This window comes from Prevotella sp. oral taxon 317 str. F0108 (assembly GCF_000162415.1).
Taxonomy (GTDB): domain Bacteria; phylum Bacteroidota; class Bacteroidia; order Bacteroidales; family Bacteroidaceae; genus Prevotella; species Prevotella conceptionensis.
In genome coordinates this window covers 445105-502775 of record NZ_GG740072.1, presented here as the reverse complement: position 1 = coordinate 502775, position 57671 = coordinate 445105, and the positions used below count along the sequence as shown (strand labels likewise).

General features: G+C 46.4%; 46 protein-coding genes, 2 tRNA genes and 1 other RNA gene (1 of these 49 running past the window's edge). 25 read left to right on the top strand and 24 right to left on the bottom strand.

The genetic code is table 11. The annotated features are described in order from the left end of the window. Positions 1-560: the start of an RtcB family protein gene (locus HMPREF0670_RS01790; protein ID WP_009229450.1), read on the bottom strand. Its footprint begins 613 nt before the window's first position; only the first 560 of its 1173 coding nucleotides appear in the window; the start codon lies at positions 558-560; its stop codon lies off the left edge, out of view. A 351-nt stretch (positions 561-911) separates the two neighbouring features. Between HMPREF0670_RS01790 and HMPREF0670_RS01785 the strand changes: the two genes are divergently transcribed. Beyond that, positions 912-1943: a helix-turn-helix transcriptional regulator gene (locus HMPREF0670_RS01785; protein ID WP_009229448.1), complete on the top strand. Its 1032-nt coding sequence runs from the start codon at positions 912-914 to the stop codon at positions 1941-1943. A gap of 1256 nt (positions 1944-3199) precedes the next feature. On the opposite strand, the gene HMPREF0670_RS01780 is transcribed toward HMPREF0670_RS01785, so the two are convergent. Next, on the bottom strand, positions 3200-4003 hold the full coding sequence (locus tag HMPREF0670_RS01780) for an MBL fold metallo-hydrolase (RefSeq protein ID WP_009229447.1): 804 nt from the start codon (positions 4001-4003) through the stop codon (positions 3200-3202). 90 nt (positions 4004-4093) lie between these two features. Between HMPREF0670_RS01780 and HMPREF0670_RS01775 the strand changes: the two genes are divergently transcribed. From HMPREF0670_RS01775 to HMPREF0670_RS01750, 6 genes are all read left to right on the top strand, one after another. Then, a complete protein-coding gene (locus tag HMPREF0670_RS01775) occupies positions 4094-4579 on the top strand; it encodes a hypothetical protein (RefSeq protein ID WP_009229446.1) in 486 nt (161 codons plus the stop codon). Positions 4580-4802: 223 nt separating this feature from the next. Next, positions 4803-5666: a MotA/TolQ/ExbB proton channel family protein gene (locus tag HMPREF0670_RS01770; RefSeq protein ID WP_044077599.1), complete on the top strand. Its 864-nt coding sequence runs from the start codon at positions 4803-4805 to the stop codon at positions 5664-5666. Then, positions 5663-6166 carry a hypothetical protein gene (locus HMPREF0670_RS01765; protein ID WP_009229444.1) on the top strand — a complete coding sequence of 168 codons (504 nt, stop codon included), beginning with the start codon at positions 5663-5665 and terminating at the stop codon, positions 6164-6166. Before HMPREF0670_RS01770 ends, HMPREF0670_RS01765 begins: the two co-directional genes overlap by 4 nt. A 15-nt stretch (positions 6167-6181) precedes the next feature. Next, positions 6182-6703 carry an ExbD/TolR family protein gene (locus tag HMPREF0670_RS01760; protein ID WP_009229443.1) on the top strand — a complete coding sequence of 174 codons (522 nt, stop codon included), beginning with the start codon at positions 6182-6184 and terminating at the stop codon, positions 6701-6703. 2 nt (positions 6704-6705) lie between these two features. Continuing rightward, positions 6706-7176 carry an ExbD/TolR family protein gene (locus tag HMPREF0670_RS01755; protein ID WP_009229442.1) on the top strand — a complete coding sequence of 157 codons (471 nt, stop codon included), beginning with the start codon at positions 6706-6708 and terminating at the stop codon, positions 7174-7176. Positions 7177-7492: 316 nt separating this feature from the next. Continuing rightward, entirely contained in the window at positions 7493-7978 is a 486-nt protein-coding gene (locus HMPREF0670_RS01750; protein WP_009229441.1) for an Lrp/AsnC family transcriptional regulator, read from the top strand. Positions 7979-8134: 156 nt separating this feature from the next. On the opposite strand, the gene nspC is transcribed toward HMPREF0670_RS01750, so the two are convergent. Beyond that, on the bottom strand, positions 8135-9307 hold the full coding sequence (gene nspC / locus HMPREF0670_RS01745; protein WP_009229440.1) for a carboxynorspermidine decarboxylase: 1173 nt from the start codon (positions 9305-9307) through the stop codon (positions 8135-8137). A gap of 98 nt (positions 9308-9405) precedes the next feature. Here nspC and HMPREF0670_RS01740 point away from each other — a divergent pair, with 98 nt between their 5' ends. Both HMPREF0670_RS01740 and HMPREF0670_RS01735 read left to right on the top strand, forming a co-directional pair. Then, positions 9406-10014 carry a thiamine phosphate synthase gene (locus HMPREF0670_RS01740; protein WP_009229439.1) on the top strand — a complete coding sequence of 203 codons (609 nt, stop codon included), beginning with the start codon at positions 9406-9408 and terminating at the stop codon, positions 10012-10014. Positions 10015-10076: 62 nt separating this feature from the next. Continuing rightward, the gene (locus HMPREF0670_RS01735; protein ID WP_009229438.1) at positions 10077-11015 is read left to right on the top strand and encodes a ribose-phosphate pyrophosphokinase; all 939 of its coding nucleotides are present in this window, start codon (positions 10077-10079) and stop codon (positions 11013-11015) included. A gap of 216 nt (positions 11016-11231) precedes the next feature. Here the strand turns inward: HMPREF0670_RS01735 and HMPREF0670_RS01730 are convergent, their stop codons facing one another. The 3 genes from HMPREF0670_RS01730 to HMPREF0670_RS01720 are packed head-to-tail and all read right to left on the bottom strand — an operon-like array spanning position 11232 to position 13911. After that, positions 11232-11807: a lactate utilization protein C gene (locus tag HMPREF0670_RS01730; protein WP_009229437.1), complete on the bottom strand. Its 576-nt coding sequence runs from the start codon at positions 11805-11807 to the stop codon at positions 11232-11234. Then, on the bottom strand, positions 11804-13174 hold the full coding sequence (locus HMPREF0670_RS01725) for a lactate utilization protein B (protein ID WP_009229436.1): 1371 nt from the start codon (positions 13172-13174) through the stop codon (positions 11804-11806). The genes HMPREF0670_RS01730 and HMPREF0670_RS01725 overlap by 4 nt, the downstream gene beginning before the upstream one ends. Continuing rightward, on the bottom strand, positions 13171-13911 hold the full coding sequence (locus tag HMPREF0670_RS01720) for a (Fe-S)-binding protein (RefSeq protein ID WP_009229435.1): 741 nt from the start codon (positions 13909-13911) through the stop codon (positions 13171-13173). The genes HMPREF0670_RS01725 and HMPREF0670_RS01720 overlap by 4 nt, the downstream gene beginning before the upstream one ends. Positions 13912-14417: 506 nt before the next feature. On the opposite strand from HMPREF0670_RS01720, the gene HMPREF0670_RS01715 reads away from it, so the two are divergent. Beyond that, positions 14418-14491, top strand: a tRNA-Gln gene (locus HMPREF0670_RS01715). Between the two features lie 1414 nt (positions 14492-15905). Here HMPREF0670_RS01715 and HMPREF0670_RS01710 read toward each other — a convergent pair. The 5 genes from HMPREF0670_RS01710 to HMPREF0670_RS01690 all read right to left on the bottom strand — a co-directional run bounded on the left by HMPREF0670_RS01710 (position 15906) and on the right by HMPREF0670_RS01690 (position 21896). Further along, positions 15906-18512 (bottom strand): DUF5686 family protein, encoded by a 2607-nt coding sequence (locus HMPREF0670_RS01710; protein ID WP_009229434.1) that lies wholly within the window; start codon positions 18510-18512, stop codon positions 15906-15908. A 149-nt stretch (positions 18513-18661) separates the two neighbouring features. Beyond that, positions 18662-19405: an HAD family hydrolase gene (locus HMPREF0670_RS01705; RefSeq protein ID WP_009229433.1), complete on the bottom strand. Its 744-nt coding sequence runs from the start codon at positions 19403-19405 to the stop codon at positions 18662-18664. Between the two features lie 17 nt (positions 19406-19422). Continuing rightward, positions 19423-20364: a CDP-alcohol phosphatidyltransferase family protein gene (locus tag HMPREF0670_RS01700; RefSeq protein ID WP_009229432.1), complete on the bottom strand. Its 942-nt coding sequence runs from the start codon at positions 20362-20364 to the stop codon at positions 19423-19425. Continuing rightward, positions 20357-21181 (bottom strand): hypothetical protein, encoded by an 825-nt coding sequence (locus tag HMPREF0670_RS01695; protein WP_009229431.1) that lies wholly within the window; start codon positions 21179-21181, stop codon positions 20357-20359. The genes HMPREF0670_RS01700 and HMPREF0670_RS01695 overlap by 8 nt, the downstream gene beginning before the upstream one ends. Then, a complete protein-coding gene (locus tag HMPREF0670_RS01690) occupies positions 21156-21896 on the bottom strand; it encodes an NTP transferase domain-containing protein (protein WP_009229430.1) in 741 nt (246 codons plus the stop codon). Before HMPREF0670_RS01690 ends, HMPREF0670_RS01695 begins: the two co-directional genes overlap by 26 nt. A gap of 1148 nt (positions 21897-23044) precedes the next feature. Here HMPREF0670_RS01690 and HMPREF0670_RS01685 point away from each other — a divergent pair. The 4 genes from HMPREF0670_RS01685 (at position 23045) to HMPREF0670_RS01670 (ending at position 26113) form a co-directional block, all read left to right on the top strand. Continuing rightward, a complete protein-coding gene (locus HMPREF0670_RS01685; protein WP_009229429.1) occupies positions 23045-24001 on the top strand; it encodes a helix-turn-helix transcriptional regulator in 957 nt (318 codons plus the stop codon). Between the two features lie 11 nt (positions 24002-24012). Next, positions 24013-24633, top strand: coding sequence for a response regulator transcription factor (locus HMPREF0670_RS01680; RefSeq protein WP_044077596.1), 621 nt, complete (start codon positions 24013-24015; stop codon positions 24631-24633). Positions 24634-24698: 65 nt separating this feature from the next. Further along, positions 24699-25409, top strand: a complete 711-nt coding sequence (locus tag HMPREF0670_RS01675) for a tRNA1(Val) (adenine(37)-N6)-methyltransferase (protein WP_009229427.1) — start codon at positions 24699-24701, stop codon at positions 25407-25409. 17 nt (positions 25410-25426) lie between these two features. Then, positions 25427-26113, top strand: a complete 687-nt coding sequence (locus tag HMPREF0670_RS01670; protein ID WP_009229426.1) for an alpha/beta hydrolase-fold protein — start codon at positions 25427-25429, stop codon at positions 26111-26113. Positions 26114-27535: 1422 nt separating this feature from the next. Here the strand turns inward: HMPREF0670_RS01670 and uvrB are convergent. Further along, positions 27536-29569: an excinuclease ABC subunit UvrB gene (gene uvrB / locus HMPREF0670_RS01665; RefSeq protein ID WP_044077833.1), complete on the bottom strand. Its 2034-nt coding sequence runs from the start codon at positions 29567-29569 to the stop codon at positions 27536-27538. Between the two features lie 111 nt (positions 29570-29680). Here uvrB and HMPREF0670_RS01660 point away from each other — a divergent pair, with 111 nt between their 5' ends. Genes HMPREF0670_RS01660 through HMPREF0670_RS01650 form a run of 3 tightly spaced genes read left to right on the top strand, consistent with a single transcriptional unit; the run spans position 29681 to position 31330 of the window. Continuing rightward, complete coding sequence (locus tag HMPREF0670_RS01660) at positions 29681-30505, top strand: outer membrane protein assembly factor BamD (protein ID WP_044077595.1); 825 nt, start codon at positions 29681-29683, stop codon at positions 30503-30505. A 34-nt stretch (positions 30506-30539) separates the two neighbouring features. Beyond that, positions 30540-30875, top strand: coding sequence for a DNA-directed RNA polymerase subunit omega (locus HMPREF0670_RS01655; RefSeq protein ID WP_009229423.1), 336 nt, complete (start codon positions 30540-30542; stop codon positions 30873-30875). Beyond that, positions 30875-31330, top strand: a complete 456-nt coding sequence (locus HMPREF0670_RS01650; RefSeq protein ID WP_044077594.1) for a DUF4293 domain-containing protein — start codon at positions 30875-30877, stop codon at positions 31328-31330. The genes HMPREF0670_RS01655 and HMPREF0670_RS01650 overlap by 1 nt, the downstream gene beginning before the upstream one ends. A gap of 121 nt (positions 31331-31451) precedes the next feature. On the opposite strand, the gene HMPREF0670_RS01645 is transcribed toward HMPREF0670_RS01650, so the two are convergent. Then, complete coding sequence (locus HMPREF0670_RS01645) at positions 31452-32969, bottom strand: DUF4301 family protein (protein WP_009229421.1); 1518 nt, start codon at positions 32967-32969, stop codon at positions 31452-31454. Positions 32970-33274: 305 nt separating this feature from the next. On the opposite strand from HMPREF0670_RS01645, the gene HMPREF0670_RS01640 reads away from it, so the two are divergent. The 6 genes from HMPREF0670_RS01640 (at position 33275) to HMPREF0670_RS01615 (ending at position 42036) form a co-directional block, all read left to right on the top strand. Beyond that, positions 33275-35485 carry a RelA/SpoT family protein gene (locus HMPREF0670_RS01640; protein WP_009229420.1) on the top strand — a complete coding sequence of 737 codons (2211 nt, stop codon included), beginning with the start codon at positions 33275-33277 and terminating at the stop codon, positions 35483-35485. 133 nt (positions 35486-35618) lie between these two features. Then, positions 35619-36602 (top strand): methionyl-tRNA formyltransferase, encoded by a 984-nt coding sequence (fmt, locus tag HMPREF0670_RS01635; protein ID WP_009229419.1) that lies wholly within the window; start codon positions 35619-35621, stop codon positions 36600-36602. Positions 36603-36703: 101 nt separating this feature from the next. Further along, entirely contained in the window at positions 36704-37273 is a 570-nt protein-coding gene (locus tag HMPREF0670_RS01630) for an L-threonylcarbamoyladenylate synthase (RefSeq protein WP_009229418.1), read from the top strand. 38 nt (positions 37274-37311) lie between these two features. Then, on the top strand, positions 37312-39117 hold the full coding sequence (locus HMPREF0670_RS01625) for a chloride channel protein (protein WP_009229417.1): 1806 nt from the start codon (positions 37312-37314) through the stop codon (positions 39115-39117). Between the two features lie 222 nt (positions 39118-39339). Next, positions 39340-39600: a SemiSWEET family transporter gene (locus tag HMPREF0670_RS01620; RefSeq protein WP_009229416.1), complete on the top strand. Its 261-nt coding sequence runs from the start codon at positions 39340-39342 to the stop codon at positions 39598-39600. 1482 nt (positions 39601-41082) lie between these two features. After that, on the top strand, positions 41083-42036 hold the full coding sequence (locus HMPREF0670_RS01615) for a hypothetical protein (RefSeq protein ID WP_009229415.1): 954 nt from the start codon (positions 41083-41085) through the stop codon (positions 42034-42036). Positions 42037-42146: 110 nt separating this feature from the next. Here HMPREF0670_RS01615 and HMPREF0670_RS01610 read toward each other — a convergent pair whose 3' ends face one another. The 11 genes from HMPREF0670_RS01610 to kdsA form a co-directional block, all read right to left on the bottom strand. Beyond that, positions 42147-44147 (bottom strand): fructose-1,6-bisphosphatase, encoded by a 2001-nt coding sequence (locus tag HMPREF0670_RS01610; RefSeq protein ID WP_009229414.1) that lies wholly within the window; start codon positions 44145-44147, stop codon positions 42147-42149. Then, entirely contained in the window at positions 44148-45272 is a 1125-nt protein-coding gene (locus HMPREF0670_RS01605; protein ID WP_009229413.1) for a hypothetical protein, read from the bottom strand. A gap of 5 nt (positions 45273-45277) precedes the next feature. After that, positions 45278-46399: a glycosyltransferase gene (locus HMPREF0670_RS01600; protein WP_232213841.1), complete on the bottom strand. Its 1122-nt coding sequence runs from the start codon at positions 46397-46399 to the stop codon at positions 45278-45280. Between the two features lie 67 nt (positions 46400-46466). Beyond that, positions 46467-47630 (bottom strand): diaminopimelate decarboxylase, encoded by a 1164-nt coding sequence (gene lysA / locus HMPREF0670_RS01595; protein ID WP_009229411.1) that lies wholly within the window; start codon positions 47628-47630, stop codon positions 46467-46469. A gap of 131 nt (positions 47631-47761) precedes the next feature. Further along, entirely contained in the window at positions 47762-49081 is a 1320-nt protein-coding gene (locus HMPREF0670_RS01590) for an aspartate kinase (RefSeq protein ID WP_009229410.1), read from the bottom strand. A gap of 34 nt (positions 49082-49115) precedes the next feature. Continuing rightward, on the bottom strand, positions 49116-49829 hold the full coding sequence (locus HMPREF0670_RS01585; RefSeq protein ID WP_009229409.1) for a cell division ATP-binding protein FtsE: 714 nt from the start codon (positions 49827-49829) through the stop codon (positions 49116-49118). A gap of 249 nt (positions 49830-50078) precedes the next feature. Beyond that, entirely contained in the window at positions 50079-50609 is a 531-nt protein-coding gene (locus HMPREF0670_RS01580) for an FHA domain-containing protein (RefSeq protein ID WP_009229408.1), read from the bottom strand. Between the two features lie 42 nt (positions 50610-50651). Beyond that, positions 50652-51764, bottom strand: a complete 1113-nt coding sequence (locus tag HMPREF0670_RS01575; RefSeq protein ID WP_044077593.1) for an SPOR domain-containing protein — start codon at positions 51762-51764, stop codon at positions 50652-50654. 540 nt (positions 51765-52304) lie between these two features. Then, positions 52305-53576 carry a phospholipase D-like domain-containing protein gene (locus HMPREF0670_RS01570; RefSeq protein ID WP_009229406.1) on the bottom strand — a complete coding sequence of 424 codons (1272 nt, stop codon included), beginning with the start codon at positions 53574-53576 and terminating at the stop codon, positions 52305-52307. 24 nt (positions 53577-53600) lie between these two features. Further along, positions 53601-54587, bottom strand: a complete 987-nt coding sequence (locus HMPREF0670_RS01565) for an SIS domain-containing protein (RefSeq protein ID WP_009229405.1) — start codon at positions 54585-54587, stop codon at positions 53601-53603. A 41-nt stretch (positions 54588-54628) separates the two neighbouring features. Then, positions 54629-55414, bottom strand: a complete 786-nt coding sequence (gene kdsA, locus HMPREF0670_RS01560; RefSeq protein WP_009229404.1) for a 3-deoxy-8-phosphooctulonate synthase — start codon at positions 55412-55414, stop codon at positions 54629-54631. 382 nt (positions 55415-55796) lie between these two features. Here kdsA and ffs point away from each other — a divergent pair. Both ffs and HMPREF0670_RS01555 read left to right on the top strand, forming a co-directional pair. Beyond that, an RNA gene (gene ffs / locus HMPREF0670_RS15475) (signal recognition particle sRNA small type) lies at positions 55797-55895 on the top strand. A 2-nt stretch (positions 55896-55897) separates the two neighbouring features. Beyond that, a tRNA-Thr gene (locus HMPREF0670_RS01555) sits at positions 55898-55971 on the top strand. Positions 55972-57671: the final 1700 nt, after the last annotated feature.

Here is a 57671-nt window from a genome sequence, read left to right as displayed (position 1 = left end):
GCAAGCTTGTTATAATGTTCGCAAACCAGCTTACCAAGGTTTCGCGAACCCGAATGTAACATTACCCAAAGATTTCCTTCCTCGTCTTTTTGCAGTTCTATAAAGTGGTTTCCTCCGCCAAGCGTACCCACTTCGTAAACAATGGCCGCTTGCCTACGTTTCACCACCTCCATGCGGGCTATCTCATGCCCCTCGGGTAAGTAACATTCGGGTTGGGGTTCCGTATGGTGCACCATGCCTAAGGGTATGCGTTGCCTAATGCCGCTCATTATTTTCTTCCTCAAAACATCTGGCGATATGTCGGCCACCTTATAGTTCGACTTCACTGCGCACATGCCGCAACCAATGTCTACGCCCACGGCATTGGGTATAACTGCATCTTTACAAGCCAGCACACCGCCAATGGGCATACCCATTCCTGCATGCACGTCGGGCATGATGGCAAGATGGTGAAACAAGAAGGGCAACGTGGTAAGGTTCTCAATTTGTTGCATAGCCTTTGCGTCTACGCTGCTAGCCCATATCATCACAGGCCTGTTGTTTATCATTTTTGTTTCCATTGCTATATATATATTTAATGTGTTATGTTGCCGATATGTTGTTTTTTAGAGTTCGGCTGGTTGCCTTCCCTTTTCGTTTGCAAAGTTCGTTTAAGGGTACGTAGTGTTTTTGCGTAATGAGAAAAAACTTGCATTTAAACTCCATTTTTTTCAATTTTAGCACCTCTACGCAAATAGGTTGCGTAGAAACTCGTTATCTTTGTGATGTTTTAGTACAGCGAACAGCCATCGCCATAACACTACCGCCCTTACAGAAACCACCAATTTGGCATACTAAATGGTAGTTTCTCCATCACATGGAACAAGCGAACGGCCTTCGCCATACACCTAATTTAATATATATATATAACGATGCCAGCCAATAAGAATGCACTGATAAGGTATAAAACCATTGACAACTGCCTGCGCAACCGTTACAGGCGATGGACGCTCGACGACTTGGTAGACGCATGCAGCAATGCCCTTTACGACTTGGAGGGAATACGAAAAGGCGTATCGGTAAGAACGGTTCAGGCCGACTTACAGATGATGCGTTCGGACAAATTAGGCTATAACGCGCCCATCGAAGTGTACGAACACAAGTTCTATCGCTATGCCGACGCCACCTTTAGCATCAACAATATGCCCCTTTCGCAAAACGATTACGAGGTGATGCAAGAGGCAGTGGACCTGCTTAGGCAGCTTGAAGACTTTGAGCAGTTTACCGAAATGAGCGATGTTGTAAATCGCCTGCAAGACCATTTGGCCATTGCTCGCAATCATCGCAAACCCATTGTGCATTTCGACAAGGTGCCAAATCTGAAAGGTTTGCGCCTGCTTAACCCCTTATACAACTACATTGCGCATCGACAAACCTTGCGCATCAGCTACCAATCGTTCTCGGCCAAAGAGCCTATAACGCTGGTTTTGTGTCCGCATTTGCTGAAAGAGTTTCGCAATCGTTGGTTCCTGTTCGGTTCTACTGCAGACGACATGGTGCTGTTTAACCTGCCCTTAGACCGCATTGTGAAGGTGGAAACAGCCGACGAGCCTTATCGCGACAATCCCAATTTTGATGCAGAACACTTTTTCGACGACGTTATCGGAGTGAGTAAGAATGTGGGAGACAGGCCTAAAACCGTGATGTTCTGGGCGGACGATGAGCAAGCAGGGTACATTTCCACCAAGCCGCTGCACCCTTCGCAACAAGTTGAGGACGAGCATCCGGAACAAGGAGGTTGCGTTTTCAGCATAAAAGTGGTGTTAAACTTCGAGCTTTACTCGGTGTTGATGAGTTATGGACCTGGCATCAAGGTGCTTTCGCCACAAAAGGTGGTTCGCCGTATGCACAACATGACGAGTAAAGCGCATTGGCTTTATCGGGAAGAAAAGGTGAAAGAGTGAAAAGGTGAAAAGGTGGAAAGGTGAAAAGGTGAAAAGATGAAAAGGTGAAAAGATGAAAAGATGAAAAGATGAAAAGGTGGAAAGGTGAAAAGGTGGAAAGATGGCTGCGTCTTTAGAAGGTGAAAAGGTGAAAGGGTGAAAAGGTGAAAAGATGGCTGCGCCTCTAAAAGGTGAAAACGTGAAAGAATGGCTAACGCCACCATTGCAATTGGCTTAACTCCTTAACTCCATAACTCCTTAACTCCTCCACCCCATAACTCCTCCACCCCATAACTCCTCCACCCCATAACTCCTAATGACGAAAAGGTGAAAAAATGGCTACACCTATAACATGTTAGATATCTAATCCAGAAAAAAACCATTGATTCGCTTTATGTCCCTTATGTTCTTATGTCAAATATGGGGCAGAGTTTGTGTCAAAGCACGGCATAAGAACTTGTCAACTCGTCAACTAAAATATGTCTAATTTTCAGTGCAAGTTTTAACATTATGGCTACCTTTTTCTCCACCAATTGTCAACACGGCCGCAAAAATTCGATTCTCGCAGAGGTTTCTTTTGATGCAAAAAAGGGTTAGACTGTGATTGAGGGAAAATGAATTTATATTCCCCCCAAACGCCATTTGTACCAGTTTTTGGGCGATTTGCTGCAAAATGGAGTGCGTTTTGGTGCTAAACGCAGTGCAATATGCCGCTAAACGCAGTGCGTTTTGGTGCTAAATGCAGTGCGTTTTGGTGCTAAAAGCAAGGCAAAATGCTGCTAAATGCAAGGTAAAATGTCGCAAAATGCGGGCCGAAAAGCATAAACATACACTGAAATGGTATAAATAAAACCCTTTCGAACCATGAAACACATGGCTAAAAGGGGCAAAACAGCCGTTAAAAAGTGGGGTTTTAGGGGTTAAAAGCGGGTAATTGGGCTTGAAAAAATACGAGTTGGCAACCAATCTAGAAAGGCAAAATGGTGCAAAATGCAGGTTCTGTTCTTAAAAACAGACAAAACAAAAGACGTGAAAGGTTAGAAATAGTAGCCATTTACCTACTTTATAACCTATATTTACGCTAGAAGGGAGTGGTAAGCGGAAGGCGTTTTGTAAAATAAAAACACTAGAATTAACACCACACTAGACGTTGGGAAAAGAGTGCAAGTGGGTTGCTAACGTTCGATTTGGGTTTAATAAGCTAGTAAGCACTTGTCCTCTGCCTTTAATACAATTAAGACTAATCAAACGAAAAGAGCTTTAAAGGGCTTAGAAACCTAGGTCAACTCGTACACGCCTGTTGGACTTTTACGTTTCAAAACCTCCAACTCAAAGTCTTTACCTGCCACGATACCATAGCTACGCAAAGTCTGTTCTACAGTTTTCTTGGCCAATTCGGGATGGTTGTTCTCCTCGCTTAGATGACAAAGCCAAACGTGGCGAAGTTTTTCAGACGCGTTTTGGGCCAACGCCTCGGCACAGTCCACATTGCTGAGATGGCCTGTTTTACCCAAAATACGTTCTTTAAGGTGTTGCGGATAGGGGCCGCCCGAAAGCATTTCCACATCATGGTTGGCCTCAATCACCAAGTAGTTGGCCGCATTGATAAAAGGTTTCATCTCGTCGGTCACTTCTCCCACGTCGGTAAGCAAACAAAACGTAATGTCGCCAAACTGCACTTGGTAGCCCACATTGTCTAAACTGTCGTGCGGAACATTAAAGGGCGTAACCGTAAAGCTGCCCAAACGAAATGCAACACCTTTCTCAACCAACTTCAATCGTTCGGGACTTACCTTGCACCGAACGCAATAATTCTTCTCAATGCCCACGTGAACGCGATGGGTGGCATAGATAGGCAACCCATAATCGCGACTAAGACTGCCAACAGACTTAACATGGTCAGCATGGTCGTGTGTGATTAGAACATTTTGTATGTGTGCAAGCGAAAGGCCGTATTCACGAAAATGCTTTTTTAAAGTGCGAATACCCACACCTGCATCTATAAGAAGTCCCTCTGTTTCTGTATATAAGTAATAGCAATTGCCGCTGCTACCGCTTCCCAACGATATGAAATTCAACATCCTGCGTTTAAAGTTTTCCACAAAATTAGAGAAAAAGCGCGAAATAACCAAAGTTTTTCCTACCTTTGTCTTTGCTAAATTAACTGACACATGAAAAAGTTCCTCGCCGTATGCGCATTGCTCCTCCCCACCCTGCTTGTTGGTTGCGACGTGCGCAAGGTTGCCTTTTCGCGCGAATTTGACGGCAGCGTTGACTCGTTCGCCGTCTATTTCTTCAATTGGCGGCTCGACAAGGCTGCCCAGTTCTGTACACCCGACTCGAAGAAATGGCTGCAATTTGCCGCCAGCCAAGTGCAACCCGAAGACTTGGAGCAGATGAAAAGCCTGCCCAACAACTTTGCTTACGCTTACGAAATAATTCAAGGCGACACCAAAGGCGTTGCTGCCGAAGTGGCGTTGAACGTGGAAAACTTCTTCGTTCTCGACTCTATTGGCAAGCCTGGCAGACTGAAAGAGAGTGCTACCTTTCCTTTGCAACTGGTGAAACAAAACGGTACGTGGAAGGTTCGCTTAGATGGGTTGCCCCGAATGGATAAGAAGTATCAGCAGAAAAAGCCCGAGGAGGAAAACGGATAAGGGCCAGCCACCCGCTTGCCGCTTGTGTTTCGCCCCCGTTTGCATGGCAACCCATTGCCCCCTTGGCTACAACGAAAGATTAATACTTGCTAAAAACGAGCCAAACCCGAAGGCATTTAAGCGGCAATTGCTTTAAATTCACTACATTTGCAAATATTTTCAAACCACATTAAAGAGAAGAAAAAACGGCGTTCATATAATGCGCTGACAACTGATTACATCAATGAGACACAAGTTAAGCCACTTATTATTCATAGGCCTGTTGCTCTTCGCTGCAACAGCCCAACTGCAAGCGCAAGGCAACAGCAAGACACCTACGCCACGTAAAGCAAAGCCTGCCGACAGCGTTAGCGCACAGGTGCAACCCAAAGACACGGCAAAGGCCATGCCCGACACACTGGCCGTGCCATTGCCTAACCCTGGTTTAGACCTTGCCGACACGGAAGAAAGCATGGGACTACACCAATCGCTCAAAGTGAAATTCATCGAAGGTAACGCAGGTTTCATGTCGCTCGTGGCCTTGGCATTGGTGCTAGGACTGGCTTTCTGCATCGAACGCATCATCTATCTTAGCCTCTCGGAGATTAACGCCAAACGCTTTATGGCCGACTTAGACGCGAAAATAAGTGCAGGCGACATAGAAGGAGCAAAGGAACAATGCCGGAACACGCGCGGGCCTGTGGCATCTATCTGCTATCAAGGACTGACACGCATCAGCGAAACGATAGACAATATCGAACGTTCAATCGTTTCGTACGGCACCGTTCAATCGGCCAACCTCGAAAAAGGCTGCTCATGGATAACGCTCTTCATCGTTATGGCTCCCTCGTTGGGGTTCTTGGGCACGGTTATCGGTATGGTAATGGCCTTCGACCAGATAGAGCAAGCAGGCGACATCAGCGCACCTGTGGTGGCCGCAGGTATGAAAGTAGCCCTTATCACCACCATCTTCGGTATCATTGTGGCGCTTGTCTTGCAGGTGTTCTACAACTACATACTCTCTAAAATAGAGCATTTGGTGGCCCAAATGGAAGAGTCGTCCATTACGTTACTCGACTCTATTATGAAACATAAGCTGTCGAAATGAAAAGGTTAAACCTCAGAAACATCCCTGCCGAACGGCTCTCGCAACGCGTTTTCTACGTGTTGGTGGGCTTGTGCGTTGTTGTTTTCGGGCTGTTTTACATGGTGGGCTACGACATTCCCTATGTATTCAACCCAGACATCACCGCACCCATGTTCACGGGCGTGGTTCTCGACACCATGTATGTGCTCTTCTTGCTGGCATTGGCATGTGCCATTTGGAGTGCCGTTAAAGGTTTTAGCGTTTCGGGAAAGAGCAACGGCACGGAGAACAACGTCCCCTATCGCGCCATTTCGTATGCCGTGTTCGTGGGAACAGCCGTCATTCTGTTGCTCGCCCTGCTCTTCGGGTCGTCTAAGGAGATGGTGGTCAATGGCTCGTTGTATGCCAATAAGTTCCTTCTCAAACTCTCCGACATGTTCATTTACACCATCGGCATCTTGCTTTTTGTGGCATTTGCTGCCGTTGTTTTCGGGTTTACCCGTTATTACCGCAAAAAATAAAGAGGAGGAAAGCCCATGTTTGCCCGACGAAGAAGAACTGTTCCGCAACTCAACGCCACATCAACGGCCGACATTTCGTTTATGTTGCTCATCTTTTTCCTTGTCACCACGTCAATGGACCTCGACAAGGGGTTGTCTAGGAAGTTGCCACCCGTAGAAAAGAACAAACAAGAGGAGAGTCTGGTTAACAAGGACAACATCATCAAGGTGTATATAACGGGCAACAATAAAATTCTTGTTGACGATGAGCCCAGCACGCTAGACGAACTAAAAAGCAAGCTGAAAAAGTTCGTAGTCCGCAAAGGCAGAAACCATCTTATACAGCTACAAGCGAGCGAAAACGCGAACTATGATACATACTTTCATGTGCAAGATGCCATCGTATCTATCTTTAACCAGCTTAAAAACCAACTGGCTGTAAAGATGTTTCGCCATCCTTACGCGCTATGTTCGGCCGAAGAGAAAGACGAAGTGAACCGATTGATGCCCCAACGCATGGTGGAATCGTTCGATAATAAGGATAACAACACGCCATAAGCATGATACGTAGGAGCAAAAGAAACCACGAAATACCCGCACTCAACACCTCGTCGCTACCCGACTTGATATTTACGGTGTTGTTTTTCTTCATGATTGTAACCCACATGCGTAATGTTACTGTGAAGGTGAGGTATCAAGTGCCACAGGGAAAAGAACTGAATCGGCTTGCCAAGAAGTCGTCGGTGATGCACATATATATAGGTAAGCCCATCGAAAAAAGGCGCACCGACAACTCTGAAACCACCATCGTACAATTCAACGACAAGGTTATTCCCCTTTCCGAACTAAGAAAATACGTTGCTGCCGAACGCGCCAAACACTCTCCCGACGAGGCGAAAGAACTAACGGCATCAATAAAAGCCGACAAAGATACGAAGATGAAAACCATCGCCGAAGTGAAACAAGCCTTGCGGGAGGCAAGAGTGTACAACGTGAACTTTACCGCCACGCAAAGCAAAAGCAAGCGTTAAGTTGCGCCGTCTGTTTGTTCGCTACCAACAGAATCCAAGCCAAGCTTTGCCTACCAACAACCTTTAACCACACCTACATATGTTTAAATAACATAAAAATAAGCATACAATTAAGAAACAGTAATAACATTATAACAAGCATTAAAGGTAGAAGTAATCGCCGAAAAGGTTACATTGTAAGGCTGTTACGCCAGTGTGAGGTTGCGCTGAGCATTTTGGCAGTTTCCCAAACAATCAGTAAAAAGATTTTTCTTACCTCTCGGCTACTTGCCAAATTCATTTTTATATGTTACCTTTGCAAAGAAATTGAATAAATATGTCACATCATAATCTAGATCTTCTGGACAAGAAGATACTTCAACTTATCTCTGCCGATGCACGCACACCCTTCTTAGAGGTGGCGCGCATTTGCAAAGTTAGTAGCGCGGCCATACATCAGCGCATACAAAAGCTCTTAAATCTGGGCGTAATAAAAGGCTCGCGATTTATTCTTGCCCCCGAAAAAGTGGGCTATGAAACGTGTGCCTACGTTGGACTTCACCTCAAAGACCCCAGCACTTCCGACAAAGTGGCAGAGGCTTTGGAGAAGATACCCGAGGTGGTTGAGTGCCATGTTCCCACTGGGAACTACGACCTTTTCATCAAGTTGTATGCCATCAACAACCGCCACTTGATGTCCATCATCCACGATAAGCTACAACCGCTCGGACTTTCGGGCAGTGAGACCATTATCTCTTTCAATGCCCTTATCGATAGGCAGGTGTCGGTAGACCAAGTGGCCGTTGAAGACGAGGAGGAATAACACAACGAAGGATGCCGCCCTGCCCCACATAGGCAAGCAAGTAAAAAGGCATTATCTGCGTAATATACATTTACTGCAACGCCCCGCTTAACCCTTACAATGGTTAAGCGGGGCGTTGTGGTAAAACATTTACTCAAAAAAGCTGTGCTACGGGTGCTAATCCATCCGCGCCTTATAGTCTTCGTAACCATAAGTGCGCAGCATTTCCAGTTCTCCCGAAGTGCGAACAATAGCCAACGAGGGGTGTGAAATGCCGTTAAACATGTTCGTCTTCACCGTGGTATAGTGTATCATATCCTCAAATATTACGTTCTCGCCCACGGTCAAGGCATGGTCGAACTGCCACGAACCCATAAAATCGCCCGACAAACAGCTGTTGCCGCCCAAGCGATAAATGTGTTTCGCACCGCCATTCACCGCTGCCTCCAAGTCAAGCGACTGCGCATTGCGAACCGAAGGCTGGTAAGGCATCTCCAAACAGTCGGGCATGTGGCAAGTAAAGCTCACGTTTAGGATGGCCGTTTGTATGCCTTTGTCTTCAACTATGTCTACCACCTGTGCCACAAGCGGCCCCGTTTGCCAGGCAAAAGCACTGCCAGGTTCGAGTATTACGTGCAAATGGGGATGGCGTTCCTTAAACGAACGCAGCGTATCAACGAGCAATTCCACATCATAATCCTTGCGCGTCATCAGGTGTCCCCCACCAAAATTAATCCATTTCAATGCAGGGAACCACCCGGAGAACTTGCTTTCGATGTGCGCTAAGGTTCTAGCAAACACGTCGGCGCCACTCTCACAATGGCAATGACAATGAAAACCCTCGATGTTCGTCGGCAACTGACTTGGCAATCGTTCTGCCGACAGGCCAAATCGCGTACCAGGAGCACATGGATTATAAAGCTCTGTTTCTACTTCCGAGTACTCTGGGTTAACTCGCAAGCCAAAAGAAAGACTTGCATTACGTTCTTTTGCGAACGTGGAATAACGATCATACTGCGTTAGAGAGTTGAAAGTGAGATGGCTAGAACAGCTGGCAATCTCCTCAATCTCATCGTCGGTGTATGCAGGAGAATAGGTGTGCGCCCTCGAACCGAACTCTTCGAAAGCCAATTTCGCCTCAGAAAGCGAGCTGGCAGTGGTAGAACGGATGTACTCTTTAAAGATGGGGAAGGTTTTCCACAAGGCAAAAGCCTTGAAAGCAAGTATAATCTCCACCTCAGCCCTTGCCGACACTGAGGCGATAAGTTCCAAATTGCGCCTCAGTTTGGCCTCCTCCACAATGTACATCGGCCTGCGCACTTCTTCGAAAGTATCTAAGTTAATTCTCATATCTCAATGATTTGCGTATGCAAAGGTAACTTTTATATTGTTTAAATTGCAGGTTTGCCATAAAATTCCTACTTTTGCATGTGAAATAAATGGCTGCGATGAAGCTCGTAATTATGACAAAATCTACATATTTTGTAGAGGAAGACAAGATACTTACTGCTCTTTTCGACGAGGGGATGGACAAGTTGCACCTATATAAGCCTGGTTCACAGCTCGTTTTTTCGGAAAGACTGTTGTCGTTAATCCCCGAAGGATACCACGACAAGATTGTGGTACACGAGCATTTTAGGCTGAAAAACGAATACGACTTGGCAGGAATACACCTCAACAAGCCGACGGAGATAGTGCCGAACGGCATCAAAGGGAAAATAAGCAGAACCTGCGAAGACCTCGATTTGCTCAAAGACATGAAGAAAAACAGCAATTACGTCTTCTTACGACGCATATTCAGCTGTGCGGGCAACGCCGACAAGCCTTCCAGTTTCTCGGTTAAGCAACTGGAAGATGCAGCCGACAAAGGACTTATAGACAAGCGTGTGTACGCCCTAGGCGGCATCGACGTCGACAATGTGCGGATGGCCAAGGAGCTGGGCTTTGGTGGCGTGGTGGTGTGTAGCGACCTTTGGAAACGGTTCGACATACACAACGGAACCGACTTTCGCGACTTGCTCGCTCATTTCCGAAACTTCCAAAAGATTGTAGGATAGCAATTTCATTATTCATTAAGGCAAAGAGATAACAATCAATCACATATTAAACCATTAAAGAAATGAGTGAAGAAAACTCTTTTTTAATTTTTTCGGGTACGAAAAGCATGTATCTTGCCGAAAAGATATGCGCCAGCTTGGGCTGTCCCTTGGGCAAACTGGTGGTTACACACTTCTCGGACGGCGAGTTCGCGGTATCTTACGAAGAGACGGTACGCGGCAGAGACGTGTTCTTAGTGCAGAGCACGTTCCCCAATTCGGACAATCTGATGGAGCTACTCCTTATGATTGACGCTGCCAAGAGAGCCTCGGCTAAAACCATCAACGCCGTTATTCCCTACTTCGGATGGGCAAGACAAGACCGCAAAGACAAGCCGCGCGTTAGCATCGGAGCCAAGCTTATTGCCGACTTGCTACACGTTGCCGGCATCAACCGCTTGATAACGATGGACCTCCACGCCGACCAAATTCAGGGTTTCTTCGATGTTCCCGTCGATCACCTCTATGCTTCGGCCGTTATCCTGCCCTACTTGGAAAGCCTTAAACTCGACAATTTGGTTATCGCCTCGCCCGATGTAGGCGGAAGTAAGCGCGCCAACACCTATGCCAAGTACCTGGGATGCCCCTTGGTGCTATGCAACAAAACCCGCGCACGTGCCAACGAAGTGGAGAGTATGCAGATTATCGGAGAAGTAGAAGGCAAGAACGTGGTACTTATCGACGACATGGTAGACACCGCAGGGACTATCGCCAAAGCTGCCGACGTGATGATTGCAGCAGGTGCCAAGAGCGTTAGGGCTTGCGCCTCGCACTGCGTAATGAGTGGGCCTGCCTCTGAAAGGGTGCAGAACTCGTCGCTTGAAGAAATAGTCTTCACCGATTCTATTCCCTACCACAACAATTGCCCGAAGGTAAGGCAATTGTCGGTGGCCGACATGTTCGCCGAAACCATTCGCAGGGTTGAGTCAAACCAGAGTATTTCTTCACAATACCTGATATAAAATAGGTGTGCGGACTGCCGCATACATCTAACAAATATAAAATCTGGCAGCGGTTTGGTTAAGGCCAAACTTGCTGCCAGATTTTCTTGTTCAGTGCCTAATGGCGTGACATAAACAAGTGCTTTAAAAGTCATTAAGCGAGTGGTCGACCCACGGAACTATCGCGTACGCAGGGAACACACCTTATTATAAGGGCACGGCAAATGGACGTGTACCCTACGTCAACACCACTGTCACTCCCCGTGCAGCCTGTGCACCCATTACCAAAGCCTGCTCGATGTCGGCAGTTTTGGATGGTCCGCTGATAAAACAGCCATAACCATAATCGTTCATCGCAATCTTCGTATATGCCTCGTGCATGTTATTCACAAGCTTGTTGCGATCGAGCAGCAACACCAACTCTTCGCTAATGAACATCACCGCCTTTTCTTTCATTGTTTGCGGAACCCAAACGCAAGCGTTTTCTGCCACGCCCAATTCACCCCGTAGTATGCCCACATCCGTTCCGTTAAGGTCTTGCGCCTCGGCCACCGTATCGGGATCTAGCGTGGCAATCGTTATTTCGGACAAGTTAGAGGCAAAAACCTTGGCATCGGGATAAAGTCGTTTGATGGCCTCGTTCACGTCTTCACCATCTGCCAGCACTGCAAACTTACCACCAACAGCAACCACCATCTCGCAAAACTGCGCCAAAGGGTCGTCGTAAACAATGCCAACCATGTTCATATCAGGCATGTCGCAACGCACGTGCGTGTTGCGTTTCAACTTCTCAAACAAGTTTTCTTTCTTCATTTCACCTTTCCTTTCTTCCACATTTGTTCAAACGACTCACTAGCAAACACGGGCATCTCCCTACCCTTTCCCCAATCGTTCAACCCATGATAAACCAAAAAGCGAGGCAAATGGTTAACGATGGGCGCGAATTTAAGCGACATGCTGAACAGCGATGGATTATAAAACAACATGCCCATGCCGTTAGAGATAAGCTTCTTCGTTGAGTTGGCAAGGCCCAAGCCACTTAACGACTGCCGCCAAGCATACACTTGCGAACCTGGGGCAACCTTCGTGGGGCACACATTGTCGCACGATAGGCAGAGCGAACAAGCAGAAAGGTTGCCGCTATGTTGCTGTGGACTTTTAAACATGCCCAAGTTGATGCCTATGGGGCCAGGGATGAAGTAAGAATAAGAGTAGCCAGTGGAACGGCGATACACCGGACAAGTGTTCATACATGCACCACATCTGATGCACTTCAAAGTTTGCCAATGCTCATCATTGGCAATCATGTCACTCCTTCCGTTATCAACAATCACCACGTGCATCTCTCCTCCTGGCCGTGCTTTTCTAAAATGCGAGGTGTATGTGGTTGAAGGCTGACCCGTTGCGCTGCGGCACAGCAGCCGCTGAAACACAGCCAACGAGCGATAATCGGGCACAACCTTCTCCAATCCCATTACGGCGATGTGCAGTTTAGGCACAGACGTGCTCATGTCTGCATTGCCTTCGTTGGTACAAACCACGATGTCACCCGTTTCGGCAACACCAAAATTGCATCCCGTCAAACCGGCATCGGCATCCAAAAAGTCGTTGCGCAGGCTGTGCCTAGCACATTGTGTGAGGTAAGTGGGGTCGTAATTGCCAATCTCTTTGCTTATGCCCTCACGTTCAAACAGTTCTCCCACCTCCTCGCGCGTAACATGTATGGCCGGCACAACGATATGACTAGGTTTCTCATCAAGCAATTGTAAGATGCGTTCGCCCAAATCTGTTTCCACCACATGGATGCCCTGAGCCTCTAAATAAGGGTTCAACTCGCATTCTTCTGTAAGCATCGACTTGCTTTTCACCAGTTTCTTCACCCCATGTTTCTCTAATATTTCTAACACGGTTTGATTAAACTCTCGCGCATCTTCGGCCCAATGCACAATCACGCCATTGTTTTCTAGGTTCTTAGAAAACTGCTCCAAATACTGGGCCAGATGTGTAGCCGTATGCCGTTTTATTTCGCTTGCATGCTCTCTAAGACTCTCCCATTCGGGCAATTTGTGCTCCATGAGGTCACGTTTGCCGCGCATCAACCAAAAAGTCTGATCGTGTCGCGTTATCTTTTCCACGTTCTTCAATGCAGAAGCGGCTTTTTTAGAATGTAAGGTACTCATAATCCTGCGGCTAAAATTTGTGCAATATGAATAAACTTAATGGGGCTTTTCTCTCTTCTAGCCAACCCTTCCATGTGCATCAGGCACGAACTATCGGGGCCCGTAACGTATTGCGCCCCGGTATCAATGTGCCGTTGTATCTTGTCGTGTCCCATTTTCACCGACACTTCTGGTTCTTCTATGGCGAACATGCCGCCAAACCCGCAACATTCGTCCTTGCGTTCGGGTTCTTTTATGGTTATTCCTTTCACTAGTTGCAGCAAGTCTACCATTTTATTATAGGTGGGAATGTTCAGTTCCGTTGGTGCGGAAAGTCCCAACTCCCTAACGCCGTGGCAGCTGTTATGTACGCTTACCACGAACGGGAAACGCCCTGGAAGCGTCTTTACTTGAAGGATGTCGTGCAGAAACTCCACAATATCCATTGTCTTTGTAGACGTTTCGCAAACGTGTTTCTCGCCGCTAAGCAAGCGTGGATAGTGTGTTCTTACGAAAGCCGCGCACGATGCAGAGGGTGCAACCACGTAATCAAACTCCTTAAACATGTTTTCGTACTTCTCGGCCAGCGGCACAGCCTTCTTTTCAAACCCCGCATTGGCCATAGGTTGGCCACAACACGTCTGCTTTAAGGGATAGGTTACGCCCACCCCGAAGTGTTTTAATAACTTATATGTAGCCACGCCTGCCTCTGGATACAAGGCATTAACATAGCATGGAACAAACAAACCGACTTTCATTTTCTTTCTCGCTAAATGTTTATTTGCAAATATAGTGAAAATATATCAACTAAAAACGAGCCGTAAAGAAAACGTTTTTCATTTGAGGATATTTAACGGAGAAAGGCAATGAGTACGCCTCAGTAAGGCCTTTCTACCCCCAGACAACCATACAACAACCAACAACAGGATATTGCACAAATAAAGAACAGGCCCTAACATGCAAGTCCACCAACGACAAGAGCCATTGCCAACGTGACAGAACATCCTCATTAACAGAAACTCGCCATACTGAAACACACATTCAAAGTTACGGATGCAAGGTTGATATTACTACAACATTAACCCACAATTGCAGCAATAAAGGCCGCCATAATGCCTTATCACCCATACAAAAAGGCTTTGTTTTCGTACCTCGCAGATACAAGTACGTCACAACAGCTCTGCTTTATATAAAGACAAAAAAGTTAATAAATCGTTTGGCAAATACGAAAAAAGTAGTAACTTTGCAGTGCAAAAACAAGTATTGGGATATGGTGTAATGGTAACACTACAGATTCTGGTCCTGTCATTCTTGGTTCGAGTCCGAGTATCCCAACCAACAAGCGCATCTTCTTCACGGAGATGCGCTTTTATTTTTCCAATACATCGCTGTAAAAGTGAAAGGGTGAAAAGGTGAAAAGGTGAAAAAATGGGCTCACGCCCTTTAAAGGGTGAAAAGGTGAAAAGGTGAAAAAATGGCTCGCCCTTTAAAGGTGAAAAGGTGAAAAGGTGAAAAAATGGCTGCGCCCTTTAAAGGTGAAAAGGTGAAAGGGTGGAAAAATGGCTCACGCCCGTTAAAGATGAAAGGGTAAAAAGGTGAAAGAGTGAAAAGGTGAAAAGGTGAAAAAATGGCTGCGCTTATTAACTGGCGAACAGGCTAACTCGCCAAATCGTCAACTGGTTAACTCATCAACAAGTTAACTCGTTAACTTATCAACTCATAAACTCGTCAACTCAAAAAATTGTTAACTCATCAACTTATCTACTCAAACTTTTGTCTTCTTTTCAGCAAGTTTTTTAACATTATGACTAACTTATTTTTCACCAACAGCCCGCTCGGCCGCAAAAAATCGATTCTCGCGAAGGTTGGTTTTGATGCAAAAGGGGATAGCATGTGCATGCGGAAAAATGAATTTTTATTTAAATAAACCGTCATTTGCACCTGCTTTTGGGATATTTGCAGCAAAATATAGTGCAATATGGTGCTAAATGTAGTGCATTTTGCCGCTAAATGCAGTGCGTTTTGATGCTAAATGTAGTGCGTTTTGCTACTAAATGCAAGGCAAAATGCAGCAAAACGCAGGGTAAAATGCCGCTAAATGCGAGACGAAAAGCATAAAAATCCACTGAAATGGTATAAACAAAACCCTTTTGAACCATGAAACACATGGCCAAAAGGAGCAAAACATCCAGTAAAAAGTAGGGTTTTAGGGTCTAAAAGTGTGTAATTGGGCCTGAAAAATTACGAGCCTTCAACCAAACTAGAAAGGCTAAATGGTGCAAAATGCAGGTCACAGGCTGAAAATTGGACTAAAAATGGAACGTATAAAGTGAAAATTAGCGCTTAATTTCCTACTTTTGGGCCTTATTTTTCGCTAGAAAGGAGCGGAGAGCAGGGTATGTTTTGTAAAACTTTTTATAACATTTTAAGCTTATAAGCTTGTGAGTTCATGAGTTTAGAAGTTGATAAGTTTATCGGCTTATGAGTTTGTTAGCTCATAAGTCTCGAAGTTGATGAGTTGCCTGCTTATGGGTTTGTTAGTTCAACGGTTTCAAAGCTAATAAGTTGGTCGGTTGATAAGCTTGCCAGTTCATAAGTTTTAAGCTGGCGATTTTTGTGTAATAAGCAGCTTGTGAGTTTATGGACTTTTGAACTTATACGTTTAACACATTCGCTAACAAGCAAAATACATGGGGCTGTTCGAGCAATGAATGCTTTCGAACAGCCCCATATCGCAAACAGAAGTACGGGTTTAAAAACTCATGCGCATCATCAGTCGCACGCCTTGTTTTTGCGCGGTGGGCAAATCATTGTAGTTTAACCTGCGCACATATTGCACATGGAACAACTTGAAGATGTTGTGCACACCCACTATCAACTCCATATAAGGACGCTTGGGGTTCATTACATGCGACCCTTCTGGGAAATACATCAATGTTGCATCGCCCATATTCTGGAACAAAAAGGGATTGTTCTTATCTGTAAGCGAACCCCACAGGCCCTTAAAACCGATGTACTCGCGCCATTTCAGCTTTTTAAGCAGCGGTATGCGGTTGAATATCTTACCGTTCATATCCCATGCCAGGTCTACGCTAGCATACCTATCGTTAAGAAATTCCATGTTGTTTATCAGGTTGAACGAACCTTTCTGTACGATGTACGACAGGTTGGCGGCAGGCATAATCAACAAGGGGAAGGGCACTTTATCCCATTGTGCACCCGCTCGCAGTTGCACATCAAACTTACCCCAGCTTCTCAACCAAAAACGTTTGAACAGTCCTACTTCCGAAAAGTTGTAGCGATACTGTCCGCCCAACACGCCATTTAACCCCACAGCATGCGAAAGCGTTATCACAGGTGCCTCCAAGTTAATGGCAATACGCCTCTGCTTGGTGTTGATAAAGGTACGTCCAGGGGCAATTTCCAACTCGAAAAGTAGTTCTGTTGTGCGTATCTTACCATTATGCAACAGGCTACTAACATCCGTATTTGGAAAGATGATGGGTGGGAAAAAGTTGCTTAGTTTCTCGAAGAACAAAGAACCAGCAGCCTCGTTTTCCTCAGTTCGAAGGCTTAGTGTGGTTTTCATCCCCCACTCTTCTTCGCGTTCTAAGGTAAGCTGTTGGCGATTGTAGAACATCATCGCGTCTACCTTCGCCCACTTTAAGGCCGTAAACACGTTGTCTTTGTCGGTTCGCAAGAACTTATCCGAGGGCGACATGATGTCGTAAGTAGACTTGAACGACACCGTTCGCTTGGGAAACTCGCGCGGCAGATATTCTTTTCTGTTGAACGAATAGGTTATTTCGCCGCTATAATAGTTCTTTTTGCTACCCCATCCACGCGCCATATAGCCTGCCAAAAACCAATGCCGGCTAAGGTTTGCCGTGGTTTGCGCGCTGATACGCGTTCTAAATCCGTCGATAAAGTTTCTTGTAAACATCGTGTTTACTGGCCCGATGTCTACTTTGCTGGGATGATCTTTCCCTCCTGTCTCAACAAAGTTCTCTATCAGGGCTTTCAAGCCGAAGATGATATACTTAAATCCCTTCATCTGTTCCACGCGATGCACAAACTCGTCCATCGACGATTCGCTCTTGCTAAGCTCCACTGCGCGATATTTTTTCCAAAAGGCCTCGTCGCGCATCATGGCATCGGCCTCGCGTTTTTCGCGCCCACTGCCCTTAAACAGCTTAGCGGGCAATTCGTCAAAAGCATAGTTGTTCAGGCGTGTGGTTCGGATAACGATGGCTTTCTGCAGCAGGTCGTTCACTTCAATCTCAGCAATCATGTCGTCTTCGCTCAACGCCCACTCGCCGTTTTCAAGCTGTGCGAACTCTTGCCTCACTTGCAGGTTTTGCACAAAGTTAACACTGCTCTGTATGGGTAGCGTAAGGTTGCAACGCTTAACGTGCAGGGTTGAGTCGGCCACAATATACAGTTCGCCACGAAAACCAATGTCTTGTCCGTTGTTTGGGGTGAATTGCAAGTGATAACAGAGGTCTTTACCCACATAAAGCGTATCTTCGATGTAATAACGGTAAAAGCTAATGGCACTATTTCCAATGGGACTAGTGAAGTGGTGTCGCAGCAGTCGCACATCGTTATCGTAGATGTTCACGTCTGTAAACACGTCTTTGAGCATGATGTCCATGATGTCGCCCGTTTGAATCAGCTGATTAATGCCAGTGCTGCTCTGTCCTTTTATAATGTCGCGTTCGGTCTTGGGCTGCTTGCGATATATGTGTTGGGTAACGGTTTCGTCTACCGACACGGGCAAAATAAGCTTGTTGTTATACGGGCAATGTTCAACTTGGTCGAGCATCCAACGCCTTTTGCCGATAAAGCCACTGTCTATTTGCGTTGGCGTGATGTCGTTCATGGCCAGCGTTATCTTTTGATACTTGGTGTATTGAAAGAAATCGTGGTTTTCCAATCGCGTGCGTTTCTTGGCCGCAATCACCCTTCGCATCAACTCGACAGCAGGATTATCCTTGCGCGAATACTTGCCCCTTTTCTGCCTTACAACCACTTCGGCCAGCTGCCGAGTGTCGGATTTGAGCTTTATGTTTAAGGTTTTGGGCGTAGACGCCTTAACAACCACTTGCACGGGAGCATAACCCACGGCACTGAAAGTAAGCACAAGTCCCTCCTTTCGCACGATGGTGTATTCGCCCTTAGCCGTACCCGATACGGCTATGTGCGGCCCTTTGTAACTAACACTGGGGTAATATATGGTGTCGCCTGTGGCTGCATCGGTAACAATACCCGTGAGCATGCTCTCTGTTTGGGCCGAAACAGTTAAGCCCGCAAAGAGCAAAGCAAATACCATTAATAGTCTACTTATCTTGTAACTCATCTCTTAAATCTACTGTTTAACATCGTGACCTCCTCTTGTAAAGACACAAACAAGAGCCATGCGGCTGCAAGAGCTAGTTCACAGAAAACAACTAACGCAGCCCGAATGGCGACGTGACCCCACACGTTGGGGCTAATCGCCAGTCGATACTAGCCCAACAAGTCCTCCAAATCTTTAATTATCATTTGCGGTATGCTTTCGTCGTGGGCCTTATCTTCCCAGGCTTCGCTCTTAAACCATGCCGTTGGGCAACCCAACGCGTGTGCTGGCACAATGTCTTTATCGAAACTATCGCCCACCACCATCACCTTTTCGGCAGGCAGTTTCAAGGTTTCGATACCCAGCGCAAATATCTTTGGGTCGGGTTTTCGCACGCCTACAACCGCCGATTCGATAACGTCTTCGAAGAGTTCGAGCAAGAAGTAATCGTCAAGAACGGTCTTTATGTTGCCGTAGAAATTACTAACCAGCACCAGCGGATAACGCTTGCGCAGTGTTTCGAGCACGAAACGGCTATGGTCGAGCGTTCTTTTCAAGTTGCGAGCAAGGTATGTCAGCATCACATCGTGCATGATATCGAGTTCCAATTGCGGAACATCCAGCACCTTGTTGTCGCGCAAATACGCCAGTTGCATCTGCAACTTGGTGCTCAACACCGCATCGAACGTAAAGTCGGGCATGATTGTTTTGTTGGTTGCCAACGTGCGTTCAACATGCACATAGGCGGCTCTGTAATCGCTTTCGCTAACAGGTACGTCCGCAAATTGGTACGCATGCCAAATAACTTGCCCCCAATGGTTGCCACAGGTGTCAAGGGTTGCACCGTAATCGAATATTATTCCCTCGATGCCAAGGGCGTTAAGCTTGTTGAACGAGTATTCTTTTGTTATCATGTTTTCGTGCATGCGTGTTATTGCTTTATCGTGTTCGAACACCTTTCGCACAGTTCCTCGTGCTGCTTGTGCATGTAAATGTATATGCCGCTCAACACTGTGAGTTCGAAAAGAAAGTAAACCCACGGGCAATTAGCTAGGCATGCGGCATACAGAACGATGGCACGTAGGTTGAAACTGAGCATGTTGGTGTACTTCATCAATGGTCTGCTGCCCTGTAAGAAGTCATCGCGCAGTTGGGCTGGAGCCTTTTCAGCATCGCCGTATGTGGCATTAAGCTGTGCGAAGAGAGCCTGAAACTTGGGCGTACGTTTCTCTTGACTCTTGCAATAGTTGGCGTAATTATAATGAAACAGGCGCTTAAACCATTGCCCACGCTTAGGCAGAGCCTCGAAGATAGCGCGCTGTTGGGCGTAAGTGTCTAGCTCGCTGCCTTTCTTTCCTTTTAAAAACAGCAGGTGTATCTGCCTGTAATAGTCGGCCAAAGAACTTTGTGGCGAGTGGCACAGCAGTCCCGACACGGCAGCTAAAGCCCAAATCCATAAGCCCCACTTAACGTTGGTGTAGGGAATAAGGCTCGACTGCAAGCGCAAACAGAGGGCAAGATAGATGCTGAAAAACCATAAGTCGCCCGAAAAACCATCGAGAACACGCCCCAAAAGCGTTTTCTTGCCCGTAAGACGAGCCATTTGTCCATCGGTAGAATCGCAGAAGTTGGCCAACATGAGCAAGCATACGCCCATGATGTTATGGGTTAAGTCGGGGAAATAGAACATATAGCCCGCCCCAACACCCAAGAAAATGGAGAGTATGGTAATGGCGTTGGGATGTATTCCTAGCTTGTTCCACAGCAAAGCGAACAACAACCCAATGGGACGAGTGAAGTATATGTCGATAGTTTCTTCTGTGTCGCTAGATTTTAACGACTCGCGAAACAGGGTTTTGAATTTATTATCCATTCTTCTGTTGTGAGTTATTTTGTGCTGCAAGCAGCTGGTTTACGAATAACGAAATGGCATCGGCAGCCTGCTCGCGACATGGCGAAAAGCTGGGCCAATCGTTAAAGTCGATGATGAAAAAGCGGCCCTCGCGGTCTACAATGCAGTCGCCACCATACACGTCAATGCCTGTTAGCCTTGCCAAACGCGTTGCCGCAGCCCTAAGTTCGTGTAAATTGAAACCGAAATGCTGGGCAATGCCGTTGCGTTTTTCGTTGCCGAACTTGGAATGACCATTGTCTGTGGGATAGAAATACCAAAAGAAACTATCGCCAACGCCGTAAAACTTAATGAGATCGCCCACCACATGGGCACTAACCACCACATCGTTAACTCCGCGCAGCGCGAAATTGCGCTTGGTTTTCTCAGCCGTTGCCTTGTCCGAGCAAAACACCACGTCGGCTTTTGTTTGTGCAGCAGCATCTGCTCGCTTCACCCAATAGCCGTGTTCGCAAGTTTCGGGCGGAGTGGGAATGCCGTTTTCTTGCATCATTTGCAGAATGTGGCGACGCGAAAAGCGTTCTAACGCAGCAGCGTTGTTAATTACCAAGGCGCGGTCTTGTTGCTCGCGCGCCTTCAAAAGCTGTATTGTGCGAGGAAGTCGGCCCATAGATAGAAACAAGTCTGCACGATGTTGTTCGCTAAGTTCGTGTTCGGCGATGACCAACACTTGGTGTTGACCCAGTCGGTCTATCGTTGCATCCATTATAGAACGGTCTGCCGCTACCGAATTAGGCGAGAAACGCACGTCTCTATAAATGGCAATTACGCTGCTCATAAAGGAACTTCTCTGCTTTGTTGATGTCTGAAACGTGGTCGATGTCCAACACTTTGCCCATTACGTAAGCCTTTAATTTCATACCATTGGCAATCAATGCCCGCTGGAAATTGCGCATACGGCTTTCTCCACGCTCAATGCAAGTCTTCAACACGGGTAAGCATTGGGGTGTTAAGCCATAGATACCAGCCGAGATATAGTGGCAGTTGGGGGCAAGTTCGTCGTAAAAGCCCGATATATATGGTGGGTTGTTGGTTTGCACATACAATGGCTTTTCGTCGTCGACAAAGCCTGTTACAGCCATCATTCCGTTGTCGCCGGCCGCTAATGCCGTGTTCATCGAGTTGACGAAAAGGGCAAATTCGTCTTCCTTAAAGACGGTGTCTACCGTTGTAAGGACGAAAGGCGAGGCGTGAAGATAAGGGCTTAACTCGTAAAGGCTGTGCATAGAGCTGGGCGTACGCTTAACGATGAGCCTCAAAGGTACGCTTTTTCCTGCCAAGCCATTGCGCTGTACAACCCTCAAATGGGCAGCAACGTCGTTCATTTGCTCGTTACAAATAACCACAATCTCGTCGGCTTTGTTGGCCAAGAATATTCTGATAAGCCTGTCAACAAGGTGTTCGCCCCCCACTCTGACCAGCGGTTTGGGCAATTGCACGCCTTCTTGCATAAGGCGCGAACCTTCTCCTGCGGCTATAATTGCATACTTCATAATGTACTTTACGTTGTAAGAACGAAGTTAGAGACTTATGGAAAAGCCCCTATAAGTGCTGTTTACCACTGCATAAAAACATCGACCAGTCCTCTAACTTAACGTGTTTGGGAATACGATGGGTGGTTAGAACCAACTACAAAGATAAGTAATTGTTGGCGAACACGGAAACTTTTCAATCGCAAATCGCCACACCAGATGCAAACAAGAACACTGCTTACGAAAGATAGACCAAACAAGAGTGAGACAAAAGTCCTCTGCAAGAAAGCCTTTTACAAGGAAAATACAGAGATCAAAGAAGGAGACCACAACACCGAGCGACTTTAAACGCACGCGCCACTTCACTCAACCGCATAGGTAAAAACGGCTAAATACGGCATTGCAAAACTTCATAGGGACAAAAAAGCGACGACCTTCGCAGGCTATCGCTTCAGATCTTCAATAGGTATCAGTCCTCTTCTAAGGTAAAAAGATTGTTTTCAGGATAACGTTTGCAAAGGTAGTTCTTTTTTGGCAGCTACCCAACTTTTATCATAGTTTTCCGCTTGGTTGTCCTATTAAAGAAATGTAAATTTACATTTTTAAGTGTTTCAAATGGTATACTTATGCACATCAACAAGAAAAGCATTCTTTCCAAAGCAAGCGCAACGCTGTTCTTCTGTCACAACCAACAGGCTTAACCGCCCCCTTTCGCAAAATGCAAAGGGCGAACTAATCGCGCATCAGACTAGACCTAGGGATAAAAGCGCAATGAATGGAGGTAAAAGTAGCAGGTTAAAATGGGCTTAATAAGGAAGGCGGCGCAGATTTCTGGTTACGTTCTTGTCTCCAATGTCCGGTGTAACTTGTAAGAATTGAATTGGGGATAACCAAATCCTTGACGACCAAGAGATGCAATCATCACCACGCCGCCTTATTTATCTGTGTGCAAAATTAAATGGTTTTCGATTATAAAGCAATACTTAAAAGTTGGTAATTATGGTTTCATCAGTAATAGGTATGTACACTGCTTATCTTTACATGCCCACAAAGTATTATTTGGTACGCGCGTGTAAAATACCTATAAATAACTATTGGCCGTCTCGTTTTTTTTTTATTACTTTGCAAGTCGTTATAGCCCACATAATAACAAATAGGTAATCATTGGTATGAAAAATCATAAGATGTACGAACCCGACGATAAGATGATATTGCTTATCAAAGACAATTACAGCATCTTGCAGACGCTTAGCGCCTTCGGCATTAGCTTGGGTTTCGGCGATAAGACGGTGCGCGACGTGTGCGAGAGCCAAAGCGTAGACACCTATACCTTCTTGGCTGTGGTGAATTTCGCCATAAACGGCTATCGCGATTACGATGATGCCGATAAGCTTTCCATACCCACGCTTATCAAATACTTGAAGGCAAGCCACGAATATTTCCTCGATTTCCAACTACCCTTTATGCGTAAGGCGCTCGTTGCGGCACTGGATGAGAAAGACAACCTAGCCCGACTCATACTTAAACTGTACGACGAGTATGCGCACAGCATACGTTCGCACATGAAGTACGAAGAGAAAATGGTTTTCCCATACGTAGACTCGCTGCTCAACAACAAGGCGCAGAACAACTACGACATAGAAACCTTCTCCAAGCACCACGGCCAAACGGACGTGAAACTGCGCGAATTGAAGAACATCATCATCAAGTACCTGCCTTCCGACGGTCTGCACAACAACCAACTGACTGCCGTTCTCTACGACATCTACAACAACGAAGAATGGCTGTTGCACCACGGACAAGTGGAAGACGAGATATTTGTGCCGGCCATACGCCGCTTGGAGGCTAAGTCGAAACAAAACGACGTGTCGGTGAAGATTTCGAACATGATTAACCAAACCAACGACAACGTTGACAACCTAAGCGAACGCGAAAAAGAAGTAATTATCAGCCTAGTGCAGGGAATGACCAACAAAGAAATTGCCGACCACCTTTGCATTTCCATCAACACGGTGATAACCCACCGGCGAAACATTGCGCGCAAGCTGCAAATACACTCGCCAGCTGGGCTGACCATCTACGCCATTGTGAACAACCTGGTAGACATTTCCGCCGTAAACCTCTAAAACGCCCGCAAATGATGCACAACAAACCTGAGCACATGCTCAAAGAACGCCCACGCATTGCCATCGTCGACCCAAACACGCTGGCCATTTTGGGACTGAAACAGATATTACAAAACGTGTTGCCCATCATGCAGGTAGACACTTTCAACACATTTGCCGAACTGAAAAGTGCCAATCCCGAAGTGTTTTTCCACTATTTTGTGGCCACTAGTGTTGTTATTGAAAACAGACCGTTCTTCCTTGAACACAAAAACAAAACCATTGTGCTGACTGCATCGACTGAACCAAACAGCCAGATGGCGGGTTTTAATAGCCTTTGCATCAACGTTCCCGAAGAACAACTGGTGCGTTCAATCCTACAATTAGAGCAATACGCCCACGCGCATGGCCGCAATTTGCCGCCCCTACCCCATGCCTTACAGATGAAAATACTATCCGACCGCGAGATAGAAGTGCTTTCGCTCATTGTGCAGGGGCTTATCAATAAGGAAATTGCCGACCGTTTGAACATTGGCCTAACAACGGTTATCACACATCGCAAGAACATTATGGACAAGCTAGGCATGAAAAGCGTATCGGCACTTACCATCTACGCCGTGATGCACGGCTATGTAGACATCAGCAAAATCTGATGTCGGCCACTTCCTAGGTTTTTCCTCTTCAGTCCCATCGCATTAAGTATAACAACGTGTAAACCATGCCCGATTTCTTCCAGTTCAAGCAATTCACGATACACCAAGACCGCTGTGGAATGAAGGTTGGCACCGATGGCGTGCTGCTGGGAGCATGGGCAGAAGGCGGAAAGCGCATTCTCGACATAGGTACAGGAACAGGACTTATCGCGCTGATGCTTGCACAACGATACCCCGATGCTGAAATTACGGGGGTGGAACTTGACGAACAAGCCGCCCTGCAAGCACAAGAAAACGTGGCTGGCTCACCGTTTGCCCAACAAGTAACGATAAACAACACGCCCATACAGCATTTTTCTCACCAACCAGACCTGCATGGGCGTTTTACTTCAATCGTATCTAACCCGCCCTTCTATCACTCATTAAAAAGCAAAAGCCACGAACGCACGCTGGCTCGACACACCGAGAGCCTTACTTTTACCGAACTTTTCCAGTGCGTTAGCCTGCTCCTCGCTCCCGATGGCTGTTTCAGTGCGGTTATTCCCACCGAACAGATGGACAACTTTTTGGCCGAGGCTTGCATCAAAGGCCTATTCGTCAGCCGTCTTATAAAGGTGAAAACGGTGGAAACTAAGCCCGCCAAACGCTGCTTAGTGGCCTTTTCCAAACAACGTGCCGCCCACTTCGCGGAAGAAGAAGAGGCCACAATAAGAGATGCCCTTGGGCAATACACGACCTGGTATTCGCGACTTACAGGCGATTTCTACTTAAAGTAATTGTCCACCCTTACACAATGAAACAACAAAACTACCGAATTTTGGGCGACAAGGATGCCGACTATTGCTTGATACAAGCCGTTGACGAGCACGACGAACAGCTGCTCGAAAAAGAGTTCGACGCCATTCGCCAACGCTGCAACGATAAGAAAGTGATGCTCGCCGCCTTTCTTGTAGACGATTGGTTTCACGACCTTAGCCCGTGGAAAGCCCCTGCTGTGTTCGGCAAAAATCATTTTGGCGACGGCGCTACCAACACATTAAATTTCGTTGTCAACACCTTTATCCCCCATCTTACGAACAATGTATTGGCGAAACCCACCGAAACGCACTTCATCATCGGCGGTTATTCGCTCGCAGGCCTGTTTGCTCTTTGGGCGGTTACCCAAACAAAGCACTTCAAAGCTTGTGCAGCGGCCTCGCCTTCGGTTTGGTTTCCCAACTGGACTACATACGCATCGACATGCCATTTTCATGCCGACACCATTTATCTAAGCTTAGGAAATAAGGAAACCAAGGCCAAAAATCAGCTGCTAGCCCATGTGGGCGAAGACATGGAGAGCCTTATGCACATACTTGAAAACAAGAAAACAACGTTTGAATGGAACGAAGGAAACCACTTCGCCGAAACGGATGTGCGCACAGCCAAGGCCTTTGCTTGGTGCATCAACCAATTAGAGACCAATTTGCCCAAAACAATTTGAGACAAGTTCTAAAAATTACCTTTGCTGTATTTTTAGCTTTTAGCAGAGCAGGTTTTGCTTACTTCTTGAAGGAGCATAGTGAACTATAACTACTGAAAGAGAAAGCAAAAGATGCCAGACAAAAACAAAAAGGCAGTGAAGAGCAATACGAGGAACATCAATTGAACCTTTGCAGGGAATTTTTAGAACATGCCTTAAACGTCCCCCTCACTGCTAGGCATGTAAACCAAACCGATTTGTTAGAACCATCTTTCAACCATTTTTCAACGGCTTGTTTTAGTTCAATACAGCATAAAGTCGTCCAGACTTTTAGTATCTCTACAAGTTGTGAGGTGCTTGTTATCTTTGGGATGCCAACACAAAATAAAAATAACTCTCATATACGAAGTGCAGGACAAAACAACTCACTGGCTTACAAACTCGCGAAAGCCCAACAACTCCCGAATGCAGCAACTCATCAACTTACAAACACATCAACTCACAAACTCTCAACCCCGCCAAACCATCAACTCATCAGCTCACAAAATCATAATTCCACAAGCTTATCAACTTACAAACCCACCAACTCAAAACCTTAAAATTATTTATTTTATTTTACAAAACCGCTCTGATTTTCACTTCGTTCTAGCGAGAATATTGGCTATAAAGTAGGTAAATAGCTACTAATTCTAACCTTCCACGCCTTTAATTTTGTCTACTTTTAAGAACACAATCTGCATTTTGCACCATATTGCCTTTCTAGTTTGCTTGCCAACTCGTATTTTTTCAACTCCAATTACCCACTTTTAGCCCCTAAAACCCCGCTTTTTGATGGGTGTTTTGCCCTTTTCTGCCACGTGTTTCATGGTTCGAAGAGGTTATGTTTATACCATTGGTGTGGATATATATGCTTAATTGCCTTGAATTTAGCAGCATTTTGCCTTGCGTTTAGCACCAAAACGCACTCCATTTAGCACCAAAACGCACTGCGTTTAGCACCAAAATGCACTGCGTTTAGCACCAAAATGCACTATATTTAGCAGCAAATAGCCCCAAAATGGGTGCAAATGGCGTTTCTTTTAAATAAAAATTCATTTTGCCACATGCGCTTGCTAACCCTATTTTGCATCAAAACAAACCTCCGCGAGAATCGATTTTTTGCGGCGTGGTGCGCAATTGGTGGGCAGAAAGGGCACTCACAATGTTAAAATCCTTACTAGAAACTAGACAAAAGACGATTATACTGCATACACGCGCATAAGCAACGGCACGGAAAATACGTACACTCACAACCGCCAGCGCAAGTGGTTGCAGGGTATAACTCATGAACTTCAAAAACTCATGAACTTCAAAAACTCATGAACTTCAAAAACTCATGAACTTCAAAAACTCATGAACTCAAAAAACTCATGAACTCAAAAACTCATGAACTCAAAACTAAATTTACTTCAACTCCAATTGTTCTTGCAAGCGGGCAATTTCATCTCGATACTGAGCAGCCTGAATAAAGTCGAGTTCTTTGGCCGCCTGTTTCATCAAAGCCGTTGTGTTGGCGATACTCTTTTCCAATTGTTGGCGCGTCATTCTTTCTACAATGGGGTCGGCAGCAAAGGCAACAGCATCGGGTTCCACATATCCACCCGCTTGCGAACGGTAACCCTTCGCGGTTTCCACAGTTGTGGTGTTTCCCGTTAATGCCCCCTTGATGTCTTTCACAATCTGTTGCGGCGTGATGTGGTGCTCGGCGTTGTATTGCATCTGTATGGTACGCCGCCTAGCCGTTTCGTCAATGGTGCGTTGCATGCTTTGGGTAATGGTGTCGGCATACATAATCACCTTTCCGTTAACGTTTCGGGCAGCACGTCCTGCGGTCTGTGTAAGCGAACGATGACTGCGCAAGAAACCTTCCTTGTCGGCATCTAGAATGGCAACAAGCGAAACTTCGGGCAAGTCTAGTCCCTCGCGCAAAAGGTTTACGCCCACAAGCACATCGTATTCGCCTGCACGAAGTGCGTTCATGATACGCACACGGTCCAGCGTAGCCACATCACTGTGTATGTAATTGGTCTTTACGCCATGATCCAACAAATATTCCGTCAGTTCTTCGGCCATTCGTTTGGTAAGCGTTGTCACCAAAACACGTTCGTTTTTGTCACTTCGCTCCAATATTTCTGCCAAAAGATCGTCTATTTGGTTCTCGCTCGGACGCACAACTATCTCAGGGTCCAGCAGTCCTGTTGGCCTAATCAGCTGTTCAACCACCACGCCTTCGGCCTCTCCAAGTTCGTAGTCGGCAGGTGTTGCCGACACATATATCACTTGATTGATAAGGTTATGAAACTCTTCAAACCTAAGCGGACGGTTGTCGAAAGCAGCAGGCAGCCGGAAACCAAACTCAACAAGGTTCTGCTTTCGCGCCCTATCGCCTCCGTACATGCCGCCAAGCTGAGGAACACTAACGTGACTTTCGTCGATAATCATCAGATAATCTTTTGGGAAAAAGTCGAGCAAACAATACGGACGTTGACCAGGTTGGCGGCCATCGAAATAGCGCGAGTAGTTCTCGATGCCCGAACAGTGGCCCAACTCTTTCATCATCTCCATGTCATACTCCACCCTTTCCTTAATACGCTGAGCCTTAATGCCGTCGCCAAGCTCGTTAAAAAAATCAATTTGCTTAACCAAATCGTCTTGAATACAGCGAATGGCATGCTCCGTTTGGTCTTTCGTGGTGACGAAAAGGTTGGCGGGATATATCTTGTAATCGTTAAAACGCTCAATGCGGTGATAGGTTAAGCTGTCCACTTCTTCAATGCTGTCTATCTCATCGTCCCACCATGTGATGCGCAAAAGGTTGTCGCTATAAGCCATAGCCACGTCTACCGTGTCGCCTTTCACTCGAAAGTTTCCGCGTTGCAGGTCGATGTCGTTACGAACATAGAGCGAGTCTACCAGCTTACGGAGAAACTCATTGCGGTCGATACGTTGCCCCTTCGACAGCGAAATAATTCCGCTTTCCATGGCGGTAGGGCCTCCCATGCCATAAATGCACGACACAGACGACACAACTACCACATCTTTACGCCCCGACAGCAAGGCCGACACCGCACGCAAACGCAGCTTATCAATCTCATCGTTGATGGCCAAGTCTTTCTCGATGTAGGTATCAGTGGTGGGCAAATAAGCTTCGGGCTGATAATAGTCGTAGTACGACACGTAATATTCAACAGCATTGTTGGGAAAGAACCCCTTCATTTCCTCGTAAAGCTGCGCCGCTAGGGTTTTGTTATGGCTCAGAACAAGTGTGGGCACGTTGTGCTGGGCAATAACATTGGCCATGGTAAACGTCTTACCCGACCCCGTAACGCCCAGCAGAACCTGCGCCTTGTCACCCCTTTCCAATCCTTCTGTAAGCTGTTTGATGGCTTCCGGTTGGTCGCCTGTCGGCTTATATTTCGACGTTAGTTTAAATTCCATAAGTGCAAAATTACAAAAAAACATCCGCTCAAATTGCTAAAAATAGCTTTTTATACTTTGTAAATAAGCGAAATATGTGTATTTTTGCACTTCAAAAACAAGAACAAAATAATGAAGAAGCCACTGCTCATCATTTCTACGGCCGCTTTGCTGCTTTCTAGTTGCGCACACGAATTCAATCAGGTGTACAAAAGTGACAACATGCAATACAAGTACGAGTACGCAAAAGAATGTTTCGCAAAAGGAAAGTATGTGCGCGCCATAACGCTTTTACAAGAGCTTGTAACCCTACAGAAAGGTACCGAGAATGCACAGGAAAGCCTTTACATGCTGGCTATGGCCCAATATAACAGTAAAGACTACGAAACGGCTGCTCAATACTTCAAGAAGTATTACCAGTCGTACCCCAAAGGACGCTACGCAGAGATGGCACAGTTCTACGTGGGGCAAAGCTTGTTCATGAGCACCCCCGAGCCTCGCTTGGACCAATCGAGGACTATCCAGGCCATAACCGACTTCCAAACTTTCTTAGACCTGTATCCCGACTCGAAGTTAAAGCCACAGGCTCAGCAAAGACTCTTCGACCTGCAAGACAAGCTGGTTGAAAAGGAATTGTACACCGCCAAATTGTATTACGACTTGGGCACTTACTTTGGCAATTGCAACTTTGGCGGCAACAACTACGAGGCTTGTATCATCACTTCGCAAAACGCTTTGAAGGATTATCCTTATAGCCGGCTGCGCGAAGACTTTGCCGTACTGCTGATGAAAAGCAAGTTTGAACTGGCACAACAAAGCGTAGAAACAAAGAAGTTGGAACGCTTTCAGGATGCCGAAGACGAGTGCTACGGTTTCATCAACGAATATCCCGACTCGAAAGAGCGCGTGCTGGCAGAGAAATACATTGCCAAATGCAAGGAGATAACGAAAAATTGAATTAGTAATTAAACAGAATAGGAACATTAAATTTATGGATTACAAAAAGTCGAAGGCACCGCTAAACACTGTCACAAGAGACATTATGGACTTGTGCAACGAAACGAACAACATCTACGAAAGCGTTGCCATCATTGCCAAGCGGGCCAACCAAATAAGCATCGAAATTAAACAAGACTTGAACAAGAAGTTGCAAGAGTTCGCCTCGTACAACGACACGCTGGAAGAGGTTTTCGAAAACCGTGAGCAAATTGAGATTTCGCGTTACTACGAAAAACTGCCCAAACCCACTTTGTTGGCCACGCAAGAGTTTATTGACAACAGCATTTACTGGCGCGACCCGTCGAAAGAAGGACAACAGGTAGACTAATGTGGCAACGTAAGCAAACCGTATTCATGGTGTTGGCCATTGCCTTCACCATTGCTTGCCTGTGCTTGCCGTTGGGATATTTCGAACCAAAGGGCATGGGACTGAATGCAGACTTGTTTAACCTCTGGATTAAACAACCGGAAGGAGGGGTAAGTATGGCACCAAGCGTGCTTTTCGCCATTCAAGTTCTTACGGCATCCATCGGCGTTTGGGCGATATTGGGCTTTCGTAATAGGCCTCGCCAAGCCAAGTTGTGCGTTGTTAACATACTGCTTTTGATTGTTTGGTACGCGCTTGCAGCCTTTTATGCGCTGTATGTTGGATTTCGCGACTATACTTTCCACGCCAACATCGCCATTTGTTTCCCTCTCGTTGCCATTATTCTTTATTGGATGGCACGCAGGGGTGTGCTTGCCGACGAAAAACTGGTGAGGGCAGCAGACAGAATAAGATAAAGCCTTTAAGTAAAAGTCAACATTCGCTTATCAAGGAGTTAATATTGGCTTATCAAATAGAGAAAGGGGAAACGCCATTGCGGCGTTTCCCCTTTCCTATTTTTATTACTATGCAATAAGCTTATTGGTGTTCGGGCCTTAACAGGTCGTTTACAGTCTTTACGGGGTTGAACGTAGACAACGGCACCTCAACAAACACCGTATTCCAATCGCTCATGGCACCATTCCACAAGCCAGGAAGTTCCAAAGCTTTCAGCTGTTTGCCGTTCTTGCTCTTCGAACTGATAAAGCCAGTGTTGTGATCAACAAAGTCGGGCAAATGGAAAGCCTTTCCACTGTAATCGCGGATGCCGCAAACAAGGTCAACAGGATTGAAGTGTGTGCCATCCTTAAAGGCCTTAACGTACTCGGCATTGTTGCTGTCTATTTGGCTACTTTCAAGAATTTGCAAGCTAACAGTTCCGTCTTCGTTGTAAGTAAGGAACGGTCCGCCGCCAGGTTCGCCCACATTCTTAACCATACCGCAAACACGCATAGGCCTGTTAAGCTTCTTGTGGAGGTACTCGGCCAATGCCTTATCGTCGAGTTTGCTTACACCCTCGCGCTTACAGCACAGTTCCTCTTCAAGGAAGTGCACCATTTCATCAAGCTGTTTGCGCGAGCATCCGCCTTTATCAAGCATCGACAAGTAGGCAAACGCCCGCTTTTGCAAATGTACAAGAATGCCGCCAAGCAACTTTTTATAGGTAACGGTGTCGGCTTTCAGTCTATCGGGCACCACGTTATCAATGTTCTTAATAAACACCACGTCGCCTTCTACATCGTTCAAGTTTTGAATTAGCGCGCCATGACCGCCCGGACGGAAGAGCAACGAGCCGTCTTCGTTTCTGAAAGGCGTGTTGTCGGGGTTCACTGCAAGCGTGTCTGTAGAGGGTTTCTGCTCAGAAAACGAGATGTTCAGGCGCGTATTGTAAGCCTTTTCGTACTTCTCAGCCTTCTCGGCCACCTTGTCTTTGAAGAGTTGCAGATGGTCGTGCGACACGGTGAAGTGAACATTTGCCTCGCCATTAGATGCCGCATAGAGAGCCGCCTCAACAAGATGTTCTTCCAAAGGCGTGCGCGGTTCGTCGTCGTAGTTGTGGAAAAGCAACAACCCTTTGGGCAAATTGCCATAGTTCAGCCCTTCTTCGCCCAACAAATGCGCCACAATCTCCTTATAACGGCCAGCCGCTTTCAAGTCGCAAACACTGCTTTGCGTGTCGGCCTTGCAGCTTTTGCAAAGCTGTTTCCTAAATGCAAACAACTTTGTATTGTCAAAAAACTCTTTCTCAAACGCGCTTGTGGGTTCGTTGTAGGGCGCATCGAGAAACGCGAAGAGGTCTTTGAACATCCTACTAGCCGCTCCCGACGCAGGAACAAACTTCACAACCTTGCGCCCTTCGGCCTGATAACGCTCCCATTCGGCCAAAAACGCATCGCGTTCTTTTGCTGTTGGCACCATAATTCCATTGCCGATTGATGCTGCGGCTTGCAGTTTAAGATAAGGAAAACCCTTGCGGTGCTGTTCCATTTGGTGCTCAACCATTGCCTCACTGATGCCTAGGCTCTCAATCTGTTGTAGGTCTTGTTTTGTTAACATAATATCTAGGTTTTATATTATATGTGTAAAGTGCTGAACAAATGTAACAACTTTTCTGCTAAACAAGAAATTATTGGGCTATTTTTTGTATCTTTGCAATAATCGGAGTAGCCAATCTACTCCTTATTTATTATATATATAGGCAAAGATGGAGCAGGTAAACGGATGCCCATTGCTAACGTTCAGGGTAACCCATCGATATGGTGAACAGGACATTATGTCACAACACATATCGCCAAACACTAAGAAAGGCGTACCCCGTCCTTAACAATGCCTATGAGGTTGACTAAGAAAAAAGACAGCGTATGGAAGAAAAACTCGTTTTCAGTACAGAAGAACAAGACATTGCTAACGGCCTCTTGTCTAAGCTGTTGGCCAACGATGCCAACGGCTTTCAACCTAACGATGCAGAAAAACTACGCCAACGCATTGACCAATACGTTCATTCAGGAACACTACAACGCAACATCTTCGGTCTTAATCCCGTTGTCTACGCCCTAGAAACGGCCGAAATAGCCTTCGACGAAATAGGATTGAAACGCGATGCGATAATAGCCATCGTGCTATACACGGGCGTTGTGGCTGGACTTAGCGACACAACACAGATAGAAAAAGACTTTGGCCGAGGCGTAGCGCAAATAATTCACGGGCTTGTTAAGGTGCAAGAGCTGTACAAAAGAACGCCCGTGGTGGAGAGCGAGAATTTTAGAAACCTGCTTATCTCGTTCGCCGAAGACATGCGCGTGATACTCATCATGATTGCCGACCGCGTTAATCTGATGCGACAAGTGCGCGATACCGACAACAAAGAGGCACGATTGGAGGTGGCACAAGAGGCTAGTTACCTGTATGCACCCCTCGCTCACAAGCTGGGACTGTACAAGTTGAAGAGCGAACTGGAAGATTTGAGCCTGAAATACTTGGAGCACGACGCCTATTACATGATTAAAGATAAGCTCAACGCCACCAAGAAGTCGCGCGACAGCTATATCGAACGTTTCATAACGCCCATACAACAACGGCTGGAAGAGGCCGGATTGCACTTTCACATGAAAGGCCGAACGAAGAGCATACACTCTATTTGGCAGAAGATGAAGAAACAAAAGTGCAACTTCGAGGGCATTTACGACCTCTTTGCCATACGTATCATCATCGATTCGCCCATTGATAAGGAGAAGATGCAATGCTGGCAGGCCTACTCTATCGTAACAGACATGTACATGCCCAACCCAAAACGCCTGCGCGATTGGCTCAGTGTGCCCAAAAGCAACGGCTACGAAAGTCTGCACATCACGGTGTTGGGTCCCGAAAACAAATGGGTTGAAGTGCAGATACGCACCGAACGAATGGACGAAATAGCCGAAAAAGGACTGGCTGCACACTGGCGTTACAAAGGAATTAAGGGAGAAAGCGGCATAGACGAATGGCTTTCGAACATCAGAGCCGCCTTGGAGAACAACGACGACTTGCAGTTGATGGACCAATTCAAGATGGGACTGTACGAAGACGAGGTGTTCGTGTTCACACCCAAAGGCGAATTGCTCAAATTTCCCAAGGGAGCCAACATCCTCGACTTTGCTTATCGCATCCATTCAGGCTTAGGAAACAAGTGTGTTGGCGGCAAAATCAATGGCAAGAACGTTTCGTTCAGAGCCGAATTGAAGTCGGGCGACGAGGTGGAAGTGGTTACTCAGAGCAACCAAACGCCCAAACAAGAATGGATAAACATCGTTAAAACCCCACGGGCGAAGGCTAAAATAAAGCTGGCACTTAAAGACACCATCGCCAAAGACACCGTCTATGCCAAGGAACTGCTGGAAAGAAGGCTCAAAAACAGAAAGATTGAGTTCGACGAAAGCACCATGATGCACCTCATCAAGCGCATGGGCTTTAAGGTTGCAACCGACTTTTACAAGCAAATAGCCGACGAAAAGCTCGACGTTAACGAGGTTATCGAGAAGTATGTAGCGGTGCGCGACTACGACCAAAACCTTAATGCGCCCCAAACGACAAGGAGTGCAACCGAGTATAGCTATGACAATCCCGACGAAGAGATTGCCAGAAACAACGACGACGTTTTGGTTATCGACCGCAATTTAAAAGGAGTTGACTACTCGTTGGCCAAATGTTGCCAGCCCATATATGGCGATCCGGTGTTCGGTTTCGTTACGGTGAGCGGCGGAATTAAGATACATCGCGCCAATTGTCCTAACGCCCCCGAACTGCGCAAACGCTTTGGCTACCGCATTGTGAAAGCCCGATGGAGCGGAAAGAGTGCAGGACAATATAGCATCACCATCAAAGTGGTGGGCAACGACGACCTCGGCATTGTCAACAACATTACGAGCATCATCTCGAAAGAAGAGAAAATCGTGATGCGTTCCATCAATATCGACTCGCACGACGGCCTGTTCGACGGCACCATCGTTGTGCAATTAGAAGACGTCAGCAAGTTGGAGGCGCTGATGAAAAAGCTACGAACCGTTAAAGGCGTTAAGCACGTGTCGCGTCTGTAAGGCTAATCCCAGCAACAACACCAAGGGGAACGAACAACAAGAGACGGGATAACGCAGACTCATCCGCGCCAATAAAGACCGCGTAAATGCCCCTTCGCCCTCCTTTACAACAACCAAAGTATAAAGCAACAGAATGAACAAACAAGATTTAAGAATAGTTTTCATGGGCACGCCCGAATTTGCAGTGCCATCGCTTAAACTGCTTGTAGAAGGCGGTTACAACGTGGTGGCCGTGGTTACACAGCCCGATAAGCCCGTGGGCCGACACGGTTCCACCCTTCAAGCACCCCCCGTTAAGCAGTATGCCCTGTCTAAATCCATACCCGTATTGCAGCCAGAGCGCATGAAAGACGAGGATTTTCTATGCCAACTCCGCGCTTTCGATGCCCATCTGCAAGTGGTTGTGGCCTTTCGCATGCTGCCCAAGCAGGTGTGGAACCTGCCACCCTTCGGCACTTTCAACGTACATGCAGCCCTACTTCCCCAATATCGCGGGGCCGCCCCCATCAATTGGGCGGTCATCAATGGCGAAACAGAAACAGGCGTTACCACTTTCTTCCTTGACGAAGACATCGACACGGGCCGAATTATCAGCCATAAACGCCTGCCTATACCCGATGATGCCAACGTAGAATGGGTGTACAACCACCTGATGAACCTTGGTGCAGAGCTATGTATCGAAACCGTAGACCGCATTTTGCAGAGCGACGGCAAGGTAGAGAGCACCGAACAACCCCAAGACCAACCCTTAAAACATGCGCCGAAGATATTTAAGGAAACCTGCCAAATAGATTGGAACCAACCTGCAAAGCGCATATACGACTTTATTCGCGGACTAAGCCCCTACCCTGGCGCGTGGACCGAGATACAAAAAACAGGCATCGAGGGCGAGAACAAACCCCAAGTGCTGAAAATTTTCAGTGCAACAAAAACCCAAATACCTGCAAATGCCCAGCCGGGAACATTTGTTGTAGAAGGCAATCGCCTGTTTGTAAACACGGCCGACAGCCTACTTGAATTGCAAGAAATACAGCTAGCAGGCAAGAAACGCATCTCCAGCCGCGACTTTCTCAATGGCACTCGCGATGCAAACCTATATCGTGCCATCACCAAATGAACCTTGCACACACCACGTTTTAGCAACTAAATAAAACGCCATTTGCTTGGGGCTAACGTATTTTTGTTTTATATTTGCAAGTCGAACAGAAGAAAAACATCATGACAAGAGAAGAAGACATCAAGAAAGCCGTTGAGGTATTAAGGAAAGGCGGCATCATACTCTACCCCACAGACACGATCTGGGGTATCGGATGCGACGCAACCAATGCCGAGGCGGTGGCCAAAGTGTACCAAATAAAACAGCGCGACGACTCCAAGGCAATGATATGCCTTGTAGATTCGGCCACGCGCATGCAACGATATGTGCGTAACGTGCCCAACGTGGCTTGGGATCTGGTGGAGCTTGCCACCAAACCCACAACGCTAATACTCGACGATGCCGTTAACCTTGCACCCAATCTCATTGCCGAAGACGGCTCGGTGGCCTTGCGTGTAACGGACGAACCATTCTCAAAAGAACTATGTTACCGCTTTCAAAAGGCTTTGGTTAGCACCAGTGCCAACATTAGCGGACAGCCCGCAGCACAAAATTACAAGGACATTAGCGAAGAATTGCTCAACGCCGTCGACTACGTATGCTGGTCCAGACGGCAAGAACACAAGCCGCATACGCCTAGCTGCATCATCAAGTTGAACAAAGACGGAGAAGTAACCGTAATACGCAAGTAACGCCAACACGCTTAGAACAACACAGACAAGCCTAAGAAATGGATACGACAATAGAGATTGAAGACAAAACCCCGATTGGCAGGTTTACCAAATGGCGCACCCAACACCTTTCAACAAGGCAATTCACGCTCATCCTCTCGTTCTTCGTGGGGTTGTTCGCTGCCATTGCGGCCTATTCTCTGCATTGGATTATCAAGCAGATACAAATGCTCCTCACCGAAGGGTTCACCATATCTTCCATCAACTGGTTGTATCTTGTTTTCCCCGTTGTAGGTATTTATCTCACGTCCCTGTTCATTAGGCATGTCGTTAAAGACAATATCTCGCACGGCATCACCCGTGTGCTCTATGCCATATCCACCAAGCAAGCGCGTTTAAAAGGCCACAACTGCTGGTCGTCTGTCATTGCATCGGCCATCACCATCGGGTTCGGAGGCTCGGTGGGAGCAGAGGCACCCATCGTATTAACGGGGTCGGCCATCGGCTCTAACCTCGGACAGCTCTTTAAACTCGACAACCGCACCATGATATTGCTTGTTGGTTGCGGTGCATCTGCCGCCATTGCAGGCATTTATAAGGCGCCTATTGCAGGCTTGGTGTTCACCTTAGAGGTACTCATGGTAGACCTTACTATGGCCTCTTTGCTGCCCATACTCATCGCTTGCGTAACGGCCACATGCTTTACTTACATCTTTGTGGGTACCGATTCAATGTTTACCTTTCACCTCGACGGCGAATGGATGATAGAACGCGTGCCTGCAAGCGTGTTGTTCGGCATCTTCTGCGGTATGATTAGCCTTTACTTCATGCGCACCATGACCGCTTGCGAAAACGTATTCGGCAAGATGAAGAACCACCCTTACCAACGATTAATCTTAGGCGGCATCATTCTCAGTTCGCTTATCTTCCTTTTCCCTTCGCTCTATGGCGAGGGTTTAAGCTCGGTAAACACCCTACTCAACGGCAATACCGAAACCGATTGGAGCCAGATACTCAACAATTCGCTGTTCTATGGCCACGACAACCTGCTGGTTGTGTACGTTGGTCTGGTGCTTTTCACCAAGGTATTCGCCACATCGGCCACCAATGGCAGCGGCGGTTGTGGCGGAACGTTCGCCCCTTCGCTGTTTATCGGCGGCTTTGGCGGCTTTTTCTTCGCCCGTTTGTGGAACATGTACAACATCGGTGTGTACATTCCAGAAAAGAATTTCACGCTACTGGGCATGGCAGGCGTAATGACTGCCGTGATGCACGCGCCGCTTACGGGCATATTTCTCATTGCCGAGATAACCGGGGGCTATCAATTATTGTTGCCACTGATGATTGTTTGCATCAGTTCTTACCTCACCATCAACATTTTCGAGCCGCATAGCATTTATAGCATGCGTCTTGCACGCGAGGGAAAACTCATCACCCACCACACGGATAAGTCCATCCTTACACTGATGAGTATGGAAAGCATCATCGACAAGAACTACATTGCCGTTAATCCCGAAATGCCTTTGGGCAAGTTGGTGTATGCCATCAGCCGCAGCCACACCAGCTTTATCCCCGTACTAGACCATGCGGGGAGGATTATTGGCGAGATAGACGTTACCAAGATAAGGCACATCATGTTCCGAACAGAGCTATATCAAAAGTTTAGTGTGGCGCAAATAATGATTCCCACGCCTGCCGTGCTTGGACGTAACGACCCAATGGAGGAGGTTATGAATAAGTTCGACAAGACAGATGCCACCTATCTGCCCGTTGTCGATGCCAATAACGAACTGCAAGGATTTATTTCGCGCACGCGTATGTACGCCATGTATCGTAAGATGGTGGCCGACTTCTCCACCGAATAAGGGGAATGGTGAAGGTGTGAGTTTTTCAGTTAGTGAGATTATGAGATTGCGAGTTGATAAGATTGTGAGTTGTTGATATTCATAAGTTTTTAGCATGTCACCGAATGTAATACAAACTCATAAACGCATGCACCCATCATACTAGTTCGCTCGTTAACTGGCCAACTCGTCAACCAGTCAACCCATTTATAGTTTCACACAACGTTAATTAGATAATTAGAGATGAAGAAAGAAAAGTTTTTTGGTTATGTAGGATGGGTGGGCATGTGTACCTCCATCCTTATGTACGTGTTTTATTTTCCACAAATACAGGAGAATTTGAACGGCAACAAAGGCTCGTTTATTCAGCCTTTCATGGCAGGCATCAACTGCACGCTATGGGTTTGCTACGGTTTGTTTAAAGAAAAGCGCGACCTTCCTTTGGTTCTGGCCAATTCGCCAGGCGTTATTTTCGGGTTCTTCGCTGCGTTCACCGCGCTATAAGCCAATCCTAGATTTGTTATGAGCTTGTAAGTTGATGAGTTTATGATGCTGTGAAGTTTCTCGCAAGCCAAAACCGCTAAACCCATTAACTTACCAACTCATAACGCTTACCCAATTATCAATTCACCAACTTGTTAACGCAGCCACTTGTCGACTCCATCCACTTGTCAACTCGTCAACTTGTTAACTCGTCAGCTCGTAAACCATTTAACCCATCAACTTGTTAACCTGTCATCACATAAAGTGGCGAACCCTCCACCCTTGTCAACTCGTTTGCTGGTTAACTCATCAACTAACCAACTCAAAATCCATCAACTCACAAACTCATAGGTCTATAAACCCACAAACTTAAATTGTTGCTTTTATTTTACAAAACCATTCCTTTCTTCACTCCATTCTAGCGAAAATATTGGCTAAAAAGTTGGCAAAAGACCACTATTTCTCGCTTTTCACGCCTTGGGGTTTGTCTATTTTTAAGCACGACACCTGCATTTTGCACCATTTTGCCTTTCTAGTTTGGTTGCCAGCTCGTATTTTTTCAACCCCAATTTCCCACTTTTAGCCCCTAAAACCCCACTTTTTAACTGTTGTTTCGCTCCTTTTGGCCATGTGTTTCATGAATCTAAAAGGTTTTGTTTATACATTTACTGTGGATGTTTATGCTTTTCGTTTCGCATTTAGCGGCATTTTACCCTGCATTTAGCACCATTTTACCTTGCGTTTAGCACCAAAATGCACCGCATTTAGCACCAAAACGCACTGCGTTTAGCGGCATATTGCACTGCGTTTAGCGGCAAAACGCACTTCATTTTACTACAAATAGCCCGAAAAATGGTGTAAATGGCGGTTTCGGGGAATATATATTCATTTTGCCAGCATGTACAACAACCCCCTTTTTGCATCAAAACCAACCTTCGCGAGAATCGATTTTTTGCGGCAAGGTGAGCGATTGGTGATCGAAAAGGCCACTCATAATGTTAAAAAACGCAGTAAAAACATTACAAAATCCGAGTTGATAAGGCCATAAATGAACCAGTTGACAAGTTTATAAGTCGGCGAGAGCAGATTTAGCTTACTTCCTATAGATGTGTATAGTGAATGGTGTTAGTGAAGGAATAAACCAAAGATACCAGATAAGATCGAGAAAAATCCCGAAGAGCAATACACAAAAGCGGTCTTGCTAATTTGTAAACTTACTTTATTTATCTTCAGAATGAAAAACTTTTGTCCAAACCACCAATCTAAATCGATGCGACGTGGTATCCTAGCACTTGCGTTTGTTCGTTTTATCCATTATTATTTTCAGTAAGTTATCTGATTAGCAAAATAAAACATCATAAACAAATAATTATATTTATTTATCATGGTTAAAGGTAACCAAACATGTTTTATAACATTTTACGCACTTTAAAATAATCAAATAAAAAGAATCAACTTTGCGGTATATTCTAAAACACAAAACTAATTTTAACCGCAGAATTTATGATTCCAAAAGAACAACGATGGTTTGAGCCCCTAATGAGATGGCTTACCTTTAAACAAAGAATGGTCACAATGGCAAAAATAGCTACTTGCGCCGTAGTGATGGGCCTTGCGGCTTGTGGTAACAATGATGACCTGAATGATGAGAGGCTAGGAGACATTAAGGTTAGCGTAAAAGAGAACTTAGATGGTCAGCCCTACTCCGACCTAAACTCCGTTAAAGTTGGAGACTTTATACGTTATGATCTAGAAATAACAGGATCAGGAGATGCTGAAAAATATGATTACAAGTTCAATCCTTATAGTGTAGGCAACATTCCACATCAACTTTTGGGAAAAGACTACGAAGCGTGGCTTTTCACCGATGCCAATTACAAGGCATACAAAGACAAAAACACAGCTCCTGCACAGCGTAAAAAGATTATGCAAGAATCGAAACTAAAGGATGGAGAAATATTAATCCAACCTAACACGAAGTACGTCCTACTTATTAGGCCACTGGTCCCTGGTACATTCAAATTAGATTCACGCTGTTCAAAATCTAAAAAGGGAGAAAGCTATTCAGTAATTGGTGATGTTCCAATAAGCTTTAATTGCACAAAGCTTGAGGCTTGGTGGGTTGAGATAGAAGATAAACGTGGTGGCCTTTTCCAAGAGTCACGTAGCCATAATGCTTTCTACTTCCAAGTGAACGACAGGACAGCCGAAACAGACAAATTCTTGGCTGAAAAGGAAAATAAGAAAATAACTTTTGAGATTATCTATGATGAAAACACATATACAGGAGATTTTGTTGAAGGAAAACCTATATGGTTTCACAATAGCGAACAAGGAAGAGGCGCACCCCCTGTGGATAACAAGATTATAAGTTATGTACGACTTAGTATAGCAGAGACAGGACAAAAGCCGATAAATATAGAATACCACAATATATATATGAACAAAAGAAATTAAGTTCTAAGATAGCATGAAGTTGTATCTTTGCTTGTAACTTACATTCTTCGTGTTATTTGTATAAAAGTATTAGCCCCAAGCAAGACAATGCTTGCTTGGGGCTAACCTTTTTATTCTTGTTTCTTCCGTTCGGCCTCTTTTATTATGCCATGTCGGTAGGCATAGAGCAGTTCTTCCAAGTCGGCCACCTGCTTGTTCAGTTCAACACCCTTGTCGGTATCGGCCACCAACATTCTATGCGACGACATTTCTATAATCTGCGTGGTACTCTTAATGTCTCTTCCTGTGCGAATGGCATCCATTGCACTGGCGAATGGCTCGTGCTGAACCAATTGGAAACCACGGCTATGATATACCAAAGTGTAGCCTGCAATGCCCGTTTCCTTGTGATAAGCCTCAGAGAAACCACCATCAATGACCATTAGCTTGCCGTTGGCCTTTATTGGATTCTCGCCATTGGCCACGTGTACGGGTACATGCCCGTTGATGATGTGCCTGTTTTCGCCCTTAACATCGAAGGCATCAAGAATGCTGTCAACCACCGCCTCGTTGTCTCGCAGGGTAAAGTAGTTGCCTTTTTTCTCCTTATGCGTTTCTTTTTCGGCGATGAAATAACGTTCGAAGGTGGCCATTTTCGATTTGTCGAAGAGGGGCGAGTCGGGTCCGCACCACAGATAAAGAAAGTAATCAATGGCATATTCGCGTTCTTCGGGCTCGGCATCCTTTTGGTAGGCAGTGCGAACAAGCATGCCTATTTTGTGCAATAGCTTTCGCCCCGAAAGGGTTTGCCCAGGAAACACCTCCACTTCTTTAAGTGTAGCATCATCGTTTAGCGGCACCGAGGCATGGAAAAGCAAGTTGTTGTTGTAGATGGCGTACATGCAACCATGCTGCAAAAGCAGGCGTACGTGGCGTTGCAACTTCTCGCTCACCTTGAAAGAGTGGCGCAAACGCTTGGCCAACATCTTCTCTTCGGGCGTAAGTTCCAACGGATTGTTGGGGTCTATCGTTGGGAACTCGTTGCTGGTAAGTTGGTACTCCTTTCCATCGAGCGTGATAACACCTTTTGTATAGTCGATGTGGCGCAACACGGCTCGGTTGGTCATCTGCCAATGGGGATGCTTTTCAAAGAGTTGTGCCTCTACCTTGAACTGTATCACGGCAATGGCCTTGTGCATAAGTGCCGTAAGCCGCATTGTTTTTTCATCGAGTTTCATCGACTCGCCACTGCTCTTCGGAACGAACTCCTTGCATGCGGTGTCGCCATAAGTTTCCATTGCAAAAGTGGCAAGCGGCACAAGGTTGATGCCGTAGCCTTCTTCGAGCGTGGTGAGGTTGGCATAGCGTAACGACAGACGTATCACATTGCAGATACATGCCACGTTGCCGGCAGCCGCTCCCATCCAAAGCATATCGTGATTGCCCCATTGTATGTCCCAACTGTGGTAGCGTTCCATCGTGTCCATGATGACATGCGCCCCTGGTCCGCGGTCGTATATGTCGCCAAGTATGTGCAACTGGTCGATGGCCAAACGCTGAATAACGTTGCAAATGGCCACGACAAAATCGTCGGCACGCCCTGTGCTGATTATCGTTTCGATAATACCGTTTACATAAGCGGCCTTGTTCGAGTCGTCAACACGTTCGTGCAGCAACTCTTGTATAATATATTTGAAGTCGGTTGGCAACGACTTGCGTACCTTCGAACGCGTGTATTTGCTCGACACGTCTCTGCATACGCTCACAAGTTGGTGAATGGTGATGTGATACCAGTCGTTAATGTCGGTTTCGCTCTCCTTAACTAGCTCCAGTTTCTGTTCAGGATAGTATATCAGCGTGCACAGTTCGCGTTTCTCGGCCTCGCGCAACGTGGTTCCAAAAATCTCGTTCACCTTGCGTTTGATGTTTCCCGATGCATTTTTCAGCACATGCTGAAAGGCCTCGTACTCGCCATGCAGGTCGGCCAAGAAGTGTTCTGTGCCCTTGGGCAGGTTAAGTATGGCCTGCAAGTTGATAATTTCAGTGCTAGCCTCGGCCACAGTTGGGAACGATTGCGCCAAGAGTGTAAGGTAGCGCAAGTCGCGTTCTATCTCGTATTTCTTCTTTATCATCTAATAGTAAACCTTAGTTATCTTGTTCGTTAAGCTTTTTGTTTGTTTGTCGTTGAGCGGAAGAATGGGCATGAACCCTTCGGGCAGTTTGAACAAATGGTGCATAACGCTCTCTACCCGCCTGAAAAAGGGCAACAGCTTAACCTTGTTTAGTGCTTGCACAAGTGCCTGTTCGTCGTAATCGGTGAGCCTTAAATTGGCGTAAAGCGTTGCCAACAATTGCAGGTGTGCCGTGTCTTTGGGCAGGGCATCGTACAAAGTACGCACAATTTCGACGATACCATCGACAGTGGAATTGTCGTCAGGGTTGTCCGTCTCTTCTTGTTGTTCGTCCTCGGCCTCTTGTTCTTCTCCCTCAGCAAGGTTGTCGTCTTCGGGAATGGGGTCGAAACAGAAGGTTTCGAACTTAGAAAGGTCGGTCGAAGGCGTTTCGGTTTGCAGCCTTTCCAGTCCTTTTCTCACCAAGTCGAGCACGCGTTCTTGTGCGGCATACATCAATACGTACCGCCATTGGGGCGTTGTAAGCGCATCGATGGTTTCGAGGCGCAAGTCCATTGCGGCGAACATTTCGGCATCTATGCCGGCAAGCACCAACGCACCCACTAGTTCGAGGTCGGCCGCGGTGAGCATCGTGGCAGGCCAGGTGTTGAGCGTTTTATGATAAAGGCGCACAAATTGGGCAGCCATGTCCGCAGTGTCAATGGCTCCACTGATACGTGGATTGTCTATACGCACGATGTTTGCGGTGGCGTTTAGGCTTTTTAGTGTGTCGCTTTCGAACTGTCCGCAAGCGTGAACCACCTCTACCCTACTCAACATCCGTTGCACAGGAATGTTGAGCAGCATGCGTTTTACTTTCAGAAGGTTGCGTATTCGCCAGGGGTTTAGTTCGCCAAAGGGCGACAACACCACGGGCGTATGCGTGCGTAATGCCATGTTGTATAGGCGTAGCGCCTTGGCATCCCAGCAACCAAAGATATGAAATAGGGAGAAATCGTGTCGCCACAGGGGTGCATCGTATGTTATTTCGATGTCGGGGTTGGTATCTAAAAGGGCAAAAAGCGTTGTCAGATATTGTCTGTCAACATCTGATACACCTTTTGATATGTACACCAACACGTTCATCTAATTTAGAGTTTATGGCTTGTAAATTCGTATTTGTCGGCCTTCATGTATTTGAGATACGACCGCATCTTGCGCCAAGGCACCATCAATTCGAACCCTATTACGCGCCACGCGGGTATGCAAGCCTTGAATATCTTAATGGCTCTGTGGGCAAAAAGTATGCGCAACACGATGGTGAGCAACAGATTGGCCGATGCCAATGACACGATGAACCACCTTTCCTCTATCAATCCGTAGGCCAAACAAATGGCGGCAACGATGTAGTTGAGGTAAAGCATGATGTTGTCTAGGTTGAACAAGAACCTAATGACCCCTCCCCTTTGCAGGCTTTTGCGCGTTTCCCAAAAGAAAAGTTGCAGCGTGCGCCACTCTTTTAGCGTGGGCGCCTTGGTCTGCGTATGCGCATCGGGATGCAATGCCACCGCAGCAGAGCCTTCGTCGCCAAACTTATTCACCAAGAAATCGTACTCGCCGCGCAACAGATTGAGGTTTCCCGAAAAGCCGTCGCGTTTCATGAAGTCGTCTTTCCTTATGGCCACCACTCCGCCTGCATGGCAATAAGGCTTGCCTTTGATGGTTCGGGTGAGTATGTAAAAACTTGACCTAAACTGCTGCATGCGCCAAGAGGTCTTGGCATCGGTGTCGAGTGCGGTGTACCCAACAACTAGGCGCTTGTCGTCTGTGAGACTTTGGGTAAACGCGGCAAGCCATTTGCAAGACGTTGGCACACATGTGGGTTCCATGATAACGACCCAATCGGTTTCGGCTGCCTTTACGCCAATGGTTAACGTTAGTTTCTTGCGGCTCATGTAGCGCGAAGAATTGGGCACGAAGGTGCAATATAAGTGTTTGTCTCCTTTGTGTTCGGCCGACAACCGCTCTACTAGCGCATTGCCTTTGTCGGCAACCAATATCACGCGGAAAGGCGCGGCGTATTCTTGTTGCAGCACCGTTTCTACCATTGTAGCCAGTTCGGGAGCGTCTTCCAATATGGGTATGATAATTGATACGGGTGTGGCGGAGGCGTCGGTAACGTCCACTTCGATTTCAGCATTCGCCAAAGCCAACTTCTTCAAGCGTCTGCCCCGCAAGAAAGGATTGCAGAACAGGGAGATGAAAAACAGCATAATTAACGATACACAGCAGACTATCGTTATTGCATCAATATATAAGGTTAAAACCATAAGGCTTGTTTTAAATGTTTAAATCGCTACTAAAATAACTCTTAGGCAACTGACGGCAATTGTACTGCGATGCCATCGCCTCGCCATAAGCACCTGCCGAACATATCGCAACCAAGTGCCCACGATGACTTGCAGGCAAAACAACATCGCTGCCAAATACGTCGCTCGACTCGCAAACGGGGCCAACCACATCATACACTTCGCTTGGAGCTGATGGTTTGGACAGGTTTAAGATTTGATGCCGAGCATGGTAAAGGGCTGGACGGAGCAAATCGTTCATTCCTGCATCGAGGATGAGGAAACGTTTGTTTTGTCCTTGCTTGACATAGAGCACTCGCGAAACCAGCCAACCACATTGCCCAACCAACGCCCTACCTAACTCGAAATGTACCTTTTGTTTCTCATTAAGTTGCAAATGCCGAGCATAGGTGTCGAAATAGTCCTTAAAGTCGGGTATGGCATGCGTGTCGGGATTGTCGTAGTCTATTCCTAACCCACCGCCCACGTTTATATGTTCGGGTTCGATGCCATGCTGTTTCAAAAGGTTCAACAAGCTGTTCACACTCGTACAGACTTCACGAAAGTCGTTCATGTCTACAATCTGCGACCCAATGTGGAAGTGCAGACCGATAAAACGAATGCGTTTCAATACTTGTAACCTCTCGATGGTTGGCCGAACATGGCCTATGGGGATGCCAAACTTGTTCTCGGCCAAACCCGTTGTTATCTTCGCATGCGTGTGGGCAGCCACATTGGGGTTGACACGCAGGCACACATCAGCCGTTCGGTTCAGTTCGCTGCAAAGTTGCTCAATAACTTCTAGTTCTTCTATGCTTTCCACATTAAAGCAGAAAATGCCGTTTTCCAAGGCCAGCTTTATTTCCCAGTCGTTCTTACCCACACCTGCAAATACAATGCTGTCGCCCTTAAAGCCAGCACGCAATGCCGCCTCTATTTCGCCACCGCTTACACAATCCACTCCCAGACCAGCCGCTTTCATCGTCTGCAAAATGCGTTTGTTGGCGTTGGCCTTCACTGCATAATGCACGATAAAGTTTGGATGTTGAGCCAATTGCTCGTTCAGCGCATCGAGCGTGGCGCGCAACATGCCTTCATCGTAATAGTAAAAAGGTGTAGACAGGTGCTTAAATGCGTGTGTAGGTAAACTAATCATCGTTAATTAAATTACAACCAAGAGTGTTATGCAATAGTGTGCGGGGTGCAACCAGATGCAACGCGCGGTGCCTAAATAATAGTCAGCGGCCTGCCTTACAAGGCCTCGTGCTGGCACCGAAGCTCACATTGTTAGGAATTGAAAAGCTTGTGGCTAAGGCTTTGCAGCGCCCTTTGCTTGTCTTCTTCTTTGATTAGGAAGGAGATGTTGTAGTTGGAACCACCATACGAAATCATCCTTACAGGGATGTTTTTCATCGCATCGGTCACCAATGTTTCAAATCCAACGTTGTTCCAATCAAGGTCGCCTACCACACAAACGATGCACATACCTGTATCTACGGTAACTGTGCCATACTTTTTAAGTTCGTCGACGATTTCTTCAAGATGCGAGTCGTTGTCGATACTCATCGAAACGCCCACCTCGGAAGTTACAATCATGTCGATGGGCGTTTGGTAACTCTCGAATATCTCGAACACCTTGCGCAAGAAACCCGTGGCAAGCAACATGCGACTAGACTTTATCTTGATGGCCGTTATCTTGTCTTTGGCGGCGATGGCCTTTATCTTGTTGTGCAAAACCTCGTTGTTGATGATGGTTCCCTCGGCATCTGGGTCCAGGGTATTCTTCAATCGCACGGGGATGCCAGCATACTTGGCCGGCTGCACGCATGTGGGGTGCAATATCTTCGCGCCAAAGTAGGCCAACTCGGCAGCCTCTTCAAAGTTCAGTTGCCTAACGGCCTCGGTCTTATCTACCACACGTGGGTCGTTGTTGTGCATGCCGTCGATGTCTGTCCAAATCTGAATTTCATCGGCAGGCAATACTGCGCCCACTAGTGAGGCCGTGTAATCAGAACCTCCACGCAAGAGGTTGTCTGTTTCGCCATACGCGTTCTTGCAAATAAATCCCTGCGTGATGTATATCTGATAGCCCTGGTTCTCTTCCATCAGTCGAGCTAGGTTTTCTCTGATGAAAGCCATATCGGGTTCGTTGTTCTTGTCTGTTCGCATGAAATCTAAGGCATCAAGCAACACGGCCTTAACACCAATTTCCTGCAAATAGCTAACCATCATGTTGGTGCTTATCACTTCGCCTTGCGCCACAATGGTCTTTTCTTCAAAGCTAGTGAAGAGATCTTTGGTGAACGAACGAAGGTAATTGAACTCATCTACTAGGAAAGCGCGCAACTTTTCCCGGTGTTGAGGGTCTGCAAGCAGTTCGTCAACATGCTTTACATATTGCTTTTCCAGGTTGTTTATCACCTCGTTGGCCCCTTCGGGGTTTTTCTTATAAAGGTAATCGGCCACTTCCACAAGTGAATTTGTAGTGCCCGACATGGCCGAGAGCACCACAAACGTGGGTTCACCCGATGCCGTTATGAGCGACGCCACGTTCTTCATACGGTTGGGGGAGCCAACGGAAGTGCCTCCAAATTTCATCACTTTCATACCCAATGTAAGCTAAAAGTAAGTGTAACTATGTTTAAATGTCGTCTTCTTCGGTGAGGTCTATCTTACTGTACTCGTCGGTAACCTCTTTTATTTTTCCGTCTCCGCAACGGTACACAATGCCAGGATACTTGCTCAGCATCGACAAATTGTGGGTAGACATCACCACGGCCGTACCGCTTTGTGTGATGTCGCGCAACAAGGCAACGATGTTCGTGGCCGTGTCGAGGTCGAGGTTGCCCGTTGGTTCGTCGGCAATAATCACTTTCGGATTATTCAAGATGGCACGCGCAATGGCGATACGCTGCTGCTCTCCACCCGAAAGTTCGTAGGGCATGTTGTGTTTCTTATCGCTCATTCCCACGTCGGCCAGAACCTTCTCGATACGTTCGGCACGCTCAGCCTTGTCTTTCCATCCCGTATATTTAAGCACGAACTGCAAGTTTTCCCATACACTTCGGTCGTGAAGTAGTTGAAAGTCTTGGAATATCACGCCCAACTCTTTCCTTAGTGCGGGAACTTCTCGCCTACGCAAAGTCTTCAAGTTGCGCCCCAACACCTCTGCCGTGTCGGCGTCTTCTTCGTCAATGTCCAGTTCGCAGTAGATGGTTTTGAGGAAAGAACTCTTGCCAGTCCCCACCTTACCTATAATGTAGATGAACTCGCCTTCGTCTACATGAAAATCAACGCCGCGTAACACTTCGCGGTCGTCTTGGTAAACATTTACGTTTTTATATTCTATAAGCATTGGCCATCTCGTTTTGTTATGAAATACAATAGCCCGCGCCAATTAATTGCTTGCACGGTACAAGTTGTGCAAAGTTAGTGATTTTATTGCGATAAGTTCAACAAAATCGAAATAAAATGGGGGTTATTATCGCGTGTTCTGCAATTTGTTTGCATCTACGCACGTGCGCTTTACTTTTCTTCACATTATTTGTTTAGAAGAGAACTAGCCTGAAACATAAAATAACGAGCACAAAAAAAGAGGACAGAATCAGTCCTCTTCGTCTAGTGTTCGCAAGATAATGCTTGTTGCGCCGATGGTGAACAGCGAACCGTTTTCGAGCAAACGCCGCTCTCGGTCGCCCAATATCTCATTGTCAACGAATGTCCCCGTGTAGCTTGGGCCATCGCTTAACACATATTTCAAACGCCCACGTTTATCTCTGCTCACCTCAATAGCGCAGTGATTCATGTCGATGCTTGGGTCGTTTGTTTCTATGGGGCAGTTTATTCCGCTATTCTTCATGTATCGTCCAATAACGTTTCTACCCATACGGAGGGGCAAAACCTGCTTATAATGAAACACATTCTCGATAACGGTTAGCGTGCCGCAGTGGTCTTTGCAGTCTAGTTCGTCGGCGTTTGTTTCCTTTTGACGGTTATGTAACTTTGAAACGCCAATGCGTATGCCGAACTCCTTACCACAATCTGGGCATTGAAAAAAGAGCGATTGCCCTTCTTGATAACGTGTTTCGTCGAAAGTTATGTAATTGTCGCACTTCGGACATCTTACTCTCTTCATGCTTTGTTAGTGTGTTTAATTCTACATGTAAGACGATTCTGCTCAACGAACGTCGCTGCGCATCACCCAACAATCCTTAAATTCAGCCTTGCCATGCAATTTTCCAAAAGCCAAATAAGCTTCGTTCTTTGTTTCGTAACGGCCATAAGTAACTTTCACGTCCTTATCATCAACCAACACTTCGGTCTTATCGTAGCCCTTATCCTTCAACATTTGGGCATAACGGTTGGCGTTGCGTTTTGTTATTTTGCTAGCCAGAACCAAACAATAAAATGTCTGGTTGGCGTGTTTGGCCTCGGTTGGCTTGGCCTGTTCGCACTTTGGTGCCGTTTGTTTAGCAACAGAAGTCGCAGGCGCCTTTATCTCGGCTATACTCTCTGTGCCCTTTATCATCTCTTTGGGCATCACAGATGTTAGCAGACCTGTATCTACTACGCTATGCGACATGGTGTTCACTTCGCCCTCGGTGACGGTAGAGGGGAAAAGCAAGAATGCAACAACCGCCACACACACGGCAACTGCGTTTCGAACCCAAGCAACGGGGATGATAAGGTCGTTATTGTTGGTTTCGTCGTCGTTATCCTCTTCCGCATCGCTGTTGGAAAGCGACTTAGCCGCTTCGTCCATTTCTAGTAGAATGGGCTTAGACTCACGTTGTTGAACTCTTGCCGCTTCGATTTCTTGCACATTGCCGACTGATTCAACAGCAGGAACTTCGCTGAAAGCATCCTGAACAGAAAGGCGCACAATATCAATGGAACCCAACCCATAAAGTGATGGCGTGAGGATGCCCGACTCGCAAGGTTCAAAAGTGTACGTGCCATTATCTGCATAATAAAGCACTCCAAGGTCGTTCAATTCGTAATACCCCTCGTTGTGCAGGTGCTGGCGCATCTCTTCAACCTCGCTCGCAATACGTGTTAAGGCCTCAGGATAGCTCAAATCGTAGGCCTCAACATACGATTGAGCAAGCAAAGAATCGTTCAAACGGAGTTGGCGATTGAACCCAAGCGTCCTCGTCGGCGGCAGAAATGTATGGTCGCCGTCGTCGTACCTAGCCTCAACATGGTGCGCCATAAATCCCCCAAAGTCGGGAATGATGACGCAGTCGTTATCCAGCAGTAAGATTTCGATATGTCTATGTAGTTCAATCACGAATGCAAAGTTACGATTTTTCCCCCATAGTTCAAACGCATAAAGTTATATTTTGGATAATATTTTACTGAAATATAATGATAATTTAACTCTATTACATCCAAAAATCTGTAAACGAATTTCGCCAAGCTTTACGCTAACTGCTCACAACCAAGCACCTACCACGATTTGCAACCAACACTACATCCATAACATTAAGCAACACGCCCTATTCCTTTTACTCAATATTTATGCGCTTCACACGAAGAGCAGCGTGCCGTTTATCAGTAAAACATGCTATTAGAAAAGACTTTTATAACAATCCGCATCTACTCCGCAACAGGTTTACCACATAGATATTCACCCCTTTATTAAACGTTTATCTTCTGTGTTCTACCCTCCATTCAAGCAATAACCCTTCTTACCTAGCACTTCTATAATTGATACAAAAGTACTAAACAGTACTAAACGCACGTAAACATTTATTACCATATTATATGGTGTACGGTGACAAGAAATAACAAATCGCACTAAGACTTGCTACTGATGTAACAAACAGGGCTACAACCACGGCGCCAACAAGTGGGCAAACCAGCCAACGAACTTCTGCCAAGGGGTTCTAAACTTGTTCCACGATTCGGGCGTCAGCTTAAAGCAGTCGGCTTTGTCCTTATCAAACAGGTCAGACAGCTGTTGCGTTGTCTCCTTATCCACAATAACGGCATTCTCTTCGTAATCAAAACGCAGGCTACGCGCATTAAGGTTGGCACTGCCCACAGTACAAAACTTACCATCCACCATAATCACCTTGGTATGATGAAAGCCCGGCTCGTACATCCAAACCGTTACGCCGCGTTTCATTAGCTTATGAACATTGTAGAAAACGCAATCGGGCGTTAAAGGAATATCACTGTGGGTAGATACCATTATCTCTACTTTCACGCCACGCTTAACCGCGTTGCGTAAAGCTTTCTTCAACGCCCTATTCAACGTAAGGTATGGATTGATGAGCTTAATGCTATCCTGGCTATCATTGATAGCCTTGGTATAAAAACTCCGAATAATCTTATTTGAAATGCGTGGTTCGCGGTTTAATATGCCCACCATCTTCTTTCCAGCCGACTGACAAGTGTCGGGCTTTAAGTTGTCAAAGTAACCAAGGTCATCGTTTCCGCGGTAATATTCTGCCCCATGCACGTTCTGTTTGGCCACCTTATTCCACATTTTCAAGAAGATAGCCTGCAAGGTATTCACCTCCTGTCCCTCAATTCGGCAGTGCATATCGCGCCAACTCCCCACCACTTCTGTGCCCTTGATGTAATAGTCGGCAACATTCATGCCGCCAGTATAGGCCACATTGCCGTCTACGACAACAATTTTGCGGTGGTCGCGATGGAAAACATGGTTCACCCAGGGAAACTGAACAGGGTCGAACTCAAAGATTTCGATGCCCCTTTCGCGCAGGGTGCGCAGGTGTTTCTTCTTCAATGGGCGGTTGTTCGAGTCGTTTCCAAATCCGTCGAACAAGGCGCGTACCCGCACACCTTCGTTCGCCTTCTCTACAAGCAACTCGAAAAGGCGGTCGGCAATGGAGTCGTTTCTAAAATTAAAGTATTCTAAATGCACGCTATGTCGCGCCCTTGATATGGCCGAAAACATGTCGTCGAACTTCTCCTGCCCCGTGGTGAGCAGCACCACCGAGTTGTTATGGGAGAACTTAACCCCCTCGTCGCGCATCTGTTGCACGATAAGCGAGTCGCTGCCTTGCGACAAGGCAGCCAACGATATAAGGAGCGATAAAAGGAGCGAGCGTATTCTCGATGGTTCAATCATAATTCGTTAAGTGTTGCAGAGACCTTACAGCATGCATCGGTAATGGTCTACAATGCCAACAAGCCTTTCATTTTCGTCTGCCACGAGTACCGTGTGTATTTTGTATTTCTGCATTATCTGTTGTATATCGGCAATCTTTGTCGTAGGCAACACAATCTTAGGATTGGTGGTCATGATGTCGTTAACCGTCTTGTTAAAGAACTCGGCCTGCCATTTTTCCATCGCCCTACGAATGTCGCCATCGGTAATCAATCCAACAATCTTGCCGTCTTCTACCGACACTCCAAGCCCCAGCTTACCTTTACTCACCTGTATGATGGCATCGCCAAGGTGCATTTGGCGTGGTATAACGGGCAAATCGTCTACCCGCATCACGTCGGCCGCTGTGGTAAGCAATCGTTTTCCCAACTCGCCACCAGGATGAAACCTCGCGAAATCTGTGGGTTTGAAGTTGCGCACCTGCATCAATGCCACCGCCAAGGCATCGCCCATAGCCAATGCAGCCGTGGTACTGCTTGTAGGAGCAAGGTTCAGGGGGCACGCCTCCTTGTCTACCTTCACCGTAATATGGGCCACGCTGTATTTGGCCAGCAACGAATGGGGGTTGCGACTCATGCCAATGAGCGGCACATCACGATGCAATATGGCAGGAATAAAGCGCAGCAACTCGTCTGTTTGCCCCGAATTGCTCAATGCCAGCACCACATCATCGGCCGTCATCACGCCTAAGTCGCCGTGATATACGTCCAACGGATTAATAAAAAAGGCAGGGGTGCCCGTACTAGAAAGCGTTGCGGCAATCTTTGCGCCGATGTTTCCACTTTTTCCAACGCCCGTTACAATCACCTTACCCTTGCAATTGAACATCATTTCCACGGCTTTGTCGAAATGATGGTCTAGTTGCGGAATAAGGTCGAGCAGTGCTTGCGCCTCATCTTTCAGGCATTGCGTGGCGTATGCCCTCACATTGTTAAGCCTGTTGTCTGTCGAATCTGTTGCCAATGTAGACATAAGTGTTTCTTCTCCGTATATGTTCTCGATGAACGTATTTGTTATAATAGGTTCGCAATCAAGTTTTCAAGCTTGTCTAGTTCAAGCATGTTGGGGCCGTCGCTCAAACCTTTGTCGGGATTGGGGTGCACCTCAAAGAAATAGCCCGTTGCGCCAAAAGCTTTTGCGGCAAGGGCCATTGATGGCACAAATCGGCGGTCGCCACCTGTTTTTCCACCCATTGCGCCAGGACGTTGCACGCTGTGCGTACAGTCCATGATAACCGTTGGAACGATTTCTTTCATGTCGGGAATGTTTCTAAAGTCTACCACAAGGTTGTTGTAACCAAAGGTATTGCCGCGTTCGGTGAGCCAAACCTCGGCTGCACCGGCCTCTTTCGCCTTTTCCACAGGGTATTTCATGTCGGGCCCACTCAAAAACTGGGCCTTCTTTATGTTCACAACCTTGCCCGTTTTGGCAGCGGCCACCAGCAAATCTGTTTGTCTGCACAAAAAAGCAGGTATTTGCAACACGTCTACCACCTGCCCCACAGCCTCGGCTTGGCAGCTTTCGTGAATGTCGGTAAGCAACTTCAATCCATATTTGGATTTCACATTAGCCAACATTTCGAGTCCCCGCTCTAGTCCAGGGCCGCGAAAAGAGCTGATTGACGTTCGGTTAGCCTTGTCGAAAGAGGCTTTAAAGATAATGTCAACCTCTAACTTTTGGTTTATCTCCACCAGCTTTTCTGCAACCGTGTACAACAGTTCTTGGCTTTCTATTACGCAAGGCCCAGCGATAAATGTCGTTTTCATACTTCGTCCAATCAATGGCTTTCGCCCGTGCATCCGCGTTCTTGTCGCGGAGAATGCGGCACGGACTTAGCTGTGAGTTATGCTTATTGTTTACGCAAAGGTACAATAAAAAATGTATTATGCAGGCCTTTATGTTCACTTTTTGTGTAAAAGACCGAACAAAGCGCACCAACAGAACCCAGACTAAACTGCTTAGCTCCTTGCCATCATTATAGCAACCCACAATACCCTTGCCAATCGTGCCCAAGAAAGCCATGCTAAAAGCACCGCACCCACAAGCACAGCCCACAGGCATAACGCCACAAGAAAGCCAGCGACATCAGTTCCATTTACGGCCTTTAACGTTAAAATATGTATAAAAGCAAAGTGTGTCTTGCGGTTTTAATGGAAAAGTATTACCTTTGCACCGCAAAACGGGTAAGTCTTGCACGGCCAGCTCCCTTCGAACCCTCCAGGACGGGAACGTAGCAAAGGTAGTTGGTTGTAGCGGCGCGATGTAAGTAGCTTACCCACCCCGCCTCTTTAGCTCAGCTGGTCAGAGCGCATGATTTGTAATCTTGAGGTCGTTGGTTCGAATCCGACAAGAGGCTCAACGAAGAAGTGTCGTTATCGACACTTCTTTTTTTATTCCCCTATCTCCTAAACCCAACAACCCCACACAAACTCCCCTAGTTATAAACACACATACTTATAAGCCCATGAAATCACAGATTCACGTACTTATAGAAGTTGTCTTGACTTTTACTCTTTCTTTAAATTAAAAGGAGCTTATTCTCTTTGTGCTGTAAAACCAAGATAAACACTCCTCATTCATGTACGAAGTACTTGACTAATATACGATAAAACCTGAAATTCTGCCCCATTTGGCTCTGGCAAAACGTGGTTATGTTTCTAAAAGCAACTAAGTGGAAGTCATTTAATGTATTCTCTACAAGTTGAAAACGGGTTGTCAATGGCAGATGTCTTCTGCGTTTGCATGGTGCTCTTTCCGTTGGCCGTGTGCAACAAGCCCTGCAACCGCTCGCGCTGGCCGTCGCAAGCGTACATTCTTTCCGTGTCGTTACTATGCGTGCATATACGGCAGAATCGCTTTTTGTCTAGTTTTAAGTTAGAATTTTAACATTCTGAGTACCCTTTCCGTCCACCAATCGTCAACCTTGTCGCAAAAAATCGATTCTCGCGAAGGTTGGTTTTGATGCAAAATAGGGTTAGCATGCGCATGCGGCAAAATGAATTTTTATTTAAAAGAAACGCCATTTGCACTCATTTTGGGGCTATTTGCTGCTAAATGTAGTGCATTTTGGTGCTAAACGCAGTGCGTTTTGCAGCTAAATGCCTTGCGTTTTGGTGCTAAATGGAGTGCGTTTTGGTGCTAAACGCAAGGCTAAATGCTGCTAAATGCAAGGCAATTAAGCATATATATCCACACAAATGGTATAAACATAACCTCTTCGAGCCATGAAACACATGGCAGAAAAGGGCAAAATACCCATCAAAAAGTGGGGTTTTAGGGGCTAAAAGTGGGTAATTGGAGTTAAAAAAATACGAGTTGGCAAGCAAACTAGAAAGGCAATATGGTGCAAAATGCAGGTTGTGTTCTTAAAATCAGACAAACAAGAAGACATGAAAGGCTAGAAATAGTGGCTTTTTACCCACTTTTCAACCTATATTTTCGCTATAACGGAGTGAAATTTGGAGTGATATTGTAAAATAAAATATAAATATTTAAGTTTTCGAGTTGATGAGTTGATGAGCTCGTGAATTGATAAGTTTTTGAGTTTGTAAACTGATGGGGTGGTAAGTTTGTGAGTTGATGTGTTGGTGAGTTTGTAAGTTGATGTGGTGATGTTTTCGGGAATTGTTGGGTTCTCGTGAGTTATTGGGCTTTCGCAAGTTGACAAAACCAGTGCGTTAAATTGTCCTGCACTCCGTATAAGAGAGGGGTATTTATCTTGTGTTGGCATCTCAAAGAAAATAAACTGCGCTCAATTTATTAAACATTAAAAGCCAAGACGGCTGCATAGTCTTAGTAAGCCCAACACAACAAACAACCAACAGGCGTTACAAACAAAAAGGCGTTAGGCCAGAAACCCGACCTAACACCTCTATATAATGCACAATATTGTGTTCGTTAATACAGCGTTTGCACCATTTGGGTGTCCAACTTAGCCCGCCAATATGCAGATTTAACCCATATCGGTCGTTAGAGCCTGCGCAGATTTTGTTTGATTGTTGAGCATATTGTCTGCCTTATTCTTGAAGACGTAGCGGGCTACGTCGAGAGAATAAG

Bases quoted from the DNA above. Each gene is read 5' to 3' on its own strand.
- HMPREF0670_RS01705 (WP_009229433.1), bottom strand. From the start codon at position 19,405: ATGATAACAAAAGAATACTCGTTCAACAAGCTTAACGCCCTTGGCATC.
- HMPREF0670_RS01670 (WP_009229426.1), top strand. From the start codon at position 25,427: ATGAAACAACAAAACTACCGAATTTTGGGCGACAAGGATGCCGACTAT.
- HMPREF0670_RS01695 (WP_009229431.1), bottom strand. From the start codon at position 21,181: ATGAGCAGCGTAATTGCCATTTATAGAGACGTGCGTTTCTCGCCTAAT.
- HMPREF0670_RS01580 (WP_009229408.1), bottom strand. From the start codon at position 50,609: ATGAAGAGAGTAAGATGTCCGAAGTGCGACAATTACATAACTTTCGAC.
- HMPREF0670_RS01625 (WP_009229417.1), top strand. From the start codon at position 37,312: ATGGATACGACAATAGAGATTGAAGACAAAACCCCGATTGGCAGGTTT.
- HMPREF0670_RS01675 (WP_009229427.1), top strand. From the start codon at position 24,699: ATGCCCGATTTCTTCCAGTTCAAGCAATTCACGATACACCAAGACCGC.
- uvrB (WP_044077833.1), bottom strand. From the start codon at position 29,569: ATGGAATTTAAACTAACGTCGAAATATAAGCCGACAGGCGACCAACCG.
- HMPREF0670_RS01600 (WP_232213841.1), bottom strand. From the start codon at position 46,399: ATGCTGTTTTTCATCTCCCTGTTCTGCAATCCTTTCTTGCGGGGCAGA.
- HMPREF0670_RS01775 (WP_009229446.1), top strand. From the start codon at position 4,094: ATGAAAAAGTTCCTCGCCGTATGCGCATTGCTCCTCCCCACCCTGCTT.
- HMPREF0670_RS01590 (WP_009229410.1), bottom strand. From the start codon at position 49,081: ATGAAAGTGATGAAATTTGGAGGCACTTCCGTTGGCTCCCCCAACCGT.
- HMPREF0670_RS01660 (WP_044077595.1), top strand. From the start codon at position 29,681: ATGAAGAAGCCACTGCTCATCATTTCTACGGCCGCTTTGCTGCTTTCT.
- HMPREF0670_RS01585 (WP_009229409.1), bottom strand. From the start codon at position 49,829: ATGCTTATAGAATATAAAAACGTAAATGTTTACCAAGACGACCGCGAA.
- HMPREF0670_RS01760 (WP_009229443.1), top strand. From the start codon at position 6,182: ATGTTTGCCCGACGAAGAAGAACTGTTCCGCAACTCAACGCCACATCA.
- kdsA (WP_009229404.1), bottom strand. From the start codon at position 55,414: ATGCACGGGCGAAAGCCATTGATTGGACGAAGTATGAAAACGACATTT.
- HMPREF0670_RS01685 (WP_009229429.1), top strand. From the start codon at position 23,045: ATGAAAAATCATAAGATGTACGAACCCGACGATAAGATGATATTGCTT.
- HMPREF0670_RS01730 (WP_009229437.1), bottom strand. From the start codon at position 11,807: ATGAAGAAAGAAAACTTGTTTGAGAAGTTGAAACGCAACACGCACGTG.
- HMPREF0670_RS01655 (WP_009229423.1), top strand. From the start codon at position 30,540: ATGGATTACAAAAAGTCGAAGGCACCGCTAAACACTGTCACAAGAGAC.
- HMPREF0670_RS01755 (WP_009229442.1), top strand. From the start codon at position 6,706: ATGATACGTAGGAGCAAAAGAAACCACGAAATACCCGCACTCAACACC.
- lysA (WP_009229411.1), bottom strand. From the start codon at position 47,630: ATGATTAGTTTACCTACACACGCATTTAAGCACCTGTCTACACCTTTT.
- HMPREF0670_RS01735 (WP_009229438.1), top strand. From the start codon at position 10,077: ATGAGTGAAGAAAACTCTTTTTTAATTTTTTCGGGTACGAAAAGCATG.
- HMPREF0670_RS01710 (WP_009229434.1), bottom strand. From the start codon at position 18,512: ATGAGTTACAAGATAAGTAGACTATTAATGGTATTTGCTTTGCTCTTT.
- fmt (WP_009229419.1), top strand. From the start codon at position 35,619: ATGAACAAACAAGATTTAAGAATAGTTTTCATGGGCACGCCCGAATTT.
- HMPREF0670_RS01740 (WP_009229439.1), top strand. From the start codon at position 9,406: ATGAAGCTCGTAATTATGACAAAATCTACATATTTTGTAGAGGAAGAC.
- HMPREF0670_RS01640 (WP_009229420.1), top strand. From the start codon at position 33,275: ATGGAAGAAAAACTCGTTTTCAGTACAGAAGAACAAGACATTGCTAAC.
- HMPREF0670_RS01780 (WP_009229447.1), bottom strand. From the start codon at position 4,003: ATGTTGAATTTCATATCGTTGGGAAGCGGTAGCAGCGGCAATTGCTAT.
- HMPREF0670_RS01720 (WP_009229435.1), bottom strand. From the start codon at position 13,911: ATGAAAGTCGGTTTGTTTGTTCCATGCTATGTTAATGCCTTGTATCCA.
- HMPREF0670_RS01700 (WP_009229432.1), bottom strand. From the start codon at position 20,364: ATGGATAATAAATTCAAAACCCTGTTTCGCGAGTCGTTAAAATCTAGC.
- HMPREF0670_RS01605 (WP_009229413.1), bottom strand. From the start codon at position 45,272: ATGAACGTGTTGGTGTACATATCAAAAGGTGTATCAGATGTTGACAGA.
- HMPREF0670_RS01650 (WP_044077594.1), top strand. From the start codon at position 30,875: ATGTGGCAACGTAAGCAAACCGTATTCATGGTGTTGGCCATTGCCTTC.
- HMPREF0670_RS01750 (WP_009229441.1), top strand. From the start codon at position 7,493: ATGTCACATCATAATCTAGATCTTCTGGACAAGAAGATACTTCAACTT.
- HMPREF0670_RS01725 (WP_009229436.1), bottom strand. From the start codon at position 13,174: ATGAGTACCTTACATTCTAAAAAAGCCGCTTCTGCATTGAAGAACGTG.
- HMPREF0670_RS01680 (WP_044077596.1), top strand. From the start codon at position 24,013: ATGATGCACAACAAACCTGAGCACATGCTCAAAGAACGCCCACGCATT.
- HMPREF0670_RS01615 (WP_009229415.1), top strand. From the start codon at position 41,083: ATGATTCCAAAAGAACAACGATGGTTTGAGCCCCTAATGAGATGGCTT.
- HMPREF0670_RS01690 (WP_009229430.1), bottom strand. From the start codon at position 21,896: ATGAAGTATGCAATTATAGCCGCAGGAGAAGGTTCGCGCCTTATGCAA.
- HMPREF0670_RS01770 (WP_044077599.1), top strand. From the start codon at position 4,803: ATGAGACACAAGTTAAGCCACTTATTATTCATAGGCCTGTTGCTCTTC.
- HMPREF0670_RS01645 (WP_009229421.1), bottom strand. From the start codon at position 32,969: ATGTTAACAAAACAAGACCTACAACAGATTGAGAGCCTAGGCATCAGT.
- nspC (WP_009229440.1), bottom strand. From the start codon at position 9,307: ATGAGAATTAACTTAGATACTTTCGAAGAAGTGCGCAGGCCGATGTAC.
- HMPREF0670_RS01765 (WP_009229444.1), top strand. From the start codon at position 5,663: ATGAAAAGGTTAAACCTCAGAAACATCCCTGCCGAACGGCTCTCGCAA.
- HMPREF0670_RS01610 (WP_009229414.1), bottom strand. From the start codon at position 44,147: ATGATAAAGAAGAAATACGAGATAGAACGCGACTTGCGCTACCTTACA.
- HMPREF0670_RS01565 (WP_009229405.1), bottom strand. From the start codon at position 54,587: ATGTCTACATTGGCAACAGATTCGACAGACAACAGGCTTAACAATGTG.
- HMPREF0670_RS01630 (WP_009229418.1), top strand. From the start codon at position 36,704: ATGACAAGAGAAGAAGACATCAAGAAAGCCGTTGAGGTATTAAGGAAA.
- HMPREF0670_RS01785 (WP_009229448.1), top strand. From the start codon at position 912: ATGCCAGCCAATAAGAATGCACTGATAAGGTATAAAACCATTGACAAC.
- HMPREF0670_RS01620 (WP_009229416.1), top strand. From the start codon at position 39,340: ATGAAGAAAGAAAAGTTTTTTGGTTATGTAGGATGGGTGGGCATGTGT.
- HMPREF0670_RS01570 (WP_009229406.1), bottom strand. From the start codon at position 53,576: ATGATTGAACCATCGAGAATACGCTCGCTCCTTTTATCGCTCCTTATA.